The sequence below is a fragment of the Acinetobacter sp. NBRC 100985 genome (assembly GCF_000241225.1).
Taxonomy (GTDB): Bacteria; Pseudomonadota; Gammaproteobacteria; order Pseudomonadales; family Moraxellaceae; genus Acinetobacter; species Acinetobacter venetianus.
In genome coordinates this window covers 1-54,693 of the sequence record NZ_BAEB01000010.1, presented here as the reverse complement: position 1 = coordinate 54,693, position 54,693 = coordinate 1, and the positions used below count along the sequence as shown (strand labels likewise).

Annotated in this window: 44 protein-coding genes and 4 pseudogenes; 19 read left to right on the top strand and 29 right to left on the bottom strand. The window is 38.9% G+C overall.

All coding sequences use genetic code 11. The features are described from left to right. Nucleotides 1-5: 5 nt before the first annotated feature. The 4 genes and pseudogenes from ACT4_RS03190 to lptF form a co-directional block, all read right to left on the bottom strand. Nucleotides 6-1,182, bottom strand: a pseudogene (locus ACT4_RS03190) (S41 family peptidase). An 80-nt stretch (nucleotides 1,183-1,262) separates the two neighbouring features. Further along, nucleotides 1,263-2,813, bottom strand: coding sequence for a 2,3-bisphosphoglycerate-independent phosphoglycerate mutase (gene gpmI, locus ACT4_RS03185; protein WP_007479793.1), 1,551 nt, complete (start codon nucleotides 2,811-2,813; stop codon nucleotides 1,263-1,265). A gap of 117 nt (nucleotides 2,814-2,930) precedes the next feature. Further along, nucleotides 2,931-4,001, bottom strand: a complete 1,071-nt coding sequence (gene lptG / locus ACT4_RS03180) for an LPS export ABC transporter permease LptG (protein WP_004876343.1) — start codon at nucleotides 3,999-4,001, stop codon at nucleotides 2,931-2,933. Then, nucleotides 4,001-5,101, bottom strand: a complete 1,101-nt coding sequence (gene lptF / locus ACT4_RS03175) for an LPS export ABC transporter permease LptF (RefSeq protein WP_007479792.1) — start codon at nucleotides 5,099-5,101, stop codon at nucleotides 4,001-4,003. The genes lptG and lptF overlap by 1 nt, the downstream gene beginning before the upstream one ends. Nucleotides 5,102-5,258: 157 nt before the next feature. On the opposite strand from lptF, the gene ACT4_RS03170 reads away from it, so the two are divergent. From ACT4_RS03170 to ACT4_RS03160, 3 genes are read left to right on the top strand one after another with little or no spacing between them, the layout of a single operon-like run. After that, nucleotides 5,259-6,707 (top strand): leucyl aminopeptidase, encoded by a 1,449-nt coding sequence (locus tag ACT4_RS03170; protein WP_007479791.1) that lies wholly within the window; start codon nucleotides 5,259-5,261, stop codon nucleotides 6,705-6,707. A 6-nt stretch (nucleotides 6,708-6,713) separates the two neighbouring features. Then, a complete protein-coding gene (locus tag ACT4_RS03165; protein ID WP_007479790.1) occupies nucleotides 6,714-7,130 on the top strand; it encodes a DNA polymerase III subunit chi in 417 nt (138 codons plus the stop codon). A 35-nt stretch (nucleotides 7,131-7,165) separates the two neighbouring features. Further along, nucleotides 7,166-7,792, top strand: coding sequence for a hypothetical protein (locus tag ACT4_RS03160; RefSeq protein ID WP_007479789.1), 627 nt, complete (start codon nucleotides 7,166-7,168; stop codon nucleotides 7,790-7,792). Between the two features lie 40 nt (nucleotides 7,793-7,832). On the opposite strand, the gene ACT4_RS03155 is transcribed toward ACT4_RS03160, so the two are convergent. The 7 genes from ACT4_RS03155 to glnK all read right to left on the bottom strand — a co-directional run bounded on the left by ACT4_RS03155 (nucleotide 7,833) and on the right by glnK (nucleotide 14,694). Then, the gene (locus ACT4_RS03155) at nucleotides 7,833-8,492 is read right to left on the bottom strand and encodes a riboflavin synthase (RefSeq protein ID WP_007479787.1); all 660 of its coding nucleotides are present in this window, start codon (nucleotides 8,490-8,492) and stop codon (nucleotides 7,833-7,835) included. Between the two features lie 159 nt (nucleotides 8,493-8,651). Beyond that, entirely contained in the window at nucleotides 8,652-9,494 is an 843-nt protein-coding gene (locus tag ACT4_RS03150) for an MIP/aquaporin family protein (protein WP_007479786.1), read from the bottom strand. A 396-nt stretch (nucleotides 9,495-9,890) separates the two neighbouring features. After that, nucleotides 9,891-11,183: a DNA adenine methylase gene (locus ACT4_RS03145; RefSeq protein ID WP_004876328.1), complete on the bottom strand. Its 1,293-nt coding sequence runs from the start codon at nucleotides 11,181-11,183 to the stop codon at nucleotides 9,891-9,893. Next, complete coding sequence (ribD, locus tag ACT4_RS03140; protein ID WP_007479785.1) at nucleotides 11,180-12,280, bottom strand: bifunctional diaminohydroxyphosphoribosylaminopyrimidine deaminase/5-amino-6-(5-phosphoribosylamino)uracil reductase RibD; 1,101 nt, start codon at nucleotides 12,278-12,280, stop codon at nucleotides 11,180-11,182. The genes ACT4_RS03145 and ribD overlap by 4 nt, the downstream gene beginning before the upstream one ends. A gap of 12 nt (nucleotides 12,281-12,292) precedes the next feature. After that, nucleotides 12,293-12,757 (bottom strand): transcriptional regulator NrdR, encoded by a 465-nt coding sequence (gene nrdR, locus ACT4_RS03135; protein WP_004876323.1) that lies wholly within the window; start codon nucleotides 12,755-12,757, stop codon nucleotides 12,293-12,295. Nucleotides 12,758-12,880: 123 nt separating this feature from the next. Next, on the bottom strand, nucleotides 12,881-14,287 hold the full coding sequence (locus ACT4_RS03130) for an ammonium transporter (RefSeq protein WP_004876320.1): 1,407 nt from the start codon (nucleotides 14,285-14,287) through the stop codon (nucleotides 12,881-12,883). A 68-nt stretch (nucleotides 14,288-14,355) separates the two neighbouring features. Continuing rightward, nucleotides 14,356-14,694 (bottom strand): P-II family nitrogen regulator, encoded by a 339-nt coding sequence (gene glnK, locus ACT4_RS03125; protein ID WP_000780326.1) that lies wholly within the window; start codon nucleotides 14,692-14,694, stop codon nucleotides 14,356-14,358. A gap of 275 nt (nucleotides 14,695-14,969) precedes the next feature. On the opposite strand from glnK, the gene ACT4_RS03120 reads away from it, so the two are divergent. The 11 genes and pseudogenes from ACT4_RS03120 (at nucleotide 14,970) to ACT4_RS03070 (ending at nucleotide 28,232) form a co-directional block, all read left to right on the top strand. Then, complete coding sequence (locus ACT4_RS03120; RefSeq protein ID WP_004876316.1) at nucleotides 14,970-15,197, top strand: accessory factor UbiK family protein; 228 nt, start codon at nucleotides 14,970-14,972, stop codon at nucleotides 15,195-15,197. Nucleotides 15,198-15,266: 69 nt separating this feature from the next. Next, nucleotides 15,267-16,112 (top strand): annotated as a pseudogene (locus tag ACT4_RS03115) (YifB family Mg chelatase-like AAA ATPase); the annotation flags it as partial. A gap of 157 nt (nucleotides 16,113-16,269) precedes the next feature. Continuing rightward, nucleotides 16,270-18,684 (top strand): tetratricopeptide repeat protein, encoded by a 2,415-nt coding sequence (locus tag ACT4_RS03110; protein WP_007479728.1) that lies wholly within the window; start codon nucleotides 16,270-16,272, stop codon nucleotides 18,682-18,684. A gap of 91 nt (nucleotides 18,685-18,775) precedes the next feature. After that, nucleotides 18,776-19,777: a PIN domain-containing protein gene (locus ACT4_RS03105; protein WP_007479726.1), complete on the top strand. Its 1,002-nt coding sequence runs from the start codon at nucleotides 18,776-18,778 to the stop codon at nucleotides 19,775-19,777. A gap of 382 nt (nucleotides 19,778-20,159) precedes the next feature. Beyond that, nucleotides 20,160-21,242 carry an ImmA/IrrE family metallo-endopeptidase gene (locus ACT4_RS03100; RefSeq protein WP_000148671.1) on the top strand — a complete coding sequence of 361 codons (1,083 nt, stop codon included), beginning with the start codon at nucleotides 20,160-20,162 and terminating at the stop codon, nucleotides 21,240-21,242. A 205-nt stretch (nucleotides 21,243-21,447) separates the two neighbouring features. Beyond that, complete coding sequence (locus ACT4_RS17650; RefSeq protein ID WP_001141891.1) at nucleotides 21,448-21,627, top strand: hypothetical protein; 180 nt, start codon at nucleotides 21,448-21,450, stop codon at nucleotides 21,625-21,627. Between the two features lie 114 nt (nucleotides 21,628-21,741). Beyond that, nucleotides 21,742-22,755 (top strand): nucleotidyltransferase, encoded by a 1,014-nt coding sequence (locus ACT4_RS03090; RefSeq protein WP_000211630.1) that lies wholly within the window; start codon nucleotides 21,742-21,744, stop codon nucleotides 22,753-22,755. Continuing rightward, nucleotides 22,755-24,467 carry a ThiF family adenylyltransferase gene (locus tag ACT4_RS03085; RefSeq protein ID WP_000421732.1) on the top strand — a complete coding sequence of 571 codons (1,713 nt, stop codon included), beginning with the start codon at nucleotides 22,755-22,757 and terminating at the stop codon, nucleotides 24,465-24,467. The genes ACT4_RS03090 and ACT4_RS03085 overlap by 1 nt, the downstream gene beginning before the upstream one ends. 5 nt (nucleotides 24,468-24,472) lie before the next feature. Further along, on the top strand, nucleotides 24,473-24,934 hold the full coding sequence (locus ACT4_RS03080) for a Mov34/MPN/PAD-1 family protein (RefSeq protein ID WP_000913090.1): 462 nt from the start codon (nucleotides 24,473-24,475) through the stop codon (nucleotides 24,932-24,934). A 2-nt stretch (nucleotides 24,935-24,936) separates the two neighbouring features. After that, entirely contained in the window at nucleotides 24,937-26,325 is a 1,389-nt protein-coding gene (locus ACT4_RS03075; RefSeq protein WP_001276481.1) for a dsDNA nuclease domain-containing protein, read from the top strand. Nucleotides 26,326-26,369: 44 nt separating this feature from the next. Continuing rightward, nucleotides 26,370-28,232 (top strand): hypothetical protein, encoded by a 1,863-nt coding sequence (locus ACT4_RS03070; protein ID WP_004777775.1) that lies wholly within the window; start codon nucleotides 26,370-26,372, stop codon nucleotides 28,230-28,232. 185 nt (nucleotides 28,233-28,417) lie between these two features. Here ACT4_RS03070 and ACT4_RS03065 read toward each other — a convergent pair whose 3' ends face one another. The 7 genes from ACT4_RS03065 to ACT4_RS03035 form a co-directional block, all read right to left on the bottom strand. Next, a complete protein-coding gene (locus ACT4_RS03065) occupies nucleotides 28,418-29,491 on the bottom strand; it encodes a cation diffusion facilitator family transporter (protein ID WP_000094607.1) in 1,074 nt (357 codons plus the stop codon). Nucleotides 29,492-29,507: 16 nt separating this feature from the next. Beyond that, on the bottom strand, nucleotides 29,508-30,077 hold the full coding sequence (locus tag ACT4_RS03060; RefSeq protein WP_004777772.1) for a nuclear transport factor 2 family protein: 570 nt from the start codon (nucleotides 30,075-30,077) through the stop codon (nucleotides 29,508-29,510). Further along, on the bottom strand, nucleotides 30,058-30,441 hold the full coding sequence (locus ACT4_RS03055) for a hypothetical protein (protein ID WP_005060897.1): 384 nt from the start codon (nucleotides 30,439-30,441) through the stop codon (nucleotides 30,058-30,060). Before ACT4_RS03055 ends, ACT4_RS03060 begins: the two co-directional genes overlap by 20 nt. Before the next feature lie 76 nt (nucleotides 30,442-30,517). Continuing rightward, entirely contained in the window at nucleotides 30,518-31,999 is a 1,482-nt protein-coding gene (locus ACT4_RS03050) for an efflux transporter outer membrane subunit (RefSeq protein ID WP_005060895.1), read from the bottom strand. After that, the gene (locus ACT4_RS03045; protein ID WP_004777768.1) at nucleotides 31,996-35,160 is read right to left on the bottom strand and encodes an efflux RND transporter permease subunit; all 3,165 of its coding nucleotides are present in this window, start codon (nucleotides 35,158-35,160) and stop codon (nucleotides 31,996-31,998) included. The genes ACT4_RS03050 and ACT4_RS03045 overlap by 4 nt, the downstream gene beginning before the upstream one ends. Nucleotides 35,161-35,163: 3 nt before the next feature. Next, nucleotides 35,164-36,345 carry an efflux RND transporter periplasmic adaptor subunit gene (locus tag ACT4_RS03040; RefSeq protein WP_004777767.1) on the bottom strand — a complete coding sequence of 394 codons (1,182 nt, stop codon included), beginning with the start codon at nucleotides 36,343-36,345 and terminating at the stop codon, nucleotides 35,164-35,166. 262 nt (nucleotides 36,346-36,607) lie between these two features. Beyond that, nucleotides 36,608-36,916 (bottom strand): helix-turn-helix transcriptional regulator, encoded by a 309-nt coding sequence (locus tag ACT4_RS03035; protein WP_000008556.1) that lies wholly within the window; start codon nucleotides 36,914-36,916, stop codon nucleotides 36,608-36,610. A gap of 121 nt (nucleotides 36,917-37,037) precedes the next feature. Between ACT4_RS03035 and ACT4_RS03030 the strand changes: the two genes are divergently transcribed. Together ACT4_RS03030 and cueR are read left to right on the top strand one after the other, a co-directional pair. Continuing rightward, a complete protein-coding gene (locus ACT4_RS03030) occupies nucleotides 37,038-39,524 on the top strand; it encodes a heavy metal translocating P-type ATPase (protein ID WP_000536249.1) in 2,487 nt (828 codons plus the stop codon). Between the two features lie 10 nt (nucleotides 39,525-39,534). Then, the gene (gene cueR, locus ACT4_RS03025; RefSeq protein WP_001020605.1) at nucleotides 39,535-39,993 is read left to right on the top strand and encodes a Cu(I)-responsive transcriptional regulator; all 459 of its coding nucleotides are present in this window, start codon (nucleotides 39,535-39,537) and stop codon (nucleotides 39,991-39,993) included. Between the two features lie 212 nt (nucleotides 39,994-40,205). On the opposite strand, the gene ACT4_RS03020 is transcribed toward cueR, so the two are convergent. From ACT4_RS03020 to ACT4_RS03010, 3 genes are all read right to left on the bottom strand, one after another. After that, nucleotides 40,206-40,394: a heavy-metal-associated domain-containing protein gene (locus ACT4_RS03020; protein ID WP_000394310.1), complete on the bottom strand. Its 189-nt coding sequence runs from the start codon at nucleotides 40,392-40,394 to the stop codon at nucleotides 40,206-40,208. An 80-nt stretch (nucleotides 40,395-40,474) separates the two neighbouring features. Beyond that, complete coding sequence (gene fdx, locus ACT4_RS03015; protein ID WP_001124186.1) at nucleotides 40,475-40,813, bottom strand: ISC system 2Fe-2S type ferredoxin; 339 nt, start codon at nucleotides 40,811-40,813, stop codon at nucleotides 40,475-40,477. 90 nt (nucleotides 40,814-40,903) lie between these two features. Next, the gene (locus tag ACT4_RS03010; protein WP_000680279.1) at nucleotides 40,904-41,584 is read right to left on the bottom strand and encodes a DUF305 domain-containing protein; all 681 of its coding nucleotides are present in this window, start codon (nucleotides 41,582-41,584) and stop codon (nucleotides 40,904-40,906) included. Nucleotides 41,585-42,072: 488 nt separating this feature from the next. Here ACT4_RS03010 and ACT4_RS03005 point away from each other — a divergent pair, with 488 nt between their 5' ends. Next, nucleotides 42,073-43,176 (top strand): hypothetical protein, encoded by a 1,104-nt coding sequence (locus tag ACT4_RS03005; RefSeq protein ID WP_001289337.1) that lies wholly within the window; start codon nucleotides 42,073-42,075, stop codon nucleotides 43,174-43,176. Here the strand turns inward: ACT4_RS03005 and ACT4_RS03000 are convergent. The 6 genes from ACT4_RS03000 to ACT4_RS02975 form a co-directional block, all read right to left on the bottom strand. Continuing rightward, a complete protein-coding gene (locus tag ACT4_RS03000) occupies nucleotides 43,165-43,803 on the bottom strand; it encodes a hypothetical protein (RefSeq protein ID WP_000530048.1) in 639 nt (212 codons plus the stop codon). The genes ACT4_RS03005 and ACT4_RS03000 overlap by 12 nt on opposite strands. A 68-nt stretch (nucleotides 43,804-43,871) precedes the next feature. Continuing rightward, a complete protein-coding gene (locus tag ACT4_RS02995; RefSeq protein ID WP_004777765.1) occupies nucleotides 43,872-45,287 on the bottom strand; it encodes a hypothetical protein in 1,416 nt (471 codons plus the stop codon). A gap of 19 nt (nucleotides 45,288-45,306) precedes the next feature. Further along, nucleotides 45,307-46,398: a TniQ family protein gene (locus ACT4_RS02990; protein WP_000622362.1), complete on the bottom strand. Its 1,092-nt coding sequence runs from the start codon at nucleotides 46,396-46,398 to the stop codon at nucleotides 45,307-45,309. Nucleotides 46,399-46,417: 19 nt separating this feature from the next. Next, nucleotides 46,418-47,269: a TniB family NTP-binding protein gene (locus tag ACT4_RS02985; RefSeq protein ID WP_000073961.1), complete on the bottom strand. Its 852-nt coding sequence runs from the start codon at nucleotides 47,267-47,269 to the stop codon at nucleotides 46,418-46,420. Next, nucleotides 47,266-49,155 (bottom strand): Mu transposase C-terminal domain-containing protein, encoded by a 1,890-nt coding sequence (locus ACT4_RS02980; RefSeq protein WP_000999878.1) that lies wholly within the window; start codon nucleotides 49,153-49,155, stop codon nucleotides 47,266-47,268. Before ACT4_RS02980 ends, ACT4_RS02985 begins: the two co-directional genes overlap by 4 nt. After that, a complete protein-coding gene (locus ACT4_RS02975) occupies nucleotides 49,148-49,846 on the bottom strand; it encodes a heteromeric transposase endonuclease subunit TnsA (RefSeq protein WP_001064759.1) in 699 nt (232 codons plus the stop codon). The genes ACT4_RS02980 and ACT4_RS02975 overlap by 8 nt, the downstream gene beginning before the upstream one ends. A gap of 114 nt (nucleotides 49,847-49,960) precedes the next feature. On the opposite strand from ACT4_RS02975, the pseudogene ACT4_RS02970 reads away from it, so the two are divergent. Beyond that, nucleotides 49,961-50,611 (top strand): annotated as a pseudogene (locus ACT4_RS02970) (ATP-binding protein); the annotation flags it as partial. Nucleotides 50,612-50,651: 40 nt separating this feature from the next. Here the strand turns inward: ACT4_RS02970 and ACT4_RS02965 are convergent. Together ACT4_RS02965 and ACT4_RS02960 are read right to left on the bottom strand one after the other, a co-directional pair. Further along, nucleotides 50,652-51,412, bottom strand: a pseudogene (locus ACT4_RS02965) (TorF family putative porin). Between the two features lie 392 nt (nucleotides 51,413-51,804). Next, nucleotides 51,805-52,575, bottom strand: a complete 771-nt coding sequence (locus ACT4_RS02960) for a TorF family putative porin (protein WP_007479698.1) — start codon at nucleotides 52,573-52,575, stop codon at nucleotides 51,805-51,807. Between the two features lie 743 nt (nucleotides 52,576-53,318). Between ACT4_RS02960 and ACT4_RS02955 the strand changes: the two genes are divergently transcribed. Further along, nucleotides 53,319-54,644, top strand: a complete 1,326-nt coding sequence (locus tag ACT4_RS02955; protein ID WP_007479696.1) for an OprD family outer membrane porin — start codon at nucleotides 53,319-53,321, stop codon at nucleotides 54,642-54,644. Nucleotides 54,645-54,693 lie beyond the last annotated feature (49 nt).

Below are 54,693 nucleotides of genomic sequence, written 5' to 3'. Positions count from 1 at the left end.
CTTTTTTATAACTTGCTTTTCAGCGTGAACTCTGCGACATGATCCAAATAGTTATCCTCTTTTATCTCTGGAGATAAAGGATAGATTTGATTCGGCTGGATCCCTTGCCCTTCAATCATATTTCCATTGGGTGTGTAGTAGTGAGACACAGTCATTTGCAAAGCTGCACCATTCGGTAATGGGAAAAGCTTCTGAACAACGCCTTTACCATAACTATTCTCACCGATAACCCAAGCACGTTTATGTTCTTTTAATGCTGCTGTAAAAACTTCTGCGGCTGAAGCGGAACGACGATTAATCAGAATGCCAAGTTTAATTTTCTGAAACTTATTTGCTGGTAATGCCTGAAATTGCTGATCGCCTTCTGAGCGACTCTTCGTCGTAACAATAAGCCCGTCATTCAAAAACAAATCTGCGGATTCAACTGCTGCTGAAAGCAAGCCGCCAGGGTTATTTCGCAAATCAAGAACAACTGCCTTTAACTTATTTGGATTGTATTCGTCAATAATCCGTTTAATTTCATTTGCCGTATCTTGTTGAAAAACGCGAATTTTTTAAGACCAACACTTGATTATGCAGCAAATCAGGTTCGATATCCGTTTCGACCTTTTTATTTCGGACTAAAATTACCGTGCTATTACTATTTTCAGGTTGTATTTGAATGGTGCTACCAATCGAACCATATAACAGCCCTTGTACTTGGTCTTGATTCAAATTTTTTAATTCTTGATTATCAATTTTGATGATGGTTTGACCATTTTTCAAACCGAGCTTATTTGAATCAGAGCCACTTTTAAGATCCTGAATCTGCCATGAACGAGTATGGTTATCATAATTGAGATTGAAATCAACAGAAGCGAGATCACCCTCTGTATATTGAATCAACTGACGGTATTCCTCAGCAGATAAATACCGAGAATAACGATCTAAGCCACCCACTAGCCCTTGAACGGCTTGTTGGAAAAGCGCTTCATCAGATTTTTTATCAACATAATTGTCTTTAACAATGCCATAAATCTGCACAAATTGCTGAATTGATTCAATCGGGACTTCAGCACTACGTGGAGCAGCCTCATCGTCCCATCCCGATGCATGTGTAATCGGTGCAGCAAAAGTGATATGTGACCAACACATCAACACACTTGCAAATAGTGCACGGTAAATGTTGTTGTGTTGAGTCATTCTTTCACCTTATTTATTTTATAAAATCTTCCTAAATCCCCCATTGGATAAGAGGGACTTTCTTATCTTACAAATAAGAACTAGGTTGATTGTAATGTAATTAAGTTTTTACCTTGCATTTCGCTTGGTACAGGGATTTGCATCAAACTCAAAAGTGTTGGAGCAACATCCGCCAATACACCACCTTCTGCAATCGTTGCCTGAGTTGGTCCGACATAAATAAAGGGGACTAACTCAGTGGTATGTTGAGTATGAACCTGACCACTATCATAGTCTTGCATTTGCTCTACGTTACCATGATCAGCCGTAATTAACATATGACCTTTGTTTGCCATCACTGCATCATAAACACGACCTAAACATGTATCGACCGTTTCGACCGCTTTTACAGCGGCATCAAAGACACCTGTATGCCCAACCATATCACCGTTTGCATAGTTCACAACGAGCAAATCAAACTCACCAGAATTAATCGCATTCACCAGTTCATCAGTCACTTCGATTGCACTCATTTCTGGTTGTAGATCATAAGTTGCAACGTTTGGTGATGGAATTAAGATACGCTTTTCACCAGCATATTCATCTTCACGGCCACCACTAAAGAAGAACGTCACATGCGCATATTTCTCAGTTTCAGCAATACGCAATTGGGTTTTACCTAAACTAGATAGATATTCACCAATTGAGTTCTTTAAAGCTTCAGGCATATAAGCAACTGGCGCATCGATGCTCGCTTGATAACGTGTCAACATGACAAATTTAGATAAATTCGGTACAACTTTACGCTCAAAGCCAGCAAAGTCTTTTTCAACAAAAGCTCGGGTAATTTCGCGTGCGCGGTCAGCACGGAAATTCATGAAAACAACACTATCGCCATCTTGTACTTTTATAGTTTCGCCAATACGGGTTGCTTTGACAAACTCATCATTCTCTTCTGCTGCATAAGCAAGCTCTAAGCCTTCTACAGCACTGTTGGCTACACGAGTCGCTTCACCCTCTGTCATCAAACGGTAGGCTTGTTCTACGCGATCCCAACGATTATCACGATCCATTGCAAAGTAACGACCAATCATCGAAACGATACGACCTTGATTTGGATATTGTGCAAAAAGTGCATCTAGTTTTTCTAATGACGGCTTGGCACTACGAGGTGGTGTATCACGACCATCTAAGAAAGCATGTAAATAAACCGTTGCGCCACGCTTTAATGCAAGCTCACACATTGCCACAATATGATCTTCATGTGAGTGAACGCCACCTTCAGAAAGCAAGCCCATTACATGAACAACGCCATTAGCTGTTTTAGCTTTCTCTACAGCATCCACTAACACTTCATGCTCAAAGAAATCGCCTGTACGAATATCTTTAGTAATACGAGTAAAGTCCTGATAAAGCACTCGGCCTGCACCAAGGTTCATGTGTCCAACCTCGGAGTTACCCATTTGCCCATCAGGTAAGCCAACATCTTCGCCGGAACCAGAGATTAAACTATTTGGATGCTTTGCTTTCATCGCAGTCAAGTTTGGTGTTTTCGCTGCTAGATACGCATTATCTTCAACTGCTTCACGATGTCCCACACCATCCATAATTACAAGAACGTGAGGAATTTTGCCAGCATTTGCATCCGTCATAATGGACTCTCTGTTTGTCTATCATTTGATCGGCATATTTTACCGAAATTTAAGCGAATTCTCTACGACCTAACTCATGGCTTTCCTCAATGCTGAGGATAGAATTGTCAAATCAGTTTATCTTGCTCGATAAAGCAAATAACTGCCTACCCCAAACATCATGAGAATCGGCAATAACACAAACCACGCAGGCGAAGGTGCATAGACTAAACTTGCATATCCCAAGAAATCTTGTAGATAGAAAAACCCAAGACCCGTGAACAAGGCAATAACCAAACGGAAGCCCATCGATTGTTGACGTAAAGGACCGAAAATAAACGAACAGGCGATTAATACCAATGCAATCATGGCAAATGGAGATGAAACTTTCTGCCAAAAAGCCAACTCATAAGTTTTCGGCACTTGGCTATATTCTTTTAAATATTGCATGAAGCTAATCAGCTGACTTGGTGATAAATCATCTGGATCTAAAGTCACCATATGTACATATTTGGGTTGTAAAGCCAAACCAAGAGCTTGTTGCTCATGATCCGTTTTAATAGCATTCCCTTGAGCCAGTAAATCAACCTGATGTGATTGCTCTAAATTCCACTGACCATCTTTAACAAATTGACCTTTATCCGCAGTGATAAAAGACTGTAAGCGGTAATTTTCATCAAAATCAATGGACTGAATATTACGTAATTGCCCTTGCGAGTTCGCATAATCAATATAGGTAAAGCGCTGACCTTCGCGTGACCAATACCCTTTCACTTCACCTAAAGTGGCAACACTACGTTGTTTCTTAATACTTTGTGCTTTTTCATTGGTATAAGGGATCACCCACTCACTTAAGACAAAAGACAAAACAATCAATAAAAGTGCTGAACGCATAACCCAGCCAACGATACGCCATAGACTAATGCCAATCGAGCGCATAACAATCAATTCACTGTTAGATGCCAAAGCACCCAACCCTAAAACTGAACCAATCAAAGCAGCAACAGGAAGAATTTCATATAAATAGCTTGGAGCACCCCACAATACATAGAGGAAAGCCTGCCATGCGTTATAGTTATCTTTGAGTGAACCCAATTCACCTAAATAGGTAAATAAAATCTGTAAAAATGACAAGACCAGCGTGGTTCCAAGCATCGCTAAAACCGTGGTTTTCACGACATGTTTGGCAACTATTCGACGTGCTAACATCACAACCCCACTCGCTGAATACTTTTCTTAATTTTTGGTGCTAACTTTTGTTTACGTGCAAAAATTGCCGCCGCAGTCGCATAAATTAACAACGCCGCTGGATATGCCCAAACATCCAACTCCCCTTTACTAATACGAGTCTTAATTGCGATCATCAATACAATTAAGCTGGCAAAAATAAAAATTGAAGGAATAAGACGATAATAACGACCTTGTCGAGGACTCACTTCAGACAACGCAACCGCCAACATTAATGCAACGACAATGACAAAAGGACCGAAAATTCGCCAACCCAATTCACTTCTAACAACTGAGTCGTCACGTTTTTGCCACAACTTACTCATTGATAATGCTTCAACATCATCACTTTCAAATTTAACATCCTTATCATTTTCTAAACGTAAACGATAAGACTGAAATTCGGCTTGGGTATATTTGGGCTGATTCGGGTAGATCTCATAGCGGCGACCTTGTACCAAGTCAACTACATTTGCCGTGTCGTTTGCCATCTCGACGCGTGTCGCTTCTTTTGCCAGAATCATGACGTCTGGCTTATCTTCGCGATCTGCTTTTTGATAATAGAAAATGTCTTTTAAGTTCTTTCGATCTTCTGAAAGAGAACCCGCATAAATTGTATAAGGGCCTGAGGAAATAAACTCTCTCGGTCGAACTAAATCAAAACCCGCACGAACGGCTTGGGTTTGCATCAAATTTTCATAAGCACGTATGCCTGATGACGAACCCCAGAACATTAAAAATGACTGAACAAACAAATAAACCAAAGTCATCGGCAGCAATAATCTTGCTAATTGATTTCGACTGACCCCACTGCCATTCAAAACTGCCATTTCATGATCGACATACAGACGACCAAATACCAACATTAGACCAATAAAGAAACCTAATGGCAGAATCAAAGTTAAGAATTCTGGCAGACGATAAGCAATAATACTGAGCAGCACGCCAGCATCCAAACGACCTTGTGCAGCTCGTCCAAATATCTTGATTAACTGACCACCCATGATAATTAACGTGAGTAAGGCAGTCACAACCAGAGAGGTGGACACCACTTGTTTGACGAGGTAACGCCGAATAATCAAAGTAATGCTTCCAAAAATAGACCAATCGAGGGGTAGTGCTAGTTTACCCGAATGTTAAAAATATAAAACCTATCGCTTGTTGCGGATTGCAACCTCATATCTGAAAGTGTTTAATGGAATGATCTCTGTTTTTTATGCATTAGGTTTTATATAAACAATGAAATTTACCCTGCACACTAGCCTTCCAGCACAATCATCTAGTGAATCTTTATGGATTTTGGTTGATTCAGAACAACTACAACAAAATTTAAATTCATACCAAATCAAAGACCTAGAAGAATCTATTACTGCAACTCAATTCAAAGCAGGTTTTAATGAAAACTTAGCACTGATTGCAAAAATTGCTACACAACCAAATGCTCAAATCCTTGGATTGGGTAAAAGTAATGAGTTAAAAGCGATTAAATTAGCAAAACTCGCACAAACCATTATCAAATCATCACAAAATAAATTTAAACAAATTACTGTCGATTTATCTGCATTACCAACTGATTTACATCATTTGTTTGCACTTAGCCTCACTCAAGCTGCTTATGGTTATGATGAGTTCAAGTCAAAAAAGAACGAATTTGTTTTAGAAACGATTGATCTGATCGCAAGCCAGACATCTTTGGATGAAGCGCAATTGAACTTGATCCATGCAGTGCAATCTGGTCAGAGCTACGCGCGTGATTTGGGTAACCGTCCGGGCAATATTTGCTTCCCCGAATATCTTGCAGATCAAGCACTCGCATTGGCAAAACAATACCCTGATTTACTTAAAGTCACCGTATTAGATGAGCAGCAAATGGCTGATCTTGGCATGTACGCATTTCTTGCCGTCAGCAAAGGTTCAGATCGTCCAGGTCGTATCGTTACACTAGAATATAATGCCAATACTGATCAAGCACCTGTTGTCTTAGTGGGTAAAGGCGTAACTTTCGATACAGGAGGTATTTCGCTTAAACCTGGTGCTGGCATGGATGAGATGAAATTCGATATGTGCGGCGCTGCTTCTGTTCTCGGTACGATGCAAGCACTTTGTGAAGCAAAACTTCCAATTCACGTCGTAGGTGCAATTGCAGCTGCTGAAAATATGCCATCAGGTCATGCAACACGTCCGGGTGATATTGTCACAACAATGAGCGGCCAAACGGTTGAAATCCTAAATACCGATGCTGAAGGTCGTTTAGTATTGTGTGATACATTGACCTATATCAAACGCTTTAACCCTGCCCTTGTGATTGATATCGCAACCTTGACAGGTGCATGTGTTGTTGCACTTGGCAAAGTAGTTAGCGGCTTATTTACGCCTGACGATGAACTCGCTCAAGATCTACTCCAAGCTGGCGAACAATCACTTGACCGTGTATGGCGTATGCCAGTAATGGAAGAATACCAAGAACTACTCGATACGCCTTTTGCTGATATTGCCAATATCGGTGGACCACATGGTGGCGCGATTACAGCGGCTTGCTTCCTTGAACGCTTCACCCGTGAATACCGTTGGGCACACTTAGACGTTGCAGGTACAGCATGGTTATCAGGTGCAGCCAAAGGTGCAACAGGTCGTCCAGTTCCATTGCTCATACAATTTTTAGCAAATCGTGCTCAGACTAATCACTAAGGTTTGATGTTAGTGAACCCGCAGATTAGTTTTTATCTCTTTGAAAATAGTACAGAACGGCAAGTCGAAAGTGCTTGCCGCCTATGTCGCAAAATTCTGAATCAGCATCCTCAAATCTGGTGGCATTGTATTGATTCAGAATTACAAACTGAACTCGACGAGAAACTTTGGACTTTCGACCAACTTAGTTTTATACCGCATGGTATTGATACGCCAAACAGTGCAGTTTGTATTTCCGCAGAACTTCCACCATCGAAAGATTGGATCGTGTTTAATTTTAACAATCATGCACTTGAACAAACTCAAGATTTTCGCCACATTATCGAGATTATTGAAAATAATGAGACTGCTAAGCAGATCGGGCGAGAAAAATTTAAACTGTATCGTCGTTTAGGCATTGAGCCTCGGACATTTAAATTATAAATCTGTATGAGATCAGATCATTTGAGGAGTATCGTGTGGCATTAAATGTAGGTCAGGACTTTAAGAAACGTTGGCTCAACACCCCTGAAGCTGTTCGTCAAACCTATCAGGAAGATCTAGCGCGCATCTGTGACCTGCTGCAACCACAAACATCAATTCAAACGTGGAAATTTGATGAGGAAAAGGCTCAACAAATTTCGCAACAGCGTATTGAACAAGCCTATGCTGATCTCAAAGCAGAATTAATTGAACAAGCGCGCATTCGCAAGCAACTTGCACTTGAGAAAGCCTTAGAAGAGAAACGTGCCGCTGAAGCAGCGTATGCTGCCCAGCTCCATGCCGATGAAGCAAAGCAATTTGAGCAACAAACTGAAAACTTAGTGGCTTTACGCAATCATATCGATCAAGAAATTGCTCAACAAACTGAACGTTATCAACCAAACCCTGAGCAACCGAGTATCGACTTTGCGCAACCGCAACGTTTGGTTATTGACGATCAACAGATTTTATCTGAGTTGGAAAGTGTACGTGTACGCTTAGAATTGGAAGCAGAAAGCCTCATTGAACAGGCCGTCACTGTTTTCCGCGCCAAATTGCATGCTCTAGCTCAAGATGAAATCGAATATATTCTAAAAAACAGTGAATTTTCAGATGAAAAGTAATAAAAAGCCCAGTTGAAACTGGGCTTTTTATTCGGGTCTATTATTTTAAAAAACCATTTTCAGCTAAGAAAGCCATGCTGATATTGGATTCTGATTTCTGCTCTGCTGCTTTATCACCTAACAATAAGCGCTCAATATAACGAGCTAGCACATCAACTTCTAAATTCACTTTCGTACCCACTTGCCAAGTGCCGATATTGGTACGTTCTGCTGTATGTGGAATCAGATTTAAACTCAAAATATTGCCACGTAAATGATTAATCGTCAGGCTAATACCATCCACAGTCACTGAGCCTTTTTCTGCTAAATATTTAGCTAACTCAACAGGTGCTGTCACTTCAAAATATAATGAACGTGCATCTTCACGAACCAAAGTAATTTCACCCAAACCATCAACATGACCACTGACAATATGTCCGCCAAAACGCGTGGTTGGCAACATTGCCTTTTCCACATTCACAGCTTGGCCCACTTTCCATTGACCTAAAGTGGTTCGATTCAAACTTTCACGAGAAACATCTGCTGCATACCAGTTTGCGCCCCATTCGATCACGGTTAAGCAGATTCCATTGGTTGCAATTGAATCACCCAGATGCACATCAGACATATCTAAATCAGTTTGAATACGCAAGCGTACATCACCGCCCACACTTTGTAGGCTCTCAACCTTACCTAAACTTTCAATAATACCTGTAAACATGAGACTTATAACCTACCTTTATTCAAGTATGTGCCAGCGTGAATCAGATACCTTAAAACAAAGGACTAGAGATAACAAGCCACTCTTCGCTCAAATCTCCCTCTACAAAAAAAGGGCAATCCTTTGATCGCCCTTATACATTTCATTCAAACTAGCTTATCAAGACTGCATTTCTGAAATTTGCTTTTCAGTATTCGATTTAGCTTCGACTTGATGGTTAACCAAGAAATGACTAAAAAATAATTTATATCCCAAAACACCCAAGCACGCACCAACAATCGGAGCAATAATCGGAACGATAAAATAAGGAATATCCCGTCCGCCTGTAAAAGCAATAGGACCCCACCCTGAAAAATAAGCCACCATTTTCGGGCCAAAGTCACGTGCAGGATTCATTGCAAAGCCTGTCAATGGGCCAAATGATGCACCAATAACCGCTACCAACAAACCCACTAACAACGGAGCTAACGGTCCACGCGGCAAACCATTACGATCATCGCCAATCGCCATAATCAACCAAAGCAGCAACATGGTAATAAACATTTCAACCATGAATGCTTGTCCAATAGAAAGCAAATGATGAGGATAGGTTGAAAAAATTCCTGCCAACTCTAGACTTTCAACACTGCCACGAACCATATTATGACTTTGCTCATAATCGATAAATAGATTGCTATATAAGCTATAAACCAGAAGAGCACCTAAAGCAGCGCCAGCCACTTGGGAAATGATATAGAAAGGCACTTTGCGTTTATCAAAACCTGCAAATAAAGCCAATGCAATCGTCACAGCTGGGTTCAGATGCGCACCAGAAATACCTGCCGAGAGGTAGACAGCCAATGCAACAGCAAGGCCCCACACTAAGCTAATTTCCCACAACCCCAAACTTGCCCCTGCAAGTTTAAGTGCAGCAACCACACCAATACCAAATGATAGAAAAACTGCGGTAGCGAAAAACTCTGCTACACATTGCCCCAATAAGGTGGGTTCCGAGCGACTCATAACAACCTCTCTTGGTCATCGCTGCAAATAGGCAAGACCCTAAATTAAGGACGGCAAATTATATTTATTCTCTATTATGGTCAATATAATTTGGTAATTTTTTGAACGATTAGTAAAATTATTCTCTATGGAAAATAAGATATGATCCTCTTTAAACCAAAACACCAAAATTATCACAAACCACTGTTTTTAAATTAAAATTTAAAATAGAAGCGAGAATTAAAAGAAAATGCAAAAATATTTTCCACACGAATTTTACGCGGAAAAATGAGAGATTTTTATTATAAAAACAAATATTTATCTCATAAACCGATTTAGTTAATCTAATTAACCGATTTACTAGAAATAGTTGATACAAAAACACCACTTTGATTGCTCGAAGTGGTGTTTTTCAAACTACCAAAGCGCAAGCTGAGTACTATTACCAGAAGTATCGACTCCGCCTAATTCAGCAAAGTGATAAAGCTGCCCCAGTAATTGTCTTAACGGTGGACCTGATTTCGCATGCGTATCTGTAATCACGATAAATTCCAATACACGTGCACGCTCAGATTGACGTTGCTTACTCACGCGATAACGAGGGACATCTTGTGTCAATAACGTGACTTTGCCGCGCTTCAAATTGGCTGTCAGCAAATCCTTCGGCTCAATGTTTCCATCAGTCGAATAACTGGTCAGAATATAGCGTGCGTTAATCGTATTTAATAATTTCTCATAAGCATCTTTTGCATGCTTTGATGAATTATATGGGCTTGGACGTTCTTTACGCCACGCACGATCAATACCACTCTTAAAGCCTTTGGTATCTGGAGGAGGTAAATCCACCTGATCCCATAGCGTTAAGGCATTCAATACATGGTAATTACTACTATAGGCATGTTGATTATACGGCGGATCAAGATAAGCAACATCAACCTCAAAACTACTCATTTGATTTGCTAAATGCTGTGCATCTACACACCACACTTCTGCGGCAGGACGCTTCGTATCGCCCATTTCACAGAAACGACTTGGCGTTAACCACAATAAAGACTCGATGCGCTCTAAAGCAGTTTGTGTACGCCCGCCCCAGCCTTGGTGAAAACTTTTAAATACACCACTGGTATTACTGACAAAACTTGCCGAATAAAGTAACGGTGCTAGTAACGCACTCATTTCAACATCGTTAATTGCACCCTGAGCTTGCCAAGTTGCGATTTGCTGACGGATCGCATCAATACGCATACCATTACGACGTTTAAAAAACAAACGATCGCGTGCAGGATCATATACGTCGTCATTTCGAGGACATAAATTATGTGTAACCCAGCCTTTAACTTCAGGCAACCGATTTAAATAATCAATCGCTTTTTGATAGCCACCTAATTCTTTAAACGCTGGTGCATCCACTGAAGCTAAAATGGCATGATTCAATGCATGGCTATAAGGCTCCCAATCATTGGCAATCACACGATAACCATTTTGACGAGCCAAACGAGAAACTACGCCACTTCCTGCAAAGAAATCCGCAAAAATCGGTGGGTTCTTTTTCTTACTATTCAGTGTTCCAGTGATTTCAAGTGCTTCAAGAATCAAATGTAGCAGACGACGCTTATTACCAAGATAAGGAACTAACTGATGAAAAAGATACTCGTCTGTCGTGCGTGCCGCATGACGACGTTTGTGATAAACCGATGGTTCTGGATTCATATCATCTCTTGGATAGGGAGCAATCTTAGGCGAATATCTTGCCCAAGTTGGGTTACATCGATTAACTCAAAGCGAAGCTGCTCAGCCATTTGGCTAAACTCAGCATTAAACATGGCGCGAGCTGTTTGACCAAGCAAAGTCGGCGCAACATAACTTATCATTTCATCAACTAAACCTTGCTGTAAAAAGGCTGTCGACAATGTTGCACCTGCCTCAACCAACACATCATAAATTTGATATTGTTGAGATAAGGTTTGTAATAACTGATTTAAAGGTTGCAGCGTTAATTGTATCACGCCTAATTCATCTAGTTCTTGGCGAAATGGTGTCATCACCATAACAGTTGCAGGATTCTGTAAAATTTTTGCAGAAAGCGGTAGTTGCCCCTGACGATCTAAGATGATCCGCTTAGGCTGAACGACACTTTTAAGATCAATATTTTCTAAAGATCGCACATTCAGTTCACAGTCATCAGCGAGAACCGTTTGAATACCTGTAATCACAGCAGCAGAGATCGCACGCCAATGCTGAACATCCTGACGAGCAGCTGTCCCCGTAATCCACTTTGATTCACCTGACGCCATTGCCGTCCTACCATCGAGGCTTGAAGCAATCTTCAAACGCACATAGGGCAGACCCGTCGCCATTGCCTTCAAAAAACCAAAATTCAATGTTTTTGCAATGTCTTCACAAATGCCCGTTTCAACCGCTATACCAGCATCCTGTAGGATTTTTACACCTTTACCAGCCACTAAAGGATTTGGATCAGCACATGCAACCACAACTTTTTTGACTTGTGCTTTGACTAAAGCTTCAGCACATGGCGGTGTTCTTCCATAATGCGCACATGGTTCTAACGTTACATAGGCTGTCGCATCTTTAGCATTCTCACCTGCTTGGCGTAATGCAAACACCTCAGCATGTGGTTGCCCTGCTTGAGGATGAAAACCTTCACCAATCAGTTGACCATCTTTAACAATGACACAGCCAACATTTGGATTAGGTTTTGTCGAATATTGTCCAAGTCGAGCGAGTTGTATTGCTCGTTGCATCCAATACTGATCTTGAGACAAGGAATCTTGATTTAACTCAGACATGGGTTCTCTAACTTAAGCTTCGTTTTCGCGTTGTTGCATTTGTTCAATTTGATGACGGAATGCTTCGACATCTTGGAAATCTTGATAGACAGAAGCAAATCGGACATAAGCAACGTGATCCAGTGCAAATAAAGCTTGCATGACGATTTCACCGATCGTTCTGGATTTCACATCTCGCTCACCCAAACGTCGAATTTGTGACTGGATATCACTGAGTACTGTTTCAATCTGCTCTTGTGTAACTGGACGTTTTTGTAATGCGTGCATCAATGATCGACGTAGCTTTGCCTCATCAAATGGTTCGTTTTTACCATCGGATTTGATCACACGAGGCATTACCATTTCATAACTTTCAAAGGTCGTGAAACGTTCACCACAAACTGTACATTCACGGCGACGACGAATCTGGCACCCTTCGGCAGCCAGACGAGAGTCAATGACTTTACTATCAGCAGCGTTACAAAAAGGACAATGCATAATTTTGCGATTATTTACTCACTTTGCTTAAGTGTAGCAAAGTTTATGCAAATGCTGAACTAGCTCACCCCATGCATAAAAAAACAGCCCATGAGGGCTGTTTTTTAGATGATCTATAATCGATTATTCGATACGTTCGCCATGTTGGCTAAGGTCAAGACCCATACGTTCATCATCAGCGCTTACACGGATACCCATCACTAAATCAATCACTTTAAGGATAATGAAGGTTACAACACCGCTATATACGATTGTCGCCAATACACCTTCAACTTGAACCCATAATTGACCAGCAAATGTTGGAGCAAGTGCAACTTCAGCAGCTTTGATGATTTCATCGCTGTAGAACACACCTGTAAGAACCGCACCAACGATACCACCAACAGCATGTAAACCGAATGCGTCCAAAGCGTCATCTGCTTTAAGGAAGCGTTTCAATGCTGTAATACCCCAGAAGCAAACTACACCACCGATTAAGCCCATGATTAAAGCACCGCCTACACCGACAAAACCAGCAGCAGGTGTAATCACAACCAAACCAGCAACCGCACCAGAAGCACCACCTAAAACAGATGCTTTACCACGAATTACACGTTCTACGATTAACCAAGAGAATGCAGCAGCGGCAGCAGCAACTTGTGTTACTAAAATCGCCATACTTGCACGAGCACCAGCACCTAACGCACTACCACCGTTAAAGCCGAACCAACCTACCCAGATCAAGCTTGCACCGATAACAGTAAGAGTAAGATTGTGTGGCGCCATTGATTCACGGCCTAAACCAGTACGTTTACCCAACATGTATGCTGCAACTAAACCAGCAACACCCGCGTTGATATGTACAACTGTACCACCAGCGAAATCTAATGCACCTGCTTGGAATAACCAACCATCAGCTGCCCATACCCAGTGAGTAATTGGTGCGTATACCAATATCACCCATACTGCGATGAAAACCATGAACGCTGAATACTTCATACGATCTGCAATCGAACCACTGATAATCGCTACAGTAATGATCGCAAATGTCATTTGGAAAATAACAAATAAGCTTTCAGGAATCGTTCCACTCAAGGCATCAAATGCGACCCCATTCAACATTGCCTTGGCAAGGTCGCCAACATATGCGCCTGAACCAGAGAATGCGAGTGAATAACCTACGATTACCCAAATTAAACTAACTAAAATTGCAGCAGAAAGGCTGAACATCATAGTGCTTAGAACGTTTTTCTTACGAACCATACCACCGTAGAAGAGAGCCAAACCAGGAATAGTCATCAACAGAACGAGTGCTGTTGAAACGAGAATCCAAGCTGTATCGCCTGTGTCTACTGTCGCCTCAGCCGCTGGAGCAGCTTCTTCAGGAGCTGGTGCTTCTACTGCAACGACTTCTGTAGTTGCAGCGCCAGTATCAGCAACTGCTACAGTTTGTTCAGTGACTGGAGTTGATGCAGCATCTTCTGCCCAAACAACAGCTGAACCACCTAAGAGTGCGCCAGATAGACTGAGCGCCATAAGCATTTTTTTCATTCGTGTCCCCCAACCTTATTTTGTGAGCTATTTCTCTTAATTTCTAACTCAGCAAACTTTATGCCAATTTAGACAGCATCTGGCCCAGTTTCACCAGTACGAATACGGATAACCTGCTCTAAATTCGTGACAAAGATTTTCCCATCACCAATTTTGCCTGTGCTTGCGACACGAGTAATCGATTCAATGACTGCATCAACCATTTCATCGCTAATTGCAATTTCAATTTTTACTTTCGGTAAGAAATCAACAACATACTCTGCACCACGATACAGTTCAGTATGACCTTTTTGACGTCCGAAACCTTTGACTTCAGTTACGGTAATCCCTTGAACACCAATATCAGAGAGTGCTTCACGCACATCATCTAATTTGAATGGTTTTACAATTGCAGTTACAAGCTTCATGTTTGTTTTCCTTCGGCTTATTTTCACCAGTAAGGTTTTATGTTCAATTTTCATGCCAATATTTAAAGGTTGGGGATTTTTAAATACTTGGCATAAGCTTTCTTTATAACCTATTTAGGCTTCAAGATGTAGACATACAATCGAAAATAAGTTTCATTTGCCAAAGTTTAGCGATATTTCTAAGTTATCTATCGCGCTTGATTCAACAGCGCTAGAGGATTAATACAAGCAGTGATACACTGAGCAGCAAATATACATAACCTATTGAGCTCTTTATGATTGAAACTCTTTTACAAGCAATTTTGCAGCAAGTTGATCAACCAAAAAAAGATTTAGAAAAAAACCTACGTGCCCTTTTAAATGAAAGCATCGAAAAATTAGATCTCGTATCAAAGCAAGAGCTAGAACGTCAAAGAACTGCCCTTAATTCAGCCAATCAACGCTTAAATGAATTACAACAACAAATGAAGTCACTTGAAGAAATGGTGCAGAACAAAAAATAAGCACCAACACAGTGCAAATTAAACCCTAAAGTGACTAAAAATAAAGCACCATGATGGAACAATAATAAAATGTCTTTTGCAAAAATCTATACGCGGGGATTATTGGGGCTGAATGCCCCTCAAATCGAGGTTGAAGTTCATATCAGTTCAGGACTCCCATCTTTAACAATTGTCGGACTTCCAGAAGCAGCAGTCAGAGAAAGTAAAGATCGAGTCCGTTCAGCCATCATCAATAGTGGTTTTCAGTTTCCAACCAAGCGCTTAACAATCAATTTAGCACCCGCAGACTTACCAAAAGATGGCTCTCGACTCGATTTACCTATCGCACTTGGCATCCTCGTTGCCTCAGGTCAACTACCTGAAAACTGCACGGAAGGATTTGAATTTATTGGTGAACTTGCACTAGATGGGCACTTAAGACCAGTGTCAGGTACTTTAACGATTGCCATGGCGTGCCAACAAGCTCAACATCGCCTATTACTACCAATATCAAATGTAGAAGAAGCCAATCAGTTACCAAACTTTGAGGTTTATGCTGCACAACATCTGCAAGATGTTTGTGCACATTTTTTGGGCAATTCCAAGATAGAAGCCGCACCACAAAGAACAGAAACCACTTCTGCTGGCTATCAACTTGATCTTGCCGATGTAAAAGGACAATTGCGTCCTCGTCGAGCGCTAGAAATTGCTGCTGCAGGAGGACATTCACTATTATTTAAAGGGCCTCCAGGCACAGGGAAAACCTTACTCGCATCAAGATTACCCTCAATTTTGCCACCCTTAGCTGCACATGAAAATTTAGAAGTCGCAAGTATCTATTCGGTTGCAAATGCCCAACATACCTTTGGACAACGTCCATTTCGCGCCCCGCACCATACAGCATCGGCCATCGCATTGGTGGGTGGCGGTTGTCATTTACAAACAACTATGCGACATTCCAAACAACTATGCGATAAATTACAGGTTTTATCTTTACAGTAATCTTTATTTGAAATAAATCATTGAATATAAAAAATAATTTAATATAATTTAAAACAATATCAAAGTACTAACTATATATTTGGATCTTGCAATGTATAATATCTTTTTAAATAATATTAAAGCAGCACGTAAATTAAAAACACAAAAAAATATTGCTGAAGTAAGTCTGAGTATTTTTAGAATGCTTATTCAACATATTTGTATTTCAAATGCAGAATATATAAATATTTTAGCTAAAGAAAGTTCTGAAAACATGTCAAAAATTGATATTAGTTTTATTGAGCTATCTCAACCGGCCGATGGAACATGCGTTGATTTTATAAGTAACTCTCTAACACAGATAGCAAAATTGAAAAACAGCTCTTTAGCTAGATTCTACTTTGAAGATAAAGATATTTCAAACGAACCTGCATTAGTAGAATGGCTACAAATCAAAGAAATATCTTTAAGAAATATCTTACATACATATGTTGAAGATCGAAATGAAAGTATCTTTGGTCATGGTATTTCATCAACTAATTTATTTTTAGATATCGATATTATTGAATATATTTTAGAAAAATTAAAAGTTTATCTACCAGAAAGTAAAGGCGACGATTTTTTATTTTTTCCTAAAAATTTTAATATCTCTACTCCTATTCAAACATTAAGATTATTTGATGGAAATCCTACGTGTTACAGAAAAATCAAAAAAACTAATAATGGGATGATTCATGTTACTGCTAAAGTTCAAACATCCTTAACAAACGCTACCGATCAATCTTATGAAGTACCAAATAAAATTTTTAATATTTCTACAAAAAAAACTTATGAGGTATATGAATATAATGATTGGAATCCGCTAATTTTTTTACCAGAGAGAGCTATATCAGTAGCTGACTTTACAGGACGAAAAAAAGAAATCACTGAGCTTATTGACTGGTTTAATGATCCAGAAGACTCAAAACGATGTCTTGTATATGGTGATGGTGGCATTGGAAAGACAACTCTCATTTTAGAATTTATGCATCGTGTCCTTGAAGGTTCTATTGAGGTCGAATGGAAACCCAGTGTTATTACTTTTTACACAGCAAAAAAGACTCGTTGGGGAATACATGGTTTAGAATCACTCACGAACAACAATCTAGGCGTTGCAGATGTCGCTTTACATATAGCACAACTATTAGAAGTCAAACTTGACAATAGTTGGTATCAAAAAGATGCAGAAACTATTATTCAAAAATTAAAAGGCTTACTTGAAAAAGAGAAGATTAAAAAAAATGAGCATCTCATTATTTTAGATAATACAGAAACTATGGCTGAAAATGATGATGATATTATTAATCTAGGTAAACAAATACACTTACTTTCCCGTTATGCTGGAAGAGTAATTCTTACTTCTCGTCGTACAGAAAGACTTGAAGCAAGACCAATTGAAACAACTAAATGGTCCGATGAAGAAGGTGTAGAATATATTCAAAAAAGAGGAGATATATTAAATATTGATGCAATAAAAAAGGCTGGCATACCTACTTTAAAAAAAATCACTCGAGAACTCAATAATAAACCATTGATTTTGAATGTTTTCATTCAATTTGCAAATGAACTACAAAGCTCACTTAATAGCGCATTAGATAAAGTGAAAAGATTACAGGAAAAAGACTTAGGGATGTTCTTGTTTTCTGATGTTTGGGAAAGATTTAATGAAAAAGAAAAGCACTTTTTACTTCTCTTAACCTATTTTGGTCCTGATCATGATCAATATTTTATGCAATTAGCTTCTGATAAAGCTAATTTAACTTTTTCTTTAGCTCAGAGCACATTAGAAGGTAGTAAAGGGATTTGTCAACTTAGTAGTATTGATGGCCAACTTCAGATTACTTTCAACAATGATTTTATGAAATTTTGTAAAGATAGAACTGTAAATTTTAATGATCAAACACATCCTCTTCAAAAAGATCTAGAAACAATCCAAAAAAGATATATAGAGTTTTTAAAACATATTGAAGTAGAAATATCAGATAATGATCAAAAAGCTTATTTAAGTAGGTTTGCACGGGCAGCTAGAAAATTCTTTAATGAGGGTAATAAAGAACAAGCAATTTCATACTATGAATTAGCGATAGATGAGGATCCAACAAATATTTGGTTATTAGAGAAGTATTCAAACACTCTATTTATATATAAAGATTTTCTACCAGCATTAGAAAAAATCAATAAAGCTACTAACATTGATCCTAATCACTCAGAACTCCAATTTACTAAAGGTAAAATATTAGCCAGAATTAAAAATAAAACCAAAGAATCTATAACGTGCTTAGATTTAGCTCATAAACTCGGGAAATCTATGCACCTATGTGAGTTACAAAAAATATATGTTTATTTAGCAGATGGAGATATAGAGCACGCAACCATATCATTAAATATCGCTAAGAGTAATATCCCTAACGATTCTTATTACCAAAAGTGCAAGATAGAAATTGAACGCTTAGAACGCAAAATAAATCAATATATATTGCCTCTATAGAAAATGTTACTTTAGATGTATTTATAGAATTACCTATAAGCACATTAATGAGGGTCAATAAATTTAACTTTTTAATAATCAATGAGGCAGTATGTTTTATATATTTCTTGATACGTGTGTTTTTTTAGATATTTCTACTAAGAAACAAGAATTACCACTAGTTTCTGCATTGGAAGAACTTGTTCGTACTAAAGTAGCAAAGTTAGTCGTAATTGACTTAGTAGCTCAAGAATATGAAAGAAACAAAGAAGAGGTCGCAAACAAAACAGCAAAACGATTATCTCAAGAATTTAAACAAGTCAAAGCAGTTGTAAGTGAGTTTGCAAAAAAAAATAAAGCTCAAACCATTGAAGTACTAAACGATATAAATGCAAGACTTCCTCTTTTGACTGATGCTAACTATGCAACCATTAACAGAGTTGAGAGACTAATTGAATCAGCGGAAAAAATAAGTATTAGCGAGCGCTCAAAGATTGCAGCCATTCAACGAGGCTTAGATAAAAAAGCTCCATTCCATATCAGTAAAAACTCAGTAGCTGATGCTGTAATTATTGAGCAATTTTATGAATTTTCATTAGGTGTCAATACGGCAGATAGTTGTTTTTTCATAACACAAAATCATAACGACTTTTCTGCCAAAGACCATCGAAAGCCTCATACTGATTTTGAAAATATTTTCAATGGTAATACTTGTTATTTTAACAACTTAGCATCCGCAATCAACCAGATTGATAATAATTACTTAGCTGAAATAGAGTTTGAATATGACTTTACAGAAGAAACTCGGGGTTTAAGAGAAATTCTCGATGTATTAGACGAGCTAGTGGATAAAATTTGGTATAACCGTCATCAAAATCTAATCTGGAAAATAAATGAAGGTGAGATAGAAATTGTTCCTAAAGGTACGAAACACTATGGTAATCATTTTATTCACGAAGATATTCTTGAAGGTGCAATCAAATCTGCCAAACAAGTTAAAGAGACATATGAAGATGTTGGCCCTTGGAATGACTTTGAATGGGGTATGATTAACGGTAAATTGTCAGCTCTACGTTGGGTATTAGGTGACGAATGGGATATGTTAGATACCTAAGATAACAATCGATATCGTTTTCAACTGAATATTATATTTTTCAATCTCTTAAGTATGATACTTTACTAAGAAATATGAATAAAGATAGTTAGAACAGGATATTCCCCTTTCTCAAACCAACCGTACTACAAATTTAATTGTCTAATCGTATAACTCTCAAAACCACTAAATCAAGTAGAGCCATTTCAATTTATCTTCTTAAGATTGCAAAACAATAAAATACAATATATGGTATCAAAATTCAAAGAACTACCACTATATATAGTGGTTATTAAAAATAGAAACATTTTAGGAATAATTTGTAGAAAAATTTGCATACTCTTTACTGTTCAGTTATTATTCATTTAACTTGATCTGTAAGTCAATGATCTTGGAGGTGAATATGACTCATTTCAATCCTGATATGCTTAGTATTGCACGAAACTTTCGTGGCCTTAGTCAAACTGAACTAATTGCTGGAATGGGACAGTCTATTACTCAGGCTTCATTATCTAAAATTGAAAGTGGGGACTTAAAACCTTCCGATGAAGTTATCCAAAATCTATCTAATGCCCTACATTTCCCTATACGATTTTTTGAACATATTGAAAAGCTAAATGCACTGCCGATTAGTTTGCATGCATACAGAAAAAAAAGCTCTACCACAGCTAAAGCATTGAGCCGTATGAATGCTGAAATGATGTTAAAAATGGGCCATGTACAAACATTAGAATTGCTCACAAATGTACCAAAAAGAAAAAACTCCTTACCAACTTTTAAAATTGGCATAGATGTAAACACCCCTCAAGAAGCGGCTAAAAAGCTTAGATCATTGTGGGTGCTAGGAAATGAACCTCTTGAAAACCTAACTGCCACTGTGGAAGATGCAGGGGTTTTAGTCTTTTTATGCGACTTTAAAGATAACAATGTTGATGGCGTATCCTTAAAAATGCATGGCGTGTCTCCATGCGTATTTCTAAATGCAAACCAGCCAAATGACAGAATACGCTTCACATTAGCACATGAACTTGGGCATTTGGTCCTCCATGAAGAGCCATCTGAATTCATGGAAAAAGAAGCAAATGACTTTGCTGCCGAATTCTTAATGCCAGAAGAAAAAATTATTGATCAATTAGGTTCAACCAATTTAGCTCATTATCTAAGACTTAAAAAGGAATGGAAAACCTCAATGGCGGCCTTAATCTATAGGGCGTCAGAGTTAGGAACTATAACTTCAAGTCAAAGTGCCAATTTATGGCGGCAGATGGCTATGCGTGGTTATCGTAAAGTTGAACCAAATGAATTGGATCGAGAACCGACATATAGAGTAGCTTCCATGCTCTTTGACTACGCAATAGATGCAAAAAAAACATCAACATCTGTCATTAGTGAGTTATCTCAATTATTTGACTTATATGAAGATGACTTTAAAAAACTATATTATTTTGACCTAGATTCAATGGAGACTATTGAGATGGTTTCATAAATTAAAAAGCCGACTCTATTGGGTAGAGTCGGCTTGATAGATTTTCACACAGGAAAGGCATATGGCTCTAAGCCCTACGCATACCTCATGTTAGATCTGGCTGTCAGAACCCCATTCTAACATTTAGGCCCGTAAATCTCAAGATTTACCCGCTTATTTTGGTATGCGCCCTGAAAAACGAGCCGCCAAAATAGGAGGGCTAACAATGCCTACCGAAAATCAAGACTTCGTGTTTTGTAAATCTTATCGCCATAAATCTGGAAAAATTATTGTCCATCCAACTGGATATTTTAAATTTCCCAGAACTCGGCCATTGAAAGAAGAAAAGGATACTATCCGTAATAAAAAATCGGATGATCCTGATAACTCAAACTCAATATCGTAAACAAGGTTAAATAACCTACTGCTATGCAACAAAGTTCACAGTAGTAGGTTACTTAATTTTTCTGATCGCACTTAATTTTATGCCCCATTTTAGTACATGGGCTCAGAGAGAATTATGACAACTCAACAGCAGTTTCTTGACCTACTTTCCGATATTGAACCCTCTACAACAACGGTTAATGATTGTTCAAGCGCACATAATACGCTTCGTGATGCTTTAAAAGTGCATAATGAATTCAGCAAAGTACATGTGCATACATTCTTATCAGGTTCTTATAAAAGAAATACGGCAGTACGTCCGACTACCATAGGCGGAATCACACAAAGGCCAGATGTAGATATTATTGCCCTTACAAATCACACAATTAATGATGACCCTCAAATTGTCCTTGATGCAGTACATACGGCATTAAAGGATATTGGATATACCGATCTTACCGTTAACCGTCGTTCAGTAAATGTTAAGTTGAAAAAAGTTGATATGGATGTTGTCCCTATCATTTCAGATGGATATGGCGGCTATCTGATTCCAGACATTCATCTTGAAGAATGGCTAGTTACCAACCCTCCAGCTCATACCGAGTGGACTGTTGAGGTGAATAAAAATGCAAATGGTCGATTTAAGCCTCTTGTGAAGCTATTTAAATGGTGGCGTCGTGAGAACTTGTCTGATTTAAAAAGACCAAAAGGATTCATTTTAGAATGCCTGGTTGCCAAGCATATGAATTACTACGAATCCAACTATGAAAAGTTGTTTGTTTATCTTTTAGAAACGATCAGGGATTCTTATGGGATTTATGCGTCACTAGGCATAATTCCACATTTAGAAGATCCTGGTGTTGCAGGCAATAATGTTTTTTCTGCGGTTACAGCAGATGAGTTCAAAACTTTTTTTGAAAAGGTAGAAGAACAAGCTGCTATTGCACGAAACGCCTTAAATGAAACAGATGATGATAAAGCATTAGCCCTATGGCGGCAGGTTCTGGGTAATCGTTTTCCACGTTCGGCTTCACACAAAAGTGCAAACTCTGCTGATATGGCCAGCTCTTTAATCCGTTCTGCTCTAGGTGCGGGATTAACATTTCCATCAACCCCTGTTTATCCAAATAAACCAGGAGGCTTTGCGTAATGGAACTGCTAAAAACACCATTAGAACGCCTAGCTCAAGAACGGCAGTTATTGACTGATCTTGAGAAAGAGAAAAATAGTTTTAAGATTCAGGAATGGAACTCAACAGACACAAATGAACTGCATTTGAACTTCTCTCTAAAGATAGGAACTATAGATTTTAATGGTGTTTTAGTATATCCAGAGCTTTTCCCAGAGCTACCAGCATATATACGCCCACAAAAATCTGGTGAAAGATGGAGTATCTTGCACCAGTATGGTGGTTCAGGAGTGCTGTGTCTAGAATATGGCCCAGATAATTGGAATACCAATATCAGTGGAGTGGATCTAGTTAGAAGTGCCCAGCTTCTTTTATTAACAGATGCAATGACTGTATTGGAGATGAATGTAGAACCTGTACCATCTAGGCATTCTGAAACAATAGGTCAAAAATTAAGAAGTGTTTCAGAAAGGTTCATTGAAACACCTATGTTACGTCACATACTCTTGGGTAGTGATTCCGAGAAAATGGACTTTAAGATTGCCATCTCAAGCTTTCGAGACAAAACCGTTATTGTTCCAACAAATATTCAGAACAAACCTCTACCTGACATCGTACCATCATTTTCTAATGAAAGATTTGAATTGTCTGGATGGGCAATACGAATTGATTCTGTTCCTCAATTAAAGGAATCCGTAAATGACCGAGTTTCATTAGAATCCTTTTTAGGCAATTTATGGCCTGCTCAGGAGGAATTCACAAGTTCCATACAGCCTATATTGTTATATGACATAAAGGGTAACTTGGAACTATTCTTGGTTAATAATACAGCACCACTTTTCGTAAGTTATCCTGCTATTAATCTACATGATGATCAGAGCCAAAGATTGCCAGCACAATTTAGCCATCTCAATGATATAAGGGTAGCAATAGTAGGTCTTGGATCGTTAGGAAGTAAAATTGCAATTTCACTGGCACGGTCGGGTTGTAAAAACTTTCTACTTATTGATGATGATATTCTGCTCCCCCACAATCTTGTCCGTAATGAACTCAACTGGTTAGATGTTGGCTTTGCTAAAACCTATGCTGTTGAAAGAGCATTAAAACGAACAGCATTAGACATACAAGTTGAAACGTATGAAATGCAAATTGGTGGACAGGAAAATCCTCATTTAAATTCCAATATCGCTAATGCCATTGCCACATGTAATCTGATTGTTGATGCGACAGCAAATACCCATACGTTCTTAACATTAGCTGCAATTGCTAAAAGAAAACACATTCCCATGGTATGGGGTGAAATTTTTGGTGGCGGTGGTGGAGCAATGATGGCCCGTAGTCGTCCAACGTTAGATGCCTCCCCCTTAGAACTTCGCAATCATATTTATGGTGTCTTACAAACGTTGGAACCAATTCCAGAGGGCAAAGTTAATAATTACGGCTTTCAAACACAAAACCAAACATATATAGCATCAGATGCAGATGTAACAGCTCTTGCAGCATCTATGACGCAGTTCACATTAGATACTTTATGTACAATTGATGAGCAATCCTCTTATCCATATTCAGCATATTTAATAGGGTTCCGTAGATATTGGATGTTTCAATGTCCTTTTGATACTCGTCCTATCGACTGTTCGGGTGCTTTAGTAGCAGAATCTCCTACGGATAAAGAAATATTTGAAAGGGAAAATGGCAATTCTATTGAAGAGCCTGAACCGATGAAAGGTTAATACTGATGCTGAAAATATCCATTCCTACTGACATACAAGTTTTACTGGTAAAAGCCCTATTGAAGTCTGGAACCCACGAATGTGGCGGTGTTTTAATGGGTGAGCATATTGGTACAAACCATTTTAGAGTTAACTCATTAACTATTCAAAAGAGTGGAACGATAGCATCCTTTGTACGTGGAATTACGGATGCTATTAAAGCAATCCGTCTTTTTCATAAATCAACAAACAATAATTATCAAAAATTTAACTATTTAGGTGAATGGCATAGCCATCCTCTCTTCAGTGTACAACCCAGCAGTAAAGACCATCACACCATGAGGGAATTGGTGTCCGATCCAAAAGTGGGTGCAAATTTTGTAGTCTTACTGATTTTTCATTTAAAAAACAATCATCTTGATGGCAGTGCTCACACCTACCTACCAGATGGTTCCTGTTACCGATCCACCCTAGATTTAGAGAGATAATAATGAGTGCGAGTCTGTTAGAAAAACAATCAACTGGTGGTGCGATTGCACGAGTAGGATTTGAATATCAGGATGCATTTGTATTAAGGAGCTTACCGCTATGGCTTTCACAAAGTGCATTTAGCCATATAGTGAGTGAAGCATTAAGTGATATAGAAGTTTGTTATTTTTCTTCGGAAAAGTCATTACATGTAATGTATGAAGCAAAAAATCACTCCTTAACGGCTACGGAATTTTGGGATGAAATAAGGCGTTTTAAAAGTCTTTTTGATACCCACCCAAAAAACTTTATTTGGTTTAATTTAGTATGCCCAAGTTATAACACCGCTATCTCACCATTAATTTCAAAAATAGACCGATTAAGAGGGGTTGGATCTTCTTATGATGACGACTCTTCAGTTTCAGTGAATGGGCGCTCGGAATACCTTGATTGGTGTGTTGGTAAAAAAATTGATTTCTCTTTAGCTGAATTTGCTCTTGATTATGTTGGTTTCATAACTTTTAATTCTGAGAATAGTGAGTCTATATTTCTAAGTGAAATTCAAGACACAATAAATATTGAACTGCTCAGGAGTCAGGTCAAACAACTAAAAGATCAGTTTAAAAACCTGATTTCTCGTTCTTCTTTTGGTCCAATATATCGCAAAGACTTTGAAAATTTTATTTGCCATGCTCTTGAAGAAGATAGAAGCCAGTGGCTATTAGATCCTATTAAAATTAATCTTTCAGCATCATCCAGTCAGTATCAAGACTTAAACTTAGATATTAGTGATTTCAATGGTCCTGATCGTGCTCAAAAAACCTCCAGCGACTGGAACAGCCTAATCAAAAAAGCAGTATCGATTGGGGATTTCATTCATAACAGTGGTGACCGTAGAACCCTCCTTATAGATGGCAAACAAAGAATGTCCACTGCATGTATGCTTGGCTATGTTTTTAGTGCCACACGTAATTTCCTACTCGAAATAGAACATAATGGCCTCATTTATCGCACTGATGACCATAAACAGAAAGAGGGACAATTTTTTACTAAAATCGAAGCTGTTGAACCACAGGGTGAAACTGAAGCCATAGTCGCTATCGGATTTCCTACAGCTATAGGTAAAGACATTGACTCTACGATTAATGAAGTAAAGAGCTTGCCTAGATTGAATTTAGAAAGCTCTCATGCCATTGATAATATGGAGACTCTAAATCTTGCTGTGAGAGAGGCAAAATCTGCTTTAGTTTCATTTAAATCCGAAAATAAGTTATCTAAATTACACCTCTTTATTAAAGCACCCTCAGTTTTTGCAATGGTCTTGGGACATCGCTTGAATGGTATTTGCGATATCCAGCTTTACGATTGGGTAGATGGGCAATATATCCCTACAGCCGAACTGAACTTATAAGAAGAATTGATTATTCGATAATATTACCAATAGAGAGGTTGATCATGAACAATCATTCTAATGAAGAAAATACTGATAACTCTTCAGATAAAAAATCACCCGCATTCAAAGTCCTTGAATCCAATGCTGAAAAGTTCTTAATGGTTTGGTGGTATGGGGCGTTAGCAAAAGCTGATCGTAGAAATGCTCAACCTAAAGTTCATGTGGCTTTTAGGGAACTTCTGGAAGATTACACACCCACAGATAATTTTATTTTTATTGATGCAAATATAACAGATTTGATGTCTTGGCCTATTGGAACAGTTTGGCACCATGAACGATTAGTTGACTATCTTCCTTTGGAAATACGGGAATTTGATATTGATCATACAAATTTTAAACATACCTTTGTTCAAGCATATAAGCGAGATGAAAAGACAGGAAAAATAGATCATTTCTTCTCAGACAGGAATAAGTTTTATATTAACCCAAGCCAACGTGAAAATTGTATTTCTTTCTCTTTAAAGGATCAGGAATATAAGGAGCTTCTCGTACCTTGTTTTGAGTTTCTGGTGAGAGGATATGGCCTCTCTACAGAACTTCCTAGAATTCTAACAACATATGATGAGGTCGAAAGACATGAAAGGCTCTACACCCCTCATCCAGAAGAAGAAAATACATGGACTATCCTTATAGGTGATAGTCTCACATCAGATGATCATGTATTTATTGCCTACTATAAATATAGCGAATATACCCAAGATGCCGTAAGAATCTTATTTAGCAGTATTGCAAAACATGATGATTTTATCCAAAGAAACCATATATACCCTAAAGTAATGCCGTGGCATAAGGAAACGAGAAAAATTAGGGTTTCAGGTTTTTGTATTCCTGACACCAATGCTTTTTTAGCCTTGACAATTCTTGGAATAGAACTACCTGATCAAACACTTATCAGACGTGTTCCAAAGGTAATTCACCGCATTAAGAAACCTGTAGATGTCAACTCACCTAATCCTCCTCAGTTGCAACTAGGTCCTGGTCAGATTAACGTATCTGAAGATCAAGGAGGGCGCAAACCATTATTACAATCGGTTATTTTAGGTCATGAATTTACATGGTTAGGTTCAGGCCCTATCGGGGAAAAAAGTAAAACAAAGTATGAAAGAACCATCACCCAACCACAGAGAAAGAAAAATACTAAAGAAACCAATACAGTTGGTACAGGAGAACCTGATAGCTCTAAGGAAGTTCTAAATGTCCAAATTAACCCGACCACTAATGGAGATACAGAGTTTGAAGCTCCATATCATGGAAGAATCATGGGCCTATGGAATGCATGTTTAAAGGCACGCTCGTTAAATCCCAGTATTGTCAATGCAGTCCACTATTATACTTTTGAGGAAGAGTTTGATTACAGCGATAAACCCACTCTCATGGCTTTTTTCGTTAATTCAGAAACATTAAATAATAAAGATATTACAGATGGAGAAAAACAAACTTATAAAAATTGGTGTTATGCAAACTCAAATAAAACAGCACTTCGTGGAGCATTGGTCATCCGATTATCTCTTGTAAATTGCCCTCCAGTTTATCTTTTCGATATACAACCAGCGACTTACGTTTCAACTGTAGATGGGGAAAGTGTTCTCAAGGAGCGTGGGCATGCTGGTCTAATATTTAGGTCAAGAACCGTAGAACAATTTGAGCAGTATATTTCTGGGCTCATGGAGAGCCTGCCTTTGTCAGAGGGCTCTTATACGACAACTCTCCTAGGCTCCAATTTGGTTACTCAATTATTTGTTTTTAGACATTCAAAATCTGCTGGCTTGTCAGAGGGTGAATCAACGTTATTGAATGCTCTAAGAAAAATTGGAATTACGAATATCAAGTTAAAGGAGGAAAAGGAGGAAAAGGAGGAAAAATAATTTTCGAATCTTACAATTGTGACCATCTTCTTTTAGCCTATTCCATAATTCTTTCCTATGGGTAATTTTATTACATATCAAATTGAATTATATATAGTTTAATGGCACTTTTAAGTGCCATTAAACTTGGGTACCACTTGTGACTAGATAAGCACCTATATTAGGAATATTTAACCTTTTTAAACTCAGTGTTCTGAATCCTTTGGTATATTTTCAATAATGCAATGATGAATATCATCGTGATTGTTGAGTGATGTTTCAGCCTGAATAGTGACATGCTCAATACCTAGATTTTGTATGACATTCTCCAGATCATGTAAGAGTATCTGCACTTCCTGCATACTCATTTCTTCACTTACAACAATATGGCAGGATAAAATATAACGTTTACTTGTCAGACTCCATATATGTAAATCATGTACACCTTGAATTCGCTGGTCTTGAAGAATGGTTTCTTTGATTTCTGCCAAGTCAAATTTTTCTGGTGTACCCTGCATTAAAACATGCGAAGCCTTTACTACAACTGAATATCCACTGCGAAGAACAAGTATTGCAACTAGAACACTGGCTAAAGTATCTGCCCAGGCCCATCCAAAGAAGTAGATACATAGCGCAGCAGCAATTGCGCCAATAGAACCTAACAAATCACTGAGTACATGCAGGTAAGCACCTCGCATATTCAAGTCGTGTTCGGTATCACTACCTTTAAAAATCATTACTGCAACAATGATATTAATCAGCAATCCAATACTGGCAACGATCAACATCCCTTGTACTTCAATATGTTGTGGCTGCTGGAACCGTAGAATTGCCTCAATAAAGATGTACAGTGCGATACCAACCAGTGTAATACCATTCAATGCAGCAGCCAGTATTTCAAAGCGTTGATAGCCGTATGTTTTATTTTTGGTAATCTGTTTTTGACCGATAAAGACTGCTGCAAGTGCAATACCAAGTGCAACAGAGTCACTCAGCATGTGGCCAGCATCCGAAATCAAGGCCAAACTATTGGTAATAAAACCACCTATAAATTCCACTGCCATAAAAATGGTAATCAGTAAAAAACTTATGGTCAGAATTTTTTTATTACTCGGGATATGGCTGTGGTCGTGATCATGATGATGACCACCATGACCGTGATGGTGTCCTGAGTGATCATGGTTGTGTTTATGGCCGTTACCATGACTATGCTTATGCCCAGAATGATCATGTTCAGAGTGTTTATGCTTGTGATCTTGTGTATGGTTGTGCGAAGACATTTTATAGCATTCCTGATTATGGCTCTAACTGACTACGCAATGGATGATTGTTGTAGTAATCACCGATGTATGTAATCTTATTATTTTTAACCTCAAAAAATGAAGCACCTTTAAAAGTGATTACTTTTGCGTCTTTTTTACCAGACTGGTCTTTTTTATTGAGGGTTCCCTGAAGCTGCCATTCGACAGCAACCTTATCACCAACAATGAGTGGCGGGGATGTAAGCGTCATCTTCCGATCAGGAATGACTGTTAATAAAAACTTGGGTACCTCAATTACAGATGCTGTACCTTTACGGGTTTCTTCATTACTTGTATTGAAATACTCAACATTCGGGTCAAGAACTTTAGTCAGGTCATCTGGCTGCGTACCATTCCAGATATTAAGATAGCTCTCCACGGTTTCCAAAGCTGTATTGATCGGTGCTTTTGCATGCGAAATTGAAGCTAATCCTAACGTCATAAGAATGAGTAAGAATGTCATGAAAAAAGGCTTTGATTTTTCCTCTTGACCATCAAAATCTTGCTTCAATTGATTGATATAAATAATGTTCATCACATTCACCTTAGACTTGAGTAAGTTCATCAGCGATCCGTTCGGCATCTTCCCTGGTATCGACGATTTCATAAGGTATGCCAAATGCCTTTACAGCCATTTCCGTCATCTTTCTGATGGCAACTCTTTTTTCCTGATCAGGTTCAATGCAGATAATTGCCTTACACAACTGATTAAGTTCATCTTTATGGTTTTTAAGCCAAAGACCACGTTGTTTAAAGTCTTCAGGTGTTTCTTGCATTGATAATTGATCATAAACAATCACAAACGGACTACTCATTTCCAGGAACTCCTGCATTTCCAACTGCCATTGAGGTGAATAGCCTGGAACTGCCTGATCTTGCTTAAACTCAACAAATGGGAAGTTTTCTATATCATGGATAATAAATTTCATTTACATGACCTCATATTCTGTTTCATCTTTTCAGGAATTCATCTCTTTCCATCAAAAGATGAACTCCATCGATGTGCTATTTCAAAGATTTACGTTCAATCTGTACGGTATGTTCATTCCAGCCTCCACCTAATGCCTTGTAGAGGTTGACCTGATTATTCAGGCGTTCCAGGCGGGTCTGTATAAGTGCCTGCTGAGATGCGTACAGTGTTCGTTGTGAGTCGAGGACTGCGAGATAATTATCTTCACCAGCATCAAAACGTAAGGTTGCCAACTTATGAGCATCCTGGCTGGCCGCAATCATTTGCTGCTGCGATTTGATCTGTTCATCTAGCGTAGATTTGCCAGCCAGCCCATCAGCAACTTCACGAAAAGCTGTTTGAATAGATTTGTCATAGTTGATGACTTCAATCTGCTTCATGATATGTGAGCGATCCAGATTTGCCTGATTTAAACCTGCACTAAATATGGGCAAGTTAATCTTGGGCATAAAACTCCATGCACCTGTACCTGCATTAAATAGATTATCCAGACTGGAACTTGCCGTACCCGCCGAACCCGTTAGGGTAATGGATGGAAAAAATGCTGCACGGGCTGCTCCAATGTTTGCATTCGCAGCCTGAAGCTTATGTTCTGCGGCACGAATGTCTGGACGACGTTGAAGTAGATCCGATGGTAAACCAACTGGTATATCCTGTATGACAACCTGATCAGGAATTTTTGGGGACTGGTCCAATTGGACCGCAAGTTCCTGTGTTAATGGCGAACCCAGAAGTAACACCAGAGCATTACGATCCTGTGCAGTAATACGCAAGAATTTTGCATAATTGATTTGTGCTGTGCGCAGTCCTATTTCAGCTTGACGTAAGTCAAATCGGGTTGCATTACCAACATCAACAAGTTTCCTGGTCAAGTCATAGGATTTCTGCTGTGTCGCCAAAGTCGCCTTGGTTAAACCTAACGTTTCCTGATCGGCCTTATAGACCAGATAAGCATTAGCAACTGCGGATACCAGACTTAACTGTGATGCTGTCTGGACCTCTTTAGAAGCCAAATAGTTCTGTAAAGCCTGATCACTCAGACTGCGTACTCGGCCCCATAAATCGATTTCCCATGCGACCGAAGTAACACCAACCTGATACATGCGGGGGTTATAAGCAAGATCAGACGGTAAACGCTGACTGGCTGACTCTGCGGTAACACTCACATGTGGTAAACGGTCAGCACGACGAATACGATACTGTGCTTCTATCGCCTCAACATTTAAAGCTGTCACCTTAAAATCATGATTGTTTTTCAATGCATGATCGATGAGTTGGAGCAAGACAGGATCGGTATAAAAGTCACGCCAGCCAATATCGGCTGCGACTGTTTGCTTTCCATTGTTCACTTGCCGCCCTGGATAAGCTTCTCCTGTTGGATAGTGTTCCGACATAGGAGAGACAGGTCGCTCATATATTGGTGCCATTGAACATCCTGCAAGAATAGTGGCAATGGTTAGTACACTCATTTTCTTGAGGAAAGTGTATCGGTTTAAATGAAGTGTTAAATTTTTCATTTTGAACCCTCCTGTACGATTGCTTTGGCCTGTTCTCTACGCAGAATAAAATTACGAATGACGACATAGAAAATTGGTGTAAACAGTAAACCAAAGATCGTCACGCCTAGCATTCCAGAGAAAACAGCGATACCCATTGTATGACGCATTTCTGCACCAGCACCTGTGGCTAATACCAGTGGTATCACACCAGCAATAAATGCAATTGAGGTCATCAGAATTGGGCGTAATCTTAATCGGGCTGCTTCAAGTACCGCATCAAAAGGATTCAAACCCTCATCCTCTTTGGCTCGGGCAAACTCCACAATTAAGATGGCATTTTTTGCAGCAAGTCCCACCAGAACAACAAAGCCAATCTGGGTAAAGATGTTGTTATCACTACCAGTTACCCAAACACCCACAATCGCAGATAACAAGGCCATTGGTGCAATAAGTAATACTGCAAAAGGCATTGACCAACTGTTGTATTGAGCTGCAAGGAAAAGGAACGCCAAAATAATTGCCAGAGCAAAAACCATGACCGCAGTATTGCCTGTATTCTTCTCCTGATAGACCAGATCGGTCCATTCATAGGTCATGCCTTGTGGCAATGTTTCCTGCACAATTTTTTCAATTGCGGCAGTTGCCTGACCAGATGAATAACCTGGTGCAGCGTTACCACTAATATCGGCTGATGGGAAACTGTTATAGTGCATAACACGGTCGGGGCCAGAACTACGCTTAATCGTGACAAAGGTCGAAAGTGGAATCATGTCTCCCGCTGCATTTCTCACCTTTAACAGATTAATATTCTCTGGTTGCATACGGAATGGGGAATCTGCCTGAGCAATTACACGATAAGTACGACCAAACCGATTAAAGTCATTGATATAGATTGACCCCAGATTGATTTGTAGTGTTTCAAAAATATCGGTCAGTGGTACACCTTGTGACTTCGCTTTTACACGGTCAATATCAACTTCAATCTGTGGAGCATTTGCCTGGAAACTCGCAAGCATACCGACAAGTTCAGGCGTCTGAGAGGCTTTCGCCATAATCTCGCCCTGTACACGTGCCAGTGTTTCAAAGCCTAAACCAGCCCGATCTTCAATTTGTAGCTTGAATCCGCCCATAGAACCTAAGCCAGGTACTGGTGGTGGTGGAAAGATGCCCGCAAATCCGTCAGGAATCTGACTGAATTTGCCCATTAATTTTCCAGCAATTGCTTGTGCTGACAATGATGGGTCTTGGCGGGCTTCAAAAGGATCAAGCATGGCAAACATTAAGGCAGAGTTGGGTACATTGACTGGACCACTTGGCGTAAGTCCTGAGAAAGCCACAACGTTTTCGACGCCAGGCTCTTTCAAAGCAATCTGCGTCATCTGTTTAACCACAGCTTCTGTTCGGTCTAAAGATGCACCTGTAGGTAATTGGGCAATACCAACCAAATAATATTTGTCTTGGGCAGGAACAAACCCTTGCGGCACTTTATTGAAACCTAACCAGGTTAGGCCAAGGAAACCTACATACAAGATGAGCATGATGGCACTTAAACGTATACTCTTGCGTACTGCGTCCACATATTTGTCTGATGCCTTATCAAAGAATCGATTGAATCTTCTAAAGAACCAGCCGAATAAGCGCTCAGTCAAATCACGTTTTCTATCTCCAGCCTGATGAGGTTTAAGTAATATGCCTGCTAAAGCTGGTGAAAGTGTCAAAGAGGTGATTGCAGATAAGATAGTTGAAATAGCGATAGTCAAAGCAAATTGGCGATAAAACTCACCCTGTAATCCTGTAAGAAATGCCGAGGGAATGAATACAGCAGATAAAACCGCAGTAATCGCAATAATTGGTCCTGTGACTTCAGACATTGCTTTACGAGCCGCCTCTTTTGGCGATTCGCCTAATTTAATATGCTGTTCAACGTTTTCCACTACTACAATTGCATCATCAACTACAATACCAATCGAGAGAACCAGCCCGAATAATGTCAGGGTATTTAGGGAGAAGCCAAAATAATACATAATTGCAAACGTACCAATTAGGGAAACTGGAACGGCAATTAAAGGAATAATGGATGCGCGCCATGTTTGCAGGAAGAGGATGACAACAATGACAACAAGTGCAATGGCTTCCAACAGGGTAGTAATGACTGATTTTAAAGAAGCTTTTACGAAAATATTCGGATCATAGGGAATTTTATAATCCATACCCTCAGGGAAACCCTTCTTCAATTTTGCAATCGTTTTACGGACCTCATTTGAAACATCCAGCGCATTAGCACCTGGGGTCATAAAGATTTGTAAGGCAGAAGCCGGTTTACCATTCAATAAAGCTCTCATATTATAGGCATCAGAACCCAGTGCAACTCGTGCAACATCTTTTAGACGGGTGATTTGTCCAGCATCCCCAGCCTTGACTACGATCTCACTGAACTGTTCTTCAGTGGTTAAACGTCCCAGCGTATTAACCGTCACCTGATAGGCGGATGTTGTATTTGGCTGTTGACCAACAGAACCTGCAGCAACCTGCATGTTTTGTTCACGAATGGCGGCAACCACGTCATTGGCCGTTAAACCACGGGCAGCTACTTTTTCAGGATCAATCCAGACACGCATCGAATACTCACCAGCACCGAAAATTTCTATATTTCCAACGCCTGGTAAACGTGCAAGCTCATCACGAACATTCAAGAGTGCATAGTTGGATAAATACAGGGGATCATGGTTCTTGTTGGATGACACCAAATTGATGACCATGAGAACATCGGGGGAAGTTTTTTCAGTTACAACACCAATTCGTTGAACTTCTTCAGGTAAGCGTGGCAATGCGCGAGAAACCCTGTTTTGCACCTGTATCTGTGCCTTATCAGGGTCAGTACCCTGTTTAAAGGTAACGGTCAGTACCATCTTGCCATCGGCTGCGGTTTGAGAACTCATATACAACATGTTCTCAACACCATTCACGACTTGTTCCAAGGGGGAAGAAACCGTTTCGGCAATGATTTTGGGATTGGCACCAGGATAACTTGCGATGACCTGTACAGTTGGGGGTGTAATTGCCGGGTATTCACTCAATGGTAATTTAAACAGTGATAAAGCACCTAGAATGACGATCAGCACAGAGATCACGACCGCAAATATTGGCCGATTGACAAAGAAATGGGGGAAGTTCTTCATGGCTTATTTCCCCTGAGCAGCATTTTCAGACGGAACAGGGGCTTGCATTGGAATGATATTTGGCTTGACCTGCATTCCTGGACGAACCAGTCCCTTAATAATGACTTTATCGCCAGTTTGCAGACCACTGCTAATAATCCGCAATCCATCAAAGACCGAGCCAAGTGTTACAGGTCTAAATTCAACCGTATTATTCGAACCAAGAACCAGAACAAAATTATTGCCCTGATCTGTACCCACCGCCTGATCATCTATCAGAATGGTGGACTGTTTATTTCCAGTGGTCAGCTTAACTCTGGCAAACATACCTGGTGCTAATTCACCTGAATCATTGGCAATAGATGCCCTAACCCGTAGCGTCCCTGTACGCTGGTCAATTTGAGTACTTACAAAGTTTAATTTCCCTGTATAAGGATAAGTTTCTGTATTTGCCAATCCCATTTCGATTGGCAAGTTGAATTGTCCAGATTTATTTTGTCCCTTTAGATTGAGAAAGGTTTTTTCATCAAGGTCAAAATAAACATACAGTGGATTGACGGAAACGATGGTGGTTAAGGCTGTGGCATTGCCTGTATTTCCACCTGCAATCAAGTTGCCACTGGTGACAAGAACACGGTCAATACGTCCTGAAATCGGTGCTGTAATATTGGTATAAGATAAATCGAGCTTCGCTGCACTGACGGCTGCCTGAGCTTCCTGTACCTGAGCCTGGCGGTTATTTTTGGTTGCCAGTGCATCGTCATAAACCTTATTGGAGACGGCACCACTTTCGACCAGTTTATTTGCTCGATTAAAATCCAGAACAGCCTGGCTGTACTGAACCTCTGCTGCTTTCAGTCGTGCCTGGGCTGTATTCAGAGCAACCTGAAAAGGTTCAGGATCAATTTTAAATAATACCTGTCCCTTACGAACATAACTGCCCTCGGGAACACTAACACTATTAATGACACCACCAACACGGGACTTGATTTCAACGCTTTGTGGTGCTGATAAGTAGCCTGTATATTCTGCGGTTGGGTTAAGTTCCCGTGTAATCACTTCCGCAACAGGAACTTGAGGGACTGGCATTTGAGCTGCGGCAGCTTGTGGATTGGGTGCATCTGGTTTATTCGTTGCTGTGTAGAGCAAACCACCAGATATAGCCACCCCCACTGCAACAGCAATTACTGTAATTTGTTTTTTCATGGTGCTTACCTTTCATGCAATGCTACAACACGCTCTCAATAAGGTTTCTGTAGCAGTTGCCTGTATGCTAGAGTTTCCAATAATTGGAAGATCAATAGATCAGCCTTAAAAATACATAACAAATTAACATATGTTTAATCATTCATATGTTTAGTGCTAAAATAACTTAAATATTGCTACTTGAATAGCAAATATGAATAAATGATCATATGTATATATTTTTAAGAAGAAAAAGGAGTGAAGAAAATGAGTGTTTGCTACATTACTCTGAAATATGCTTAGCCATATCCGATAGAACCTGACTTACATGAATATCATCTATTTCATAAAAGACTTGTTTAGCTTGACGTTCACCTTTGACTAAACGGGCTGAACGCAATAAACGTAGATTGTGACTGACCAAGGACTGGGATAAATCAAGGGCATCACTGATTTCACCTACTGAACTAGGTCCACGCATACAAAAAAGTAGAATTTTAAGTCGTGAAGCATCACCCAATAGCCGAAATGTTTCAGCTAAAGACATAATCTCCTCTTGAGATAATTCTGTAGGGTGATCTTTAAAACTCATATTTATACTTAAATTCCAGTCATTAGCGAAAATATAGATGTTTACATATTCTACCCTTGACCTTTCCATAATGGCAAGGTTTATGCTCTTAGCAACTGGATAAGCTCTATAGGTATATCTTATGGGAACAGCAACAAATAAGCTTTCTAATAATATGAAAGTTACATTAAAAATTGAAGGTATGACATGTGCCAGTTGTGTTGGACGTGTTGAAAAAGCCCTCAAAAAAGTTGATGGTGTACAGTCAGCCTCGGTCAATCTGGCGACAGAACGTGCAGATATTGTACTTGATCAGCCTGTGGATCGTCAGGTACTGGTTCATGCCATTGAACAGTCAGGCTATGACGTGCCTGCAAATAATATTGAATTATCAATTAAAGGCATGACCTGTGCCAGTTGTGTAGGTCGTGTCGAAAAAGCCCTTAAAGCCGTTGCAGGTGTAAAAGAAGCCAATGTCAATCTTGCAACTGAGCGTGCAACGGTCAGTGGTACAGCAAATGTCGATGCCTTGATTGCCGCAATTGATAAAGCTGGTTACGATGCCACAGAAATTCAGGCTTCTATTCCTGACCAGACAGAGCAGCTTGAGAAAAAAGATCAGGAACGTGCTGAACTTAAACGTGATTTGATTCTCGCCTCCCTGTTGGCTTTACCTGTATTTATTCTGGAAATGGGATCTCACCTTATCCCTGGTGTACATCAACTGATTGATCAAACTATTGGGATGCAGAATAGCTGGTATTTACAATTCATACTGACCACACTGGTTTTGGTTATTCCAGGACGAAGATTCTATCAGAAAGGTTTTCCTGCATTATTCCGTCTAGCTCCTGATATGAATTCTTTGGTCGCTGTGGGAACATCAGCAGCATATTTGTTTTCTATTGTTGCCACATTCATACCAAACATCCTCCCATCAGGAACGGTGAATGTGTATTACGAAGCGGCTGCGGTGATTGTCGCATTAATCTTACTGGGTCGTTTCCTTGAAGCAAAAGCCAAAGGGCGAACCTCTGAAGCAATCCAGCGTTTAGTCAGCTTACAAGCCAAAACTGCCCATGTTTTACGCAATGGTCAAATGGTGGATATTGCAATAGACCAAGTGGTTGCAGGTGACATTATCATTGTAAAACCAGGGGAAAGAATCCCTGTTGATGGTCAAGTCACGGATGGAAAAAGCTTTGTCGATGAATCCATGATTACAGGTGAACCAATCCCTGTGGAAAAAGGCATCGGCAGTGATGTAGTGGGCGGTACCATTAACCAGAATGGCACGTTGACTTTTACCGCTGTGGCGGTGGGTGGCGAAACTATGCTGGCTCAAATCATTCGTTTGGTTGAGCAGGCACAGGGTTCTAAAATGCCGATTCAGGCTGTGGTGGATAAAGTGACCTTATGGTTTGTACCTGCGGTGATGATTGCCGCAGTGCTTACATTCCTGGTCTGGCTGATTTTTGGTCCATCACCAGCCTTAACTTTTGCATTGGTTAATGCGGTGGCAGTGTTGATCATTGCCTGTCCTTGTGCAATGGGATTGGCGACACCAACCTCAATTATGGTCGGTACAGGTCGTGGTGCAGAGTTGGGAGTACTGTTCCGCAAAGGCGAAGCCTTACAACTGTTAAAGGATGCCAAAGTTGTTGCAGTCGATAAAACAGGGACATTAACAGAGGGTCATCCCGTACTGACTGACTTTGAAGTGACTCAATTCTTTGAGCGTGATTATGTCCTAGGCATGGTTGCGGCTGTTGAATCCCGTTCTGAACATCCGATTGCTAAAGCAATTGTTGATGCGGCAAAAAGTGAAAACCTGACTTTACCTAAAGTTGATACGTTTGATTCAGTCACAGGCATGGGTGTCTGTGCAACCATCAATGGTAATGAAGAAATCAATATTGGTGCAGACCGTTATATGGTTCAACTTGGTATTGATGTTGCTCCATTTGTTGCCACAGCTCAGCGTCTGGGTGATGAGGGTAAATCACCACTTTATGTTGCTGTCGATGGTGAACTGGCAGGAATTATTGCAGTTGCTGACCCAATCAAAACCACAACGCCAGCAGCGATTAAGGCTCTACACCAATTAGGTCTCAAGGTAGCAATGGTGACGGGTGACAATGCTCGTACTGCTCGGGCAATTGCCAAACAATTGGGTATTGATGAAGTGATTGCTGAAGTTCTACCAGAGGGTAAAGTCAGTGCGGTTAAAGAGCTGAAAGCAAAATACGGCAATATCGCTTTTGTGGGTGATGGGATTAACGATGCACCCGCTTTGGCTGAAGCTGATGTCGGACTTGCGATTGGTACAGGTACAGATGTTGCAATTGAATCTGCCGATGTCGTGTTAATGTCAGGAAACTTACAAGGTGTTGCCAATGCGATTGCCTTGTCCAAAGCAACGATTGGTAATATTCACCAGAACTTATTCTGGGCATTTGCCTATAACACCATGTTGATTCCTGTTGCTGCTGGTATATTGTACCCAGCCTATGGAATACTGATGTCCCCAATCTTTGCAGCAGGAGCAATGGCTTTGTCCAGTGTATTTGTACTTGGCAATGCATTACGTTTACGTCGATTCCAGCCACCATCCGTCAGTCAAGGCTAAGGAGGATATGATGAACATTGGTAAAGTCTCTAAAGCTTCGGGAGTTACCGCCAAGATGATTCGTTATTATGAGCAGATTGGCCTAATTCCTGCTGCGGGACGTAATAATGCAGGTTATCGCTCTTACTCAGCAAATGATGTTGAACGTTTAAAGTTTATCAAGCGAAGTCGTGAACTCGGTTTTTCAGTAGCAGAAATATCAGACTTACTTGATTTATGGAATAACCGCGGTAGACAGAGTGCTGATGTCAAACGCCTTGCTCAGGGTCATAGTGAAAAGCTGGAAGAACGTATCAATGACCTACAGCAAATGGCGAATACCCTCAAGGACTTAATCGACTGTTGTGCTGGTGATAATAGACCCGACTGTCCGATTCTTGAAGGCTTGCAAGAACCTCACAATGAAATAAAGGACGTTCACCATCATAACGACCTGCTTTCCGTTTCACCTTTAACCCGAAAGAAATAGCAATAGGATATAGGGAGAAGTAAAATTAATTTTACTTCTCCCTATTTTTTATATTTATAACTATGAACTAAAATATGTCATTTCTTTTAGATACTTACATTGTCAAATAACTGCTAATTTAACATCACAAACATTCCTAAATATTGAGCTTATAATTCATTGCCCACAAAAAAGCGACTCAATAGAGAGTCGCTTTATCATTTCGTCCGTTTTTAACGAGGAGGAAAACCAGCCTCGGTTAAAGCCTCAACGATTTGCTGCTGTGTTGCAGTTGTTTCAACTTTTACACTACGATTGGGTGGTTCGGTGATGACCTTTGCATTGGCATCTATTGCTTGAATTGCTCTGGTTACACCACGGGCACAGCCACCACAAGTCATATCTTCAACATGAAATTCCATATTTAACTCCACTATTACTATTCAGGATGTGTTTAATATAAACCTTGCCATAATTGTAAGGTCAAGCATTAAAAGTAAAATTAATGTCCCTCAGATATATAATTGACTGTGTACTTAGGTATTTCTACCTCCAAGTTTTCATCTTGGACCTTAACCTGGCAAGATAGTCTTGATTGGGCCGTAAGCCCCCAGGCACGATCCAGTAAGTCCGCCTCTACATCATCCATTTCTTCTAAACTGTCGAACCCTTTTTTCAGAACAACATGGCATGTTGTACATGCACCTGATAAATCGCAGGCATGTTCTATGGGAATGCCATGATCCAATAAACTTCGACATAAATTACTTCCGCTTTCAATTTCAAGTTCCGCACCCTCTGGACAAATCTTTTCATGCGGAATAACTATAATTTTTGGCATATAACATAATCCTCAATTCATCAAATTTATAGATAAAACAAGGGGCTTTAAAAAGCCCCTCATTTAAAAGAATATCGAATAGAGAAGTATCTACTTATGTTTACTTAACCATTCATTCATCATCTTGATTTCTGATTCCTGGGCAGAGATAACATCTTCAGCAAGCTGGCGTACTTCTGGATCAGAACCATATTGAAGAACTACTTTTGCCATATCAATTGCACCTTGATGATGGGGGATCATGCCTCTCATGAAATCAACATCAGCATTTCCTGTAAATGGAACCATCATATCTGCGTGCATTTCATCATTGATCTTAATATATGCTTGAGTTGATGGGCTATCTTCATTTTTGCTGCCAGAATGATTTTTGTTTTTTGCCAACCATTCATTCATCATCTTGATTTCTGACTCTTGGGCAGAGATAACGTTCTCGGCAAGCTGACGCACTTCTGGATCAGAACCGTATTGAAGAACTACTTTTGCCATATCAACCGCACCCTGATGGTGAGGAATCATACCCAACATAAAGTCAGTATCTGCATTTCCCGTGAAATCAATACCCATTCCGCTGTGCATACGAGTATTTACTTCCATATAGGCATTTGTAGATGGATTATCTGTTTTAGCTGAACCATTCATATCATGGTGCATTGAATGGCTTTCATGTTTATTCTCACTCATTGAATTTTCCTTTGGAGCGTCAGAAGAGGAACACCCCGCACTAAATACAATCGCACCGATCATTAACATTGGAACAAAGTGTTTCATGGAGTTATCCTCTTACTACAATTATGAAAAAATAATGGGTAATAAGCTCGGAAGTTATTCTTTCATATCAGGTACATCATTACCCTTGATGTAGCAACTCTATTCTTTCCAATTATGGTAAGGTCAACACCTAATCAAATAAAAATAATTAAAAGAATAAAACAATTAAAAACAAATACTTAAAGACAATTAACTCCGTAGTGAGTCACAATAATCAATAGAATTAAAAAAATCACCTCCAATCACAAATAATATTTTTATATAAATATCAATGTGATATGTGTCTTCATGGTTTCACAATTATTTATTTGACTATTGGATGCACTACAAAAGACTACAAACATTCTCAAACTTTATACTTAAAAATTATCTTACTTCCCATCTTAAATTTGAGCATTTATGACAATAAAACCTTATTTATTAAAACCTTAAAATAATTATTAAGGTATAATTATTTTAACCATAACTACTATTTTTTGAGTTTCACAATGTCTGAAATTGATTTTTATAAAAGATTGAACAGATTAGAGAAAAGACGAAAAGGTACTGACCTTACATACAATGCTTTTGATAGTGTAACAGCAGGCGTAACTTCATTTAATGAGTTTGATGAATTAAAACGTACAATAGAAAAATGGCAGATTGTATCAGACAAACCATCTATCCGTTATGCAGTAGGAGCAATGCAAGAAGTTAGTAAACGTTACACAGAAATCAGTATTGAAACTGCTAAAAGAATTGAAAAACAATTAGAGCCTAGGCTACTAAATAATCATAACATTGTCACAGAATACAGATTACAAGGGTCAGTTCCCCTAAATATTCATATCAAAGGTGTAAGTGATGTTGATTTACTTGTACTTAACAAATCACATTATCGTACAGAGGGTTATTTAGGTACTTTACGTCATGATGATATAAAAATATTAAGAGAACTCAGGAACGCGTGCACTTATGAATTAAGACAAGCATATCCTGCCGTAACAATTGATACTACTGGTGCTAAATCTATAACTTTAACAGGTGGATCACTTCCTCGGGATGTAGATGTTGTACCCTCTCATTGGGTAGAAACATATGAGTACCAACAACAAAAGCACCTTTATTTAAGAGGAGTCAATATTCTAGATAATAAAACTCCTACTACATTGATGAACTTACCTTTCAAGCATATTTTTTATATAGATTACAAATGTAAATACTATGCTGATGGAGGATTGAAAAAATCTATCCGCCTTTGTAAAACAATAAAAGCCGATTTAGTTGAAGAGGGCAAAGTAATTTACTTAAGTAGTTTTGATCTAGCCTCTATTATGTATCATTCCAATCTAGAAAATTTAAAGAAAGGTAGAACAAATGCTTTAGCAATAGTTCTTGAAACAAAAAGATTTTTTGATTATCTGTATCATAACCCAAACTATAGAAATAGCTTATATACACCTGATATGACCAGAAAAATATTTGATAGTTATCAGAAAGAAACCTCTCTCACAACAATGAGCATTGCCTTAGATAAACTCGTTACGGAAATACGTAAAGATTTGGGTTACCTATATGACGAAACCATTGGCTCTTATCCATTAGTTATCTAATTTTTCCCATAACATTGTTCCCATGGTTCTTCGACCAGTAACATTATAATATTTAGCACTGGCACTTTTATTGTCTTTATGAAGTGTCAGCTCTACAAATCCTCGATGGATACGTAACTCTTCATGATCTAAATCTTTTGGTTTGTTTTCATAACTATAAAGAACTTTGTATTCTTCAATTTCGTCATAAATAATTGCAGCAGAAATACTGTCAGATGTGGAAAATTCTGTTTCTAATCTGATTCTTACTTTATCCCAACTTTGTAAAATTGTTACTTTTCCAATCCACTCTCTATTGTGCTTAATCATTTCAGAATTTTCTTCTTGGTAATCAGAGATACCTTTACATGACCATTCTCCCGAAATATCAGGATATTTCAGAATCTTGAAAAATAAACCTGTTTTCCATATCCATTTATCAAATAGAAAATAAAAAGTAAGAAATAATAAAGCAGTGATAGCACTAGAAATGATGACATTCCAATAAGGAGACAATCCACCCAAGAACTTCAGTAAAAAGTAAATCAATATCCAAGATATAAACGTAGCAAGTGAATAAACATATTTCCCTGCATGAGACCTATTGAATCCATTATGAACACAATATTCATGACCTAATTGCCCCATACATACCCTCTGGAAGCCCAAAATTCAGTTTTAACTTTATGTAGCTACATTAGCGTTATATGGTCCAGTTATACAAGCAATTTAGGTATCCAATATTGCTGATCACCAAACCTCACTTCAAAGCCATCATTCAGCCCCCTATAATTAATACTATCCATTTGATTAAAAAAGGATTTATCCAAATTATGAAAATACATCAATCCTAACTTTATCCACTCTAGTTCATTAAAATTTTCCTCTGGGGCTTTCATGATGGCCAACAATTGTTTTTCCAGTTTCTTCATATTACTTTTTTCTGTTATTTTTTCATCTAGTACCCATGACGTATCAAGGTTCGTATCATAATTCTTGTTTAAAAAATTAAGAAAGCCAACAATAGCGCAAGCTTGTCCAGGGGACTTAAATAAGTAATATTTTACATGCCACATTGTTGGTAAATCTAATCGTGATTGACTTACCAACAGCATTAAAGCAGATGCTGGTTTCATGGCTAAACGGGCAGAACGTATACTCGTTTTCCCTAAATCCATTTTATTTATTAAAACCTGATAATAGTTCTGAAGAATTTGGGCTGAAAGCGATGAACCAGGACATGAGTTCGCCAGTTTTCTCAGTTGGTCAAATTCAGAACAGTGGCCTTTAGATTGGGTATCTATATGCAGGTGATGTACTGCAACCAACCACCGGATGGGCAGCTCATATTTGCGTAAACCACTTGTTCTTAGTCTATGTAATAAAGAGTCATTGTCTGGGATCTGATCTCCCCAAAGATCACTGGTCTTTTCAAAAAAATGAATATGTTTACGAATTAGTAATGCAGCCTTATGCGGTCCAACCTCATGATCAAGCCAATTCATATAATCTTTAAAGTAACCTTTGAGGCTTGGATTTACTAATGTATTAACCAGTTCCTTAATCCTATTCCCCAATATTCTTCGCCATGTACATAATTCACAGTATTTCCCATATCCAGCAGGAATCTGTTGCTGGCAAGTTAGACATTGAAGTGGTGGACAGGTCAAACATTTCTTACAAAGCATTTTGCCTGACACAACATCCTGTTCAATCAACCTATATCTTCTACAACTTTGGCATGTCTGGTAATCACGGGTTGCACACTTTGGGCAAACTCTTAAATTATCTCCAAAACGGCTGATACGAGATAAGCGTTGTGATGTCACACCACACCGTTCACAAGCTTGAAACTCTCTAAAATAAACTGAACAACTATTACAAACAGGGCCTTGCTCCGTTATTTTTCCTATAGGGTAATCAATACGCTGACATCTAATGCAAGGTCTATTGGTTTCACATTGTTGGCAAACGGCCAAGTTATCAGCTTTATATAATCTGGAACTTTTACCACACGACGGACAATCCTGTTTTTTAAAAACTCGTACATAGCACTTATGGCAATAGTTACGCTGTTTATAAAGTCGGTGTATCTTTTCAACCGCATCACCACATTCATCACACTGAGGCATGGTGTTGTCCCCCCAAAAGTTACCCTAGTTTTCTTTTTAATCTTAAAAACTTGCGTATTACAGTCTCCTTACTTTTAGGTTTAAAGGTAGCTACCAATGCTCTCTTTGGAGGGTAGTTCCGATAAATCGAGCCTAATTGTTCTTCAACAGGCCTTAATATGGCTGGCAACTGGTTTCTCTTATCCCAAAATGAAGACCTGTTCATATTTAAAGATTTTGCTGTTTCAATAAACTTTTCCTGGGGAATAATGAGTAATTGATAAATACAGGAAAATAGCCGTTCTCTCTCGGTAACTGGAAGTTGGTTAACAGCCAATCCATTCGATATAAGCTCAGGATGGGGCACCTGAATTCTGAGTTGTTCAAGAAAAGCCCATCCTTTTCCATTTACTGAGCCAGCTAAAGCTTTTCTAATAAATTGTGAAAATAACTTAATCACCGTTAACCAATCAGTTACTGAAATCAACTTGTCTTGATAGGTTGCACAGCCTTGTTCCAGGAATTGATCAAAGATTTTTTGGAATGCCAAGGCATGACAATCCACAAGGCTTTTATTAACCTCCAATAGACTTTTTTTACATATTGAACAGCAAGTCATAACCTGATCAGGGGCTTCAAGACGTCTAGGTTGAATAGCATTATGGCAATGAGGACATTGATCATGTAAATGCTGATTATGTTTTATACAACCTGTATGCCAGGCAAAACGCCAAGGCAGACGGAAATAGGCAACATTATCCTCAGATAGACACTCAGGACAATATTGCCAGCCACCTCGATGCTTACGGTTTCTTGTACCTAATACCAAGTACCATGCATCAAGAGTTTGATTATCCAGATTATATTTAATTAAAAAATTGCGAAGCGTAGCAGAATTAAATTGGCTTTCATCAATTTTTGTCGTATTGATCAATACCTGTACTTGCTCTGCACTTAAACCACGATCTACATCTACAGACCAGATTCGCCATTTGGGCCAAAGTACTCCAGTTAAACTTAATGGGTCACAACCACTGTCAAGTGCGGCACGTATCAACCAAGAAGATAATGCCTCATCTTGCTTTAAGTCCGTGGGAATAAACCATGAATGGATTTCTGTTGCACTTATCATACCTAGTCCTCCACATTGCTTATTTCACACTTTCTAGCAAGCTACGGTCGATAAACTCCTGACCAGAAACAACAGCTTTCTTTGCGGCGTCCCGTAAAATCGTTCGCAGATTACCTAAGTTTCCATCTGTAATATCATGCAGATATTTTACTGTTGCTGGTTCAGCCAGTTTTGAAGCCTGTTTGAGGGGAAGAACTTTCTCAAATTTATTTACCATAGCTTGAAAGTCTTTATCTAGTTTCCATAAGGGCAAATTAACCACACGAAAACGGCTGACATGCTGTGGATCAGTACGCAGAACACTAATTGCTTCTTCTGTACCAAACCCAACAATGGGTATCTGTGTTTCATTACACAAATACTTAATCGCATTCATTACTGTTCTTTGCTTAATCGGACTGCCACATAATAGAGAATTCATTTCGTCGATAATGAGGAGCTTTACCTCATAAAGTTTAAGGCAATGGACCACTTGGTAACGTAGCTTCGCAACGGGATCTCTTTCTCGAAAAGGAACCCAGAACTTATCAAGAATAGCCATATACAGAGCTTTTTCATCAGGGGAAACAGGTGCCTGTACAATGATTACAGGTTTTACTGCATTATTTTCTGCATTGACATAACCCTCCCCATACAGCTTAAAGAACTGGTTAATAATTGAGGTTTTACCATTATTTGGCTTACTCAATACCAGTAAGTTGGGCATACGGCTCCGCTTAGGAAGTGTCAGGAATCCTTTCAATTGGTCTAACAAGTCATTGGCTGCTGGATACCCAATCCATCGGTCCTCTTCCAGGAAGTAGAGTCTGTCCTCATTAGACTGTTCCACAATAGGGCGAAACTCTTGAAAAACATGTGAATAGTTACTCATGAAATATCCTCATCATTTTCCAGCTCATCGAGAGGCAATAAACCATATACGTTTTCAAGCTGTTGCTCCAAAATCGTACTCTCTTGTTGAGGTTTTTTGCCCTGAATTGAAGCAGGGTTAACACTCTGTTGATGTTGGGTACTGCGCTGATGTGATCTGCGAGCCCGTCGAGTTTTAGTACTTGCCTCCTGAACACGCTCCCGAAGTTTAGCTAGAGCCTGTCCAAGTTCATGATCTTTTAGATATTCGCCAGTTTCCTTTTTCAGTTCCTGAATCTTTTTGTGTTCCCAAATACTAAATGGTGGAATACTTTGATCCGCTAAAGGAACCTTAAAATAATTTTTGATTTCGGGATCAAAGAACCATATCTCACTAATATTTCTTGGATCACGCCTAAAGATAAATTTACGTTTTTCCTTTTGATTATCAGGGTCTACAGCATTAATCCAACCTCTTAGTACATCAGCATAATAAGCAAGACCATCAATTGTTACACCTGTTGTTTGAATCGTCCTTTCAAAACTTGGTAGAAAATCAAGAAAGAAATTATGATCATTTGCAGGCAATCTAGCAGCCCCAGAACCTAACGTGTTTTTATCACCAAAGATACCTAACTCAAAAGCATGTAGTGGAGAAGTACCTAAAGCAGAGTGTTTCCTTTTGTGGTAAACATTACAGATAAAATCAATCAGCCAGTCCTCAAATTCGGAGAATGTGAAAACTGCTTCCGCATCTGAGTTATAGCCTTTTCTTTCAAAAATATTTGAAAAAGTTGTTCCTGGAACTGCGTGAATATCGGTTGCAAATGTTCCCATCAAACGTTCAATGTGCCCGCCAAAACGTGGTTTTTTAACTGGTCGGTATTCCAGACGAATATCATGTGCCATACAAGCATTTCTGAAAGTTTCTGAGTGAAACTCAGGTCCATTATCGACATGAATGGTGTTCATAATTCCCCAGACAGGCCATTCAGCTTGAATCTTGCGCGAAGCTAGCCATTTCTCTTTGGGCAGTACAGCTTGAGAAACGCTCATTGCAATAGACATAACAGAGGGGGCATCTAATGATAAGTAATATCCCACAACTACCCTTGAACGCACATCAATTGCCAACGTAAGAAAAGGTCGTCCTATAGGACACCTGCTAAAATCATCAACCAGAATAAGATCAACAGGCGTATGGTCAATCTGTACGACGGCAAGTGGATAATCAGCATGAGGGAATTTCCCTGCGGCAGGTGTAAATTTGTTATCGGCCTTTTCCTTATGTCCCCTCTTACGAAGAGAGTCTCTCTGGCTAATCGCTGCAATACGATTTCTTACTGTATTGGCATGAGGCACCTCTAGGATATGGTATTCATGACATAAGCGTTTCACTTCAAGTACAACTTTTTGAACACTTATTCTTTGATTAGTTAGGTATAAATCCTTGATGGCTTTTTCAATGATTGCTTCAGCATGTTTATTAATTATCTTCTTGCCTTGTGGCAATCCCTCTTTTCTGGGCCGCAATCCATCAATAGTTCCATATGCCTTATAGATTTTTAACCATCTATAGATAGTGGCTGGATTAATATCATGTTCTTGGGCTCGTAACTCTACTTCCTTACGACCACTCACGCCTCCCTCAATGAAAGGTCGGATGATGTTGAAACGTCTTTCAGCCTCAATCCAGTCTTTATCAGCGATGAGCTCTAGATCTTCATACTGTTCCACAGCTATTGATGGCCTTAATTCACTGATAGCCGCGATACTTTTCCTGCCAGTATTATTGTTTTCAACAAAAACCGATTTTAGGTCAATGACTTCAATAATCGTATGGGGAATCCCTTTTATCTGAACCGGCTCCCCAGCAGCTATTTTGATATTCACACGTCTATCATTCATGACAACTCCCATTTACCCAAAGTTCAGTAGATGGCTGTAAAGGCATACTTAAATCGCAAACCAGATAACCATGAGCAACTAAATACCAGATTTGACTAATTCCATTGGCTCTGTCCCATTTTCCAAGAAAATGTCTGGCTAATAGAGTCTCAAAAGTTACTGCTCCTCGATCTCTCACATAATCCAATAAGTGCTTTGAATCAGCAGGGGGAAATTCCATCTTTCGGTACTTTTGTAAAAACATGGCATTCGACCATAACTGGTCCCGAATACGCCCCTCATGTGCAATATGAAATTTCCAACCCTCTTCTTTGCATACCCTCATGGCAGCACGATATCTAGCTTTCCATAGATGCAAATTAAGTTGCAATTCATCTGTAGGTTTTACTTCAACCAGTTTAGGTGCAATAAATGGAATAAAATCATTATGCTTATAAGTTACTAGGTAGTCAGGGGTGTAAACTCGTTTCTGTCCATTATCAAAATACTCAATGGTAAATGGTTGAGACTCAACAGCAAGAACATTGGGATCAACCTCTAATCGAATAAGGAAATCCCGTTCAAGAGTTGATTCAAAGGCAACTGCGGAATCTTTTTTAAAAGGATATAAACCAGATACACTGATACGTGTATTACCAATTTTTCTTCGAGCTGGTACGATGTTAACGGTGTCGCATGATTGATTGTTCATTCTAGGTTCCGTTGCATAGTTCTTTATAAAATTTGTCGCATAGTTCTTTATAAAAGGTGGTCTAAGTCTTTGACCCTAGCTTATATTGTCGCATAGTTCTTTGTAAATAACAGCGGTTCACAGCCAAAACCGGGTGAAATTACCCTTGCACATTTAGGTGTCTTGTTTCTAGATGAGTTACCTGAGTTTGATCGAAAAGTGCTGGAAGTGCTGCGTCAGCCTTTAGAGTCCAAAGAAATTGTGATTTCACGCGCAGCAAGACAAATGACTTTTCCTGCAAATTTCCAGTTCATTGCTGCAATGAACCCTTGCCCTTGTGGTTACGCATTCAACCAAGATAGTCGCTGTCAATGCTCACCAGAAAGTATTCAGCGTTATCAAAATCGGATTTCTGGCCCTTTGCTGGATCGAATTGATTTACATATTGATGTTCCACCTTTGCAAGCCACTGAATTACAAGATCGAGTAGTAACTGAAAACTCTGAAACAGTGCGACAACGTGTGATTAAAGCCTATCAACAACAACTGCAAAGACAGCAGTGTTTAAATCAAGCGTTATCACCGAACTTATTAGAGCAATATGCGCTACTTGATGACAGCTCAACAAAAATCATGGCAATGGCTCAACAACGTCTGAATCTCTCAGCTCGTGCTTATCATCGGGTTTTACGTGTCGCACGAACCATTGCTGATTTATCTGAGAGTGAAATGATTTCTAGCTCACATTTAACAGAAGCATTGTCCTACCGAGGTCATCAGGCATAAAAAAAGCGACCATATTGGTCGCTTTTCATTATTGTTATTATTAAAAAGCGTAAGCTAATCCTAAAACCACTTTATTTTTTGTTTGATATCAGAACGGTCATAGCCCCCTAAAATATAATCGAGACTCCAGTTAGCACCTGTATCACCTAAAGCATGAGATAGACCTAATGTCGCATGACGGAAAGCAAAACTATGCTCTGTTTTTGCAGTAAACTCATCATCATCGCCATAATAATAGGCACCCAGTTGTGCTTTACCCGTAAAACCAGCAGGCAATGCAGGCGCATACGTCGCGAGGAAATAAGTATCTCCTTTATTACCAAAAGTAACGTTGTTTAATAAAGTTTGTGCCGTCACACCAAAGTCTTTATAACTTAGACCAACAATGGTTTCGTAACCTGTAGACTCCCATCCTGGATAGTAATAATAAATCGTCCCACCCACTTGATAGCCTAGATCTTCGGTAATATTGCCCTTATAGCCAGCATAAAAATCACTTTCAAAAGAATCTCTCGCATCGACATCTTTACAGTCAGGATTTAGACAAGCATAAGAATAATCTAGTGTTGAAAACCAATAACCTGCATAAAAACCCTTGTGGCTATAATCCAATCCACCTTGTACAGCTGCACCGCTATTTTCTGGAGAGTTAGTAATACCACGCAAGTTATAGCTCGATATCACACTGATATTTCCAGAAACTGTTCCCGGAAATGGTAGCTTACTCTCTTCAGCCATTGTTAAAGTTGATGTTAATGTTGCAACACTTAAAGCTAATGCCTTGACTGCAAATTTCATCATATTGATCTCCCCTAGATTTAGATATTCAACAGATTTCTGTCTAAAATTGCATCAATATGTAATTAGCAATTGCTGTGCCAACATTAAAAAAAGATTAAAAATAAATAATATCCTATATTTAACAGAAACTTGAATAAAACAAAGAGATTAAATAGCTATTCTCCAGTCTTTTATCATGATGCGGTTTTTATACATGCAACCAAACTAGGGCGAACCTGCTCTTTTTAGCGCATAAAGTCACGACCTTAAATATTATGGCAGAAAATGAAATATTCACGCCTGCAATCAAGACATTCCAAGATAGTTATAAAGAAAATGAAACTAATATTTTTTTAATTATGCACCGCACAAAAAAGCCAGCATTTCAGCTGGCTTTTCAGTTTTCTAAATAATTAGAATGTTTTATTTAATGTAAATACTGCACCCGTTTCTACACCGCGTTTGTAAGGTTGCATATCAGCATCAATATTTGTACCTACAGCAGCAAGTTCAGCTGAGAAATCAGGAATAGATTTGAAGCTATAAGTTACGCCAACTTTCCAATCAACGTAGTTGTCATCTTTACTGCCATTATCACTGAAGTCATAGTTATCCGCTGTTGTATAACCAATACTTGCGACACCACCAAAACCTGTGTCAGCAAAAGGTACTGTATACGTTGCGTTTAAATACCAAGCATCTTCATCCAAACCAAAGAAATCATTTGTATAATTAACACTTGCTAATAAGCTATCGCCAGAAGCAATAACATCACTGAAACCTAATTTAGCGTATAGCTCAAGCCAGTTGAAATCTGACGCACTTGGATAGCCGTAGTACCATAAACCAACATCTAAAGTTGGCTTGCCAGCAAAAGGCAATTCAGTTGTATAACCAATATATGGATCTAATTCTAAGTGCGGGTCAGCTGAACCAAAGTTTACATTTGAACCCCATACACCAGCATATAAACCAGAAGAATGAGATAATGCAAAACCACCTTGTACTGCTGGATCACTTTGAGTTTGAGTCATACCACGATAGCGATAATCTGTGGTTAATGCAGCATTTCCTGAAAAGCTAAGTCCGTACTGAGATAATGTCGTTGTTTCTTCAGCCATAGCAAAAGATGAAGTTACAGCAATGATACTCATCGCGATTGCTTTACATGCAAATTTCATCATATTGATCTCCCCCATGATGGATATTCGACTGATTTATGTTTTAAATTGCATCACGTTTGTAATTAGCAAATGCTGTGCCAACTTTTAAAAACCCTGATCAAATCTAAGTCTTGTGCTATAAAAGTGCCAAACATATAGAAGCAGTGCGCTTTTAATGCTCCCTCAACTCAATATCATGATTATTTTTGATCAATTTCGACGCACCACACAAAAACAGACTATTTTTCGCACAAAAATAATGCAAAATAAAAATTTAGCTTCACTCAGAGTATTTAAAATACAACTGTTCTAGCGATTAAGACCAAAGTGATCAAAAAAAGTGCATATTAAAAAACTTAAACAAAACTGAACAAACTGTTTATTTTTCATCCTCAACAATTTGCCATTCATCGGGATGTCATTTTTTGCAAATCAGCAGAATAATTTTCAATCAAAGAAAAAATAAATACTTAAATATAAAGAAGAAAAACTTGAACAAATCACGTATTTTTGTAGAAATAAATCAAAAAAACAACCAGCATAAATTACATTCAATATAATATTAAATATAGATAATATTCAATATCTTAATTTTAATTAGCCTGCTTTTTAAACAAGAAATAAATCATAAAATCATATATGTATTTTATTTAAAAATAATTAAAAATTTTTAATAAAAATCTATCTTTTTTATGTATAACTTATACAATTGGTCAAAATTTCGATTTTGATCGAAATTGATCTTATTTATTATGAGGCTACCTATGCCAAAGGCAAAGAAACTAACATTAGCGGTTTTGATTAATGCCGCATTGATCTCCTCAACATATGCAAGCGAACAAAGCGAAGCTAAAGGTTTTGTTGAGGATGCAAATGGTTCAGTATTGTTCCGCACAGGCTTTTTAAATCGTGATAAAAAAGACGGTTTAACAAATGATACAAGCTCAACAGCGCAAACTGCCATTTTTGATCTTCAATCAGGCTTTACAAAGGGTGTTGTTGGCTTTGGTGTTGGCCTAGTAGGTGATGCATCTTTCAAGCTTGGTGCGAATAATAATACGGGTAATCAAATGATTCCTGTAGATGATCGTGGATTTGCTTATGATCATTGGGCTCGTGGTGGTGCCAATGTGAAAGCACGTATTTCCAACACAACCGTGACTTATGGTACACAGGTGTCAACACTTCCTGTCATGGCAAGTAATCAAGCCCGTTTAGTGCCTGAGTATTACACAGGTGTTTTCATTGAAAGTAATGAAATTCCAAATCTAAATGTGGTTGCAGGTAAATTCACAAAAAACCAAATGTCAAACCAAATTAGTACCGATAAAGATGTGACAGGTCAAGGGCTTGATCGTGCAGTAGTTTGGGGTGCTAAATATAAATTTAATGATCAACTCAATTCATCGTATTATGGCTTAGATGTTCAAGATAAGTTAGAACGTCATTATGCTAATGTAAACTTTACCCAAAGATTAAAAGACAAGAGTACCTTAACACTTGATGCCATGGGTTATCATACAAAATGGGATAAAGATGCACTCACTGATTCACATACCACAGATGATCTAGCAAACCGTAAAAACTCGATTTGGGCTGTTTCAGTGGGCTATGGCAAAGATGTACATAATGTCATGCTTTCTTATCAAGATAACACAGGTAATACTGGATATGACTATGGCTATAATGCTGATGGTTTACAAAGTATCTATGTCCCTAATTCCTATTTAGGTGACTTTAATGGTAATGATGAAAAATCTGTCGGGCTACAATATAACTACAACTTCAAAAATCACGGTTTACCTGGTCTAAACTGGACAACTGCATTTGTTTATGGTTGGGATATTGATATCGCTAAAATAACAGATCGCTCAAAAATCATTGACCAAGCCGAAGAACATGAGTTCTTTAACCAAGTCAAATATACAGTTCAAACAGGTGCATTGAAAGATGCAAGCCTACGTGTTCGCTATTCTTACTTACGTTCAAGTGATACCTATAATAATGTTTCTGGTCAATATGTCAGCAATGTCATTGGCTCAACCAATGAATGGCGTTTGTTCCTTGATATTCCTGTGAAACTGTTCTAATTCACAGCTTTATTTAAGTCATAAAAAAACNCACTACTACTATATAGTA

Coding starts and splice junctions, on each gene's coding strand:
- ACT4_RS03070 (WP_004777775.1), top strand. CDS start 26,370: ATGAACAATCATTCTAATGAAGAAAATACTGATAACTCTTCAGATAAA.
- ACT4_RS03005 (WP_001289337.1), top strand. CDS start 42,073: ATGTCTGAAATTGATTTTTATAAAAGATTGAACAGATTAGAGAAAAGA.
- ACT4_RS03145 (WP_004876328.1), bottom strand. CDS start 11,183: ATGAATCCAGAACCATCGGTTTATCACAAACGTCGTCATGCGGCACGC.
- ACT4_RS02975 (WP_001064759.1), bottom strand. CDS start 49,846: ATGAACAATCAATCATGCGACACCGTTAACATCGTACCAGCTCGAAGA.
- ribD (WP_007479785.1), bottom strand. CDS start 12,280: ATGTCTGAGTTAAATCAAGATTCCTTGTCTCAAGATCAGTATTGGATG.
- ACT4_RS03165 (WP_007479790.1), top strand. CDS start 6,714: ATGTTAGTGAACCCGCAGATTAGTTTTTATCTCTTTGAAAATAGTACA.
- ACT4_RS03085 (WP_000421732.1), top strand. CDS start 22,755: ATGGAACTGCTAAAAACACCATTAGAACGCCTAGCTCAAGAACGGCAG.
- ACT4_RS03065 (WP_000094607.1), bottom strand. CDS start 29,491: ATGTCTTCGCACAACCATACACAAGATCACAAGCATAAACACTCTGAA.
- ACT4_RS03040 (WP_004777767.1), bottom strand. CDS start 36,345: ATGAAAAAACAAATTACAGTAATTGCTGTTGCAGTGGGGGTGGCTATA.
- ACT4_RS02980 (WP_000999878.1), bottom strand. CDS start 49,155: ATGAATGATAGACGTGTGAATATCAAAATAGCTGCTGGGGAGCCGGTT.
- cueR (WP_001020605.1), top strand. CDS start 39,535: ATGAACATTGGTAAAGTCTCTAAAGCTTCGGGAGTTACCGCCAAGATG.
- gpmI (WP_007479793.1), bottom strand. CDS start 2,813: ATGACGGATGCAAATGCTGGCAAAATTCCTCACGTTCTTGTAATTATG.
- ACT4_RS03080 (WP_000913090.1), top strand. CDS start 24,473: ATGCTGAAAATATCCATTCCTACTGACATACAAGTTTTACTGGTAAAA.
- ACT4_RS03050 (WP_005060895.1), bottom strand. CDS start 31,999: ATGAAAAATTTAACACTTCATTTAAACCGATACACTTTCCTCAAGAAA.
- ACT4_RS03090 (WP_000211630.1), top strand. CDS start 21,742: ATGACAACTCAACAGCAGTTTCTTGACCTACTTTCCGATATTGAACCC.
- ACT4_RS02985 (WP_000073961.1), bottom strand. CDS start 47,269: ATGAGTAACTATTCACATGTTTTTCAAGAGTTTCGCCCTATTGTGGAA.
- nrdR (WP_004876323.1), bottom strand. CDS start 12,757: ATGCATTGTCCTTTTTGTAACGCTGCTGATAGTAAAGTCATTGACTCT.
- ACT4_RS03060 (WP_004777772.1), bottom strand. CDS start 30,077: ATGAACTTACTCAAGTCTAAGGTGAATGTGATGAACATTATTTATATC.
- glnK (WP_000780326.1), bottom strand. CDS start 14,694: ATGAAGCTTGTAACTGCAATTGTAAAACCATTCAAATTAGATGATGTG.
- ACT4_RS03055 (WP_005060897.1), bottom strand. CDS start 30,441: ATGAAATTTATTATCCATGATATAGAAAACTTCCCATTTGTTGAGTTT.
- fdx (WP_001124186.1), bottom strand. CDS start 40,813: ATGCCAAAAATTATAGTTATTCCGCATGAAAAGATTTGTCCAGAGGGT.
- ACT4_RS02955 (WP_007479696.1), top strand. CDS start 53,319: ATGCCAAAGGCAAAGAAACTAACATTAGCGGTTTTGATTAATGCCGCA.
- ACT4_RS03120 (WP_004876316.1), top strand. CDS start 14,970: ATGATTGAAACTCTTTTACAAGCAATTTTGCAGCAAGTTGATCAACCA.
- ACT4_RS03035 (WP_000008556.1), bottom strand. CDS start 36,916: ATGAGTTTTAAAGATCACCCTACAGAATTATCTCAAGAGGAGATTATG.
- ACT4_RS03010 (WP_000680279.1), bottom strand. CDS start 41,584: ATGAAACACTTTGTTCCAATGTTAATGATCGGTGCGATTGTATTTAGT.
- ACT4_RS03170 (WP_007479791.1), top strand. CDS start 5,259: ATGAAATTTACCCTGCACACTAGCCTTCCAGCACAATCATCTAGTGAA.
- ACT4_RS03150 (WP_007479786.1), bottom strand. CDS start 9,494: ATGAGTCGCTCGGAACCCACCTTATTGGGGCAATGTGTAGCAGAGTTT.
- ACT4_RS17650 (WP_001141891.1), top strand. CDS start 21,448: ATGCCTACCGAAAATCAAGACTTCGTGTTTTGTAAATCTTATCGCCAT.
- ACT4_RS03000 (WP_000530048.1), bottom strand. CDS start 43,803: ATGGGGCAATTAGGTCATGAATATTGTGTTCATAATGGATTCAATAGG.
- lptG (WP_004876343.1), bottom strand. CDS start 4,001: ATGTTAGCACGTCGAATAGTTGCCAAACATGTCGTGAAAACCACGGTT.
- ACT4_RS03020 (WP_000394310.1), bottom strand. CDS start 40,394: ATGGAATTTCATGTTGAAGATATGACTTGTGGTGGCTGTGCCCGTGGT.
- ACT4_RS02960 (WP_007479698.1), bottom strand. CDS start 52,575: ATGATGAAATTTGCATGTAAAGCAATCGCGATGAGTATCATTGCTGTA.
- ACT4_RS03100 (WP_000148671.1), top strand. CDS start 20,160: ATGACTCATTTCAATCCTGATATGCTTAGTATTGCACGAAACTTTCGT.
- ACT4_RS03075 (WP_001276481.1), top strand. CDS start 24,937: ATGAGTGCGAGTCTGTTAGAAAAACAATCAACTGGTGGTGCGATTGCA.
- ACT4_RS02990 (WP_000622362.1), bottom strand. CDS start 46,398: ATGATAAGTGCAACAGAAATCCATTCATGGTTTATTCCCACGGACTTA.
- ACT4_RS03110 (WP_007479728.1), top strand. CDS start 16,270: ATGTATAATATCTTTTTAAATAATATTAAAGCAGCACGTAAATTAAAA.
- ACT4_RS03105 (WP_007479726.1), top strand. CDS start 18,776: ATGTTTTATATATTTCTTGATACGTGTGTTTTTTTAGATATTTCTACT.
- ACT4_RS02995 (WP_004777765.1), bottom strand. CDS start 45,287: ATGCCTCAGTGTGATGAATGTGGTGATGCGGTTGAAAAGATACACCGA.
- ACT4_RS03155 (WP_007479787.1), bottom strand. CDS start 8,492: ATGTTTACAGGTATTATTGAAAGTTTAGGTAAGGTTGAGAGCCTACAA.
- ACT4_RS03130 (WP_004876320.1), bottom strand. CDS start 14,287: ATGAAAAAAATGCTTATGGCGCTCAGTCTATCTGGCGCACTCTTAGGT.
- ACT4_RS03045 (WP_004777768.1), bottom strand. CDS start 35,160: ATGAAGAACTTCCCCCATTTCTTTGTCAATCGGCCAATATTTGCGGTC.
- ACT4_RS03030 (WP_000536249.1), top strand. CDS start 37,038: ATGGGAACAGCAACAAATAAGCTTTCTAATAATATGAAAGTTACATTA.